Source organism: Streptomyces sp. NPDC019224, assembly GCF_040632605.1.
Classification (GTDB): Bacteria; Actinomycetota; Actinomycetes; order Streptomycetales; family Streptomycetaceae; genus Streptomyces.
The window spans coordinates 56,102-104,274 of sequence record NZ_JBEYCF010000025.1 but is presented as its reverse complement, the minus strand read 5'-3'; the positions used below and the strand labels follow the sequence as shown (position 1 = coordinate 104,274).

Annotated in this window: 41 protein-coding genes, 4 pseudogenes and 2 CRISPR repeat arrays (1 of these 47 cut by a window edge); of the genes and pseudogenes, 12 read left to right on the top strand and 33 right to left on the bottom strand. The window is 68.7% G+C overall.

Annotated elements, in window-relative coordinates:
• Window positions 1-39 precede the first annotated feature (39 nt).
• From fxlA to ABZ564_RS18235, 7 genes are all read right to left on the bottom strand, one after another.
• A complete protein-coding gene (fxlA, locus tag ABZ564_RS18265) occupies window positions 40-237 on the bottom strand; it encodes an FxLD family lanthipeptide (protein ID WP_360856986.1) in 198 nt (65 codons plus the stop codon).
• Between the two features lie 52 nt (window positions 238-289).
• Window positions 290-1,528 carry a methyltransferase, FxLD system gene (gene fxlM / locus ABZ564_RS18260; protein ID WP_360856984.1) on the bottom strand — a complete coding sequence of 413 codons (1,239 nt, stop codon included), beginning with the start codon at window positions 1,526-1,528 and terminating at the stop codon, window positions 290-292.
• A gap of 198 nt (window positions 1,529-1,726) precedes the next feature.
• Window positions 1,727-2,389: a hypothetical protein gene (locus ABZ564_RS18255; RefSeq protein ID WP_360856982.1), complete on the bottom strand. Its 663-nt coding sequence runs from the start codon at window positions 2,387-2,389 to the stop codon at window positions 1,727-1,729.
• Window positions 2,386-2,586 (bottom strand): DUF5999 family protein, encoded by a 201-nt coding sequence (locus tag ABZ564_RS18250; protein ID WP_360856979.1) that lies wholly within the window; start codon window positions 2,584-2,586, stop codon window positions 2,386-2,388. Before ABZ564_RS18250 ends, ABZ564_RS18255 begins: the two co-directional genes overlap by 4 nt.
• Window positions 2,552-3,100: a DUF6302 family protein gene (locus tag ABZ564_RS18245; protein WP_360856976.1), complete on the bottom strand. Its 549-nt coding sequence runs from the start codon at window positions 3,098-3,100 to the stop codon at window positions 2,552-2,554. Before ABZ564_RS18245 ends, ABZ564_RS18250 begins: the two co-directional genes overlap by 35 nt.
• Complete coding sequence (locus ABZ564_RS18240) at window positions 3,097-3,399, bottom strand: DUF6415 family natural product biosynthesis protein (RefSeq protein WP_360856974.1); 303 nt, start codon at window positions 3,397-3,399, stop codon at window positions 3,097-3,099. Before ABZ564_RS18240 ends, ABZ564_RS18245 begins: the two co-directional genes overlap by 4 nt.
• Window positions 3,400-3,515: 116 nt before the next feature.
• Entirely contained in the window at window positions 3,516-3,938 is a 423-nt protein-coding gene (locus tag ABZ564_RS18235) for an ATP-binding protein (RefSeq protein ID WP_360856971.1), read from the bottom strand.
• Window positions 3,939-4,215: 277 nt separating this feature from the next.
• On the opposite strand from ABZ564_RS18235, the gene ABZ564_RS18230 reads away from it, so the two are divergent.
• Window positions 4,216-5,598: a hypothetical protein gene (locus ABZ564_RS18230; protein WP_360856968.1), complete on the top strand. Its 1,383-nt coding sequence runs from the start codon at window positions 4,216-4,218 to the stop codon at window positions 5,596-5,598.
• Window positions 5,599-5,601: 3 nt separating this feature from the next.
• Here ABZ564_RS18230 and ABZ564_RS18225 read toward each other — a convergent pair whose 3' ends face one another.
• The 11 genes from ABZ564_RS18225 to ABZ564_RS18175 all read right to left on the bottom strand — a co-directional run bounded on the left by ABZ564_RS18225 (window position 5,602) and on the right by ABZ564_RS18175 (window position 20,721).
• On the bottom strand, window positions 5,602-6,633 hold the full coding sequence (locus ABZ564_RS18225; RefSeq protein WP_360856965.1) for an NAD-dependent epimerase/dehydratase family protein: 1,032 nt from the start codon (window positions 6,631-6,633) through the stop codon (window positions 5,602-5,604).
• Window positions 6,634-6,715: 82 nt separating this feature from the next.
• Window positions 6,716-8,146: direct repeats of the CRISPR family, unit length 29 nt; unit sequence CGGAACACCCCCGCGTCGGCGGGGAGGTC.
• A 17-nt stretch (window positions 8,147-8,163) separates the two neighbouring features.
• Window positions 8,164-8,481, bottom strand: coding sequence for a type I-E CRISPR-associated endoribonuclease Cas2e (gene cas2e / locus ABZ564_RS18220; protein ID WP_360856962.1), 318 nt, complete (start codon window positions 8,479-8,481; stop codon window positions 8,164-8,166).
• Complete coding sequence (gene cas1e / locus ABZ564_RS18215) at window positions 8,481-9,419, bottom strand: type I-E CRISPR-associated endonuclease Cas1e (RefSeq protein WP_360856959.1); 939 nt, start codon at window positions 9,417-9,419, stop codon at window positions 8,481-8,483. Before cas1e ends, cas2e begins: the two co-directional genes overlap by 1 nt.
• Window positions 9,420-9,475: 56 nt before the next feature.
• Window positions 9,476-10,126, bottom strand: a complete 651-nt coding sequence (gene cas6e, locus ABZ564_RS18210) for a type I-E CRISPR-associated protein Cas6/Cse3/CasE (protein ID WP_360856957.1) — start codon at window positions 10,124-10,126, stop codon at window positions 9,476-9,478.
• A complete protein-coding gene (gene cas5e, locus ABZ564_RS18205; protein WP_360856954.1) occupies window positions 10,123-10,899 on the bottom strand; it encodes a type I-E CRISPR-associated protein Cas5/CasD in 777 nt (258 codons plus the stop codon). Before cas5e ends, cas6e begins: the two co-directional genes overlap by 4 nt.
• On the bottom strand, window positions 10,896-12,059 hold the full coding sequence (gene cas7e / locus ABZ564_RS18200; RefSeq protein ID WP_360856951.1) for a type I-E CRISPR-associated protein Cas7/Cse4/CasC: 1,164 nt from the start codon (window positions 12,057-12,059) through the stop codon (window positions 10,896-10,898). Before cas7e ends, cas5e begins: the two co-directional genes overlap by 4 nt.
• Window positions 12,056-12,667, bottom strand: a complete 612-nt coding sequence (casB, locus tag ABZ564_RS18195; RefSeq protein WP_360856948.1) for a type I-E CRISPR-associated protein Cse2/CasB — start codon at window positions 12,665-12,667, stop codon at window positions 12,056-12,058. The genes cas7e and casB overlap by 4 nt, the downstream gene beginning before the upstream one ends.
• Before the next feature lie 74 nt (window positions 12,668-12,741).
• Complete coding sequence (casA, locus tag ABZ564_RS18190) at window positions 12,742-14,328, bottom strand: type I-E CRISPR-associated protein Cse1/CasA (protein WP_360856945.1); 1,587 nt, start codon at window positions 14,326-14,328, stop codon at window positions 12,742-12,744.
• 610 nt (window positions 14,329-14,938) lie between these two features.
• Window positions 14,939-15,259 carry a hypothetical protein gene (locus tag ABZ564_RS18185; RefSeq protein WP_360857001.1) on the bottom strand — a complete coding sequence of 107 codons (321 nt, stop codon included), beginning with the start codon at window positions 15,257-15,259 and terminating at the stop codon, window positions 14,939-14,941.
• Window positions 15,145-17,772: a CRISPR-associated helicase Cas3' gene (cas3, locus tag ABZ564_RS18180; protein WP_360856943.1), complete on the bottom strand. Its 2,628-nt coding sequence runs from the start codon at window positions 17,770-17,772 to the stop codon at window positions 15,145-15,147. The genes ABZ564_RS18185 and cas3 overlap by 115 nt, the downstream gene beginning before the upstream one ends.
• A gap of 272 nt (window positions 17,773-18,044) precedes the next feature.
• A CRISPR array of direct repeats spans window positions 18,045-20,092; the repeat unit is 29 nt; unit sequence GTCCTCCCCGCCGACGCGGGGGTGTTCCG.
• A 419-nt stretch (window positions 20,093-20,511) separates the two neighbouring features.
• On the bottom strand, window positions 20,512-20,721 hold the full coding sequence (locus ABZ564_RS18175) for a hypothetical protein (protein WP_360857004.1): 210 nt from the start codon (window positions 20,719-20,721) through the stop codon (window positions 20,512-20,514).
• Here ABZ564_RS18175 and ABZ564_RS18170 point away from each other — a divergent pair.
• Window positions 20,690-21,471 (top strand): annotated as a pseudogene (locus tag ABZ564_RS18170) (IS256 family transposase). The gene ABZ564_RS18175 and the pseudogene ABZ564_RS18170 overlap by 32 nt on opposite strands.
• A gap of 31 nt (window positions 21,472-21,502) precedes the next feature.
• On the opposite strand, the gene ABZ564_RS18165 reads toward ABZ564_RS18170, so the two are convergent.
• The 5 genes from ABZ564_RS18165 to ABZ564_RS18145 form a co-directional block, all read right to left on the bottom strand.
• Window positions 21,503-22,756, bottom strand: coding sequence for an IS256 family transposase (locus ABZ564_RS18165; RefSeq protein WP_360856940.1), 1,254 nt, complete (start codon window positions 22,754-22,756; stop codon window positions 21,503-21,505).
• 323 nt (window positions 22,757-23,079) lie between these two features.
• A complete protein-coding gene (locus tag ABZ564_RS18160; RefSeq protein WP_360856937.1) occupies window positions 23,080-23,733 on the bottom strand; it encodes a hypothetical protein in 654 nt (217 codons plus the stop codon).
• A complete protein-coding gene (locus ABZ564_RS18155; RefSeq protein ID WP_037830893.1) occupies window positions 23,730-23,933 on the bottom strand; it encodes a DUF5999 family protein in 204 nt (67 codons plus the stop codon). Before ABZ564_RS18155 ends, ABZ564_RS18160 begins: the two co-directional genes overlap by 4 nt.
• Window positions 23,934-23,977: 44 nt before the next feature.
• Window positions 23,978-24,139 (bottom strand): DUF6302 family protein, encoded by a 162-nt coding sequence (locus ABZ564_RS18150; protein ID WP_360856935.1) that lies wholly within the window; start codon window positions 24,137-24,139, stop codon window positions 23,978-23,980.
• Between the two features lie 300 nt (window positions 24,140-24,439).
• Entirely contained in the window at window positions 24,440-25,048 is a 609-nt protein-coding gene (locus ABZ564_RS18145) for a hypothetical protein (RefSeq protein WP_360856933.1), read from the bottom strand.
• 290 nt (window positions 25,049-25,338) lie between these two features.
• Between ABZ564_RS18145 and ABZ564_RS18140 the strand changes: the two genes are divergently transcribed.
• The 3 genes and pseudogenes from ABZ564_RS18140 to ABZ564_RS18130 all read left to right on the top strand — a co-directional run.
• Window positions 25,339-26,766: a helix-turn-helix transcriptional regulator gene (locus tag ABZ564_RS18140; protein ID WP_360856930.1), complete on the top strand. Its 1,428-nt coding sequence runs from the start codon at window positions 25,339-25,341 to the stop codon at window positions 26,764-26,766.
• Between the two features lie 30 nt (window positions 26,767-26,796).
• Window positions 26,797-27,983, top strand: a pseudogene (locus ABZ564_RS18135) (dihydrofolate reductase family protein).
• A 205-nt stretch (window positions 27,984-28,188) separates the two neighbouring features.
• Window positions 28,189-28,542 (top strand): annotated as a pseudogene (locus tag ABZ564_RS18130) (hypothetical protein); the annotation flags it as partial.
• 529 nt (window positions 28,543-29,071) lie between these two features.
• Here the strand turns inward: ABZ564_RS18130 and ABZ564_RS18125 are convergent.
• On the bottom strand, window positions 29,072-30,208 hold the full coding sequence (locus ABZ564_RS18125; RefSeq protein WP_360856927.1) for a tyrosine-type recombinase/integrase: 1,137 nt from the start codon (window positions 30,206-30,208) through the stop codon (window positions 29,072-29,074).
• 502 nt (window positions 30,209-30,710) lie between these two features.
• Here ABZ564_RS18125 and ABZ564_RS18120 point away from each other — a divergent pair.
• Both ABZ564_RS18120 and ABZ564_RS18115 read left to right on the top strand, forming a co-directional pair.
• Window positions 30,711-31,010, top strand: coding sequence for a transposase (locus ABZ564_RS18120; RefSeq protein WP_360856924.1), 300 nt, complete (start codon window positions 30,711-30,713; stop codon window positions 31,008-31,010).
• Window positions 31,007-31,894 (top strand): IS3 family transposase, encoded by an 888-nt coding sequence (locus ABZ564_RS18115; RefSeq protein ID WP_360856921.1) that lies wholly within the window; start codon window positions 31,007-31,009, stop codon window positions 31,892-31,894. The genes ABZ564_RS18120 and ABZ564_RS18115 overlap by 4 nt, the downstream gene beginning before the upstream one ends.
• A gap of 265 nt (window positions 31,895-32,159) precedes the next feature.
• Here the strand turns inward: ABZ564_RS18115 and ABZ564_RS18110 are convergent, their stop codons facing one another.
• Window positions 32,160-32,819, bottom strand: coding sequence for a response regulator transcription factor (locus tag ABZ564_RS18110; RefSeq protein WP_360856918.1), 660 nt, complete (start codon window positions 32,817-32,819; stop codon window positions 32,160-32,162).
• A 266-nt stretch (window positions 32,820-33,085) separates the two neighbouring features.
• Here ABZ564_RS18110 and ABZ564_RS18105 point away from each other — a divergent pair, with 266 nt between their 5' ends.
• A complete protein-coding gene (locus ABZ564_RS18105) occupies window positions 33,086-33,592 on the top strand; it encodes a GNAT family N-acetyltransferase (protein WP_360856915.1) in 507 nt (168 codons plus the stop codon).
• A 138-nt stretch (window positions 33,593-33,730) separates the two neighbouring features.
• On the opposite strand, the gene ABZ564_RS18100 is transcribed toward ABZ564_RS18105, so the two are convergent.
• The 5 genes from ABZ564_RS18100 to ABZ564_RS18080 all read right to left on the bottom strand — a co-directional run bounded on the left by ABZ564_RS18100 (window position 33,731) and on the right by ABZ564_RS18080 (window position 40,808).
• Window positions 33,731-36,298, bottom strand: a complete 2,568-nt coding sequence (locus ABZ564_RS18100) for an FtsX-like permease family protein (protein WP_360856912.1) — start codon at window positions 36,296-36,298, stop codon at window positions 33,731-33,733.
• Window positions 36,295-37,083: an ABC transporter ATP-binding protein gene (locus tag ABZ564_RS18095; RefSeq protein WP_360856909.1), complete on the bottom strand. Its 789-nt coding sequence runs from the start codon at window positions 37,081-37,083 to the stop codon at window positions 36,295-36,297. Before ABZ564_RS18095 ends, ABZ564_RS18100 begins: the two co-directional genes overlap by 4 nt.
• Before the next feature lie 183 nt (window positions 37,084-37,266).
• Complete coding sequence (locus tag ABZ564_RS18090) at window positions 37,267-39,801, bottom strand: FtsX-like permease family protein (protein ID WP_360856906.1); 2,535 nt, start codon at window positions 39,799-39,801, stop codon at window positions 37,267-37,269.
• Window positions 39,802-39,804: 3 nt separating this feature from the next.
• The gene (locus ABZ564_RS18085; protein ID WP_360856903.1) at window positions 39,805-40,557 is read right to left on the bottom strand and encodes an ABC transporter ATP-binding protein; all 753 of its coding nucleotides are present in this window, start codon (window positions 40,555-40,557) and stop codon (window positions 39,805-39,807) included.
• A complete protein-coding gene (locus ABZ564_RS18080; protein WP_360856900.1) occupies window positions 40,554-40,808 on the bottom strand; it encodes a hypothetical protein in 255 nt (84 codons plus the stop codon). The genes ABZ564_RS18085 and ABZ564_RS18080 overlap by 4 nt, the downstream gene beginning before the upstream one ends.
• A gap of 212 nt (window positions 40,809-41,020) precedes the next feature.
• Here ABZ564_RS18080 and ABZ564_RS18075 point away from each other — a divergent pair, with 212 nt between their 5' ends.
• Both ABZ564_RS18075 and ABZ564_RS18070 read left to right on the top strand, forming a co-directional pair.
• A complete protein-coding gene (locus ABZ564_RS18075) occupies window positions 41,021-42,271 on the top strand; it encodes a sensor domain-containing protein (RefSeq protein ID WP_360856897.1) in 1,251 nt (416 codons plus the stop codon).
• Window positions 42,272-42,348: 77 nt separating this feature from the next.
• Window positions 42,349-42,579 (top strand): annotated as a pseudogene (locus tag ABZ564_RS18070) (IS1380 family transposase); the annotation flags it as partial.
• Between the two features lie 20 nt (window positions 42,580-42,599).
• Here ABZ564_RS18070 and ABZ564_RS18065 read toward each other — a convergent pair.
• Window positions 42,600-43,408 (bottom strand): IS5 family transposase gene (locus tag ABZ564_RS18065; protein WP_360856896.1). Its coding sequence is split into 2 segments (ribosomal slippage): window positions 42,600-43,061 and window positions 43,064-43,408, totalling 807 coding nucleotides; the frame shifts between segments, so codons are not numbered across the junction.
• 485 nt (window positions 43,409-43,893) lie between these two features.
• Entirely contained in the window at window positions 43,894-44,766 is an 873-nt protein-coding gene (locus ABZ564_RS18060; RefSeq protein WP_360856893.1) for an aldo/keto reductase family oxidoreductase, read from the bottom strand.
• A 138-nt stretch (window positions 44,767-44,904) separates the two neighbouring features.
• Between ABZ564_RS18060 and ABZ564_RS18055 the strand changes: the two genes are divergently transcribed.
• Window positions 44,905-45,351 (top strand): helix-turn-helix domain-containing protein, encoded by a 447-nt coding sequence (locus tag ABZ564_RS18055; RefSeq protein WP_360856998.1) that lies wholly within the window; start codon window positions 44,905-44,907, stop codon window positions 45,349-45,351.
• Window positions 45,352-45,848: 497 nt separating this feature from the next.
• Here the strand turns inward: ABZ564_RS18055 and ABZ564_RS18050 are convergent, their stop codons facing one another.
• On the bottom strand, window positions 45,849-47,306 hold the full coding sequence (locus ABZ564_RS18050; protein WP_360856889.1) for an endo-1,4-beta-xylanase: 1,458 nt from the start codon (window positions 47,304-47,306) through the stop codon (window positions 45,849-45,851).
• A gap of 299 nt (window positions 47,307-47,605) precedes the next feature.
• Here ABZ564_RS18050 and ABZ564_RS18045 point away from each other — a divergent pair, with 299 nt between their 5' ends.
• Window positions 47,606-48,173, top strand: the beginning of a protein-coding gene (locus ABZ564_RS18045) for a non-reducing end alpha-L-arabinofuranosidase family hydrolase (protein WP_360856887.1). 905 nt of this gene lie beyond the right edge of the window; only the first 568 of its 1,473 coding nucleotides appear in the window; it begins with the start codon at window positions 47,606-47,608; its stop codon lies beyond the right edge, outside the window.

Sequence of the window (48,173 nt, the reverse complement as noted above, 5' to 3'; positions counted from 1 at the left end):
AAGCGCTTCGCCCGGCCCACGGGTGCGGGGCGGGCCTGGTCAGGCCGGGTCCTCGGTGAAGGAGCCGCAGGCGGAGGCACCGGTCGCGCAGGTGGTGCCGCAGCCGTCGCCCGTCTGACACATGAGGTGGCCGTACGAGTGCTCGGCGATGATGACCTTCACGTCCAGGGGCGCGAAGTCGTCGTCCAGGTCCGCCGACGGCGTGACCGGGAGCGGGGCGAGAGTGGCGCTCGTCATGATGTTCCCTTTCCTCTTGTTGGGGTGGTGCGGGATTACCTGGCTCCCGGGGTTACGCCGAGGGCCAGGAGAGCGAAACCCGGCTGTGCACCTTGTCGATGACCCGGTCGGCCGGGATCTGGTCATCGGGGGTGCCGGCCGGATAGACCCGGATGACCGGGCCGGGGCCGCCGCGCCGGTGGGCCTCCCAGTCGCGGAGCACGCCGGCGACCTTGTCGGCGAACCGCTCCGCGTGCGGGCCGAGGGCGTGCACCCCGTACTCCAGGTGCTTGTTGTCCTCGGTGCGGCGGGTGACGAGGTAGGCGAAGGTGTCGTCCTCGACGGCCGCGAGGGCGAACCGCTTGTTCACGGGGTCGACCAGGCCCGTGTCCGACTTCTCGTCGACAGCCATCGTGCAGAAGCCCGGCAGGCTGATCGCCATCGCCATCTGGAGGGTGTCGATGAGTTCCTGGATGCGGACGGTGACCCCGGTCCACAGTTCGTGGCGTGGGAACATGACGGCGTTGTCGAGCCGGTGCGGGTCGGCCGGCAGACCGTCATCGAACTTGAGCCCGATCTCCGGAGTGCCGTTGACAAGAAGGAGTTCCTCCCGGTGGGCGGTGGCCCCCTGCATCGGGACGAAGCCGCAGATCCTCGCCGACTCGCTCTCCAGGTAGGGACCGTGCTCGCCCTTGACCTGAATGAAGGAGACCGACCGGATCAGGCCGCGCATCCGCAGCGGGACGACGAGCCGACCGCCCTCCTTGAGCTGGGCAGTCCAGGCCGGGGAGACGTCCCAGGCCCCGGCGGTCACCATCACGACGTCGAGCTCGCCGAGGCCCGGGACGGGCTCGGCGGCGTCCGCGGTGACGACGTGCACCCGTCCGTAGCCGTGCTCGTCAAGGAGCCGACGCGCACGACCGGTCACAACGGGGTCGATATCGACGGTGACGACTTCACCGCCCTCGCCGACGAGCTCGGCGAGGTAGGCCGCGTTCAGCCCGCCCGAGCCGATCTCCAGGACCCGCATCCCGGACTCCACCCGGGCCTGCTCCAGCATCATGGCCTGGATCTGCGGCGCGGAGACGGAGCTGAGCTGCACACCGTGCTCGTCCGTCCTGGTGATCACGGCGGCGTACGTGTCGTACGCCTTGTCCAGCGGCGTGTCGGCGGGGGTGAAAGCGTGCCGGGGCACCTTGCGCATCACAGCTTCGACCTCCGGGGAGGAGATGTTGCCGTCCGCGCACAGTTCGTCCACCACCTTGTTCCGCAGGCGGGTCGCCTCGTCGGGCTCGACAGTCGTGTTCGTCATCGACTTCCTTTGATCGTTCGTGTTCGGGGGGTAGGCCGGCACCGCGCCGGTGGCCCGGGAGGCTATCGGCGAACGCTCTCCGTTCTCGTCGAACCGCCCGGCCAGCGATGTCGTGCTGAACAGCGCGCGAAGGTTCGACACCGGTGCTGAGCCGCCCGGCGATCCTGGCTGTACCACTCAGGAGAGCCGGGCGGCTGTCTAGGCGGCGGGCACAAGATCGTCCAGGTTGACGGCCTCGTAATCGCGCAATTCGCGTACGAGTTGGCTCGCCAGGAACCAACCCAACTGGGGGTGCCCGTACGCCACGGGCGCGTCGTCGTCGACGGGAAGCGGCGCCAGGCCGGTGGCCGTGAGGCGGTACCGAGTGCCGATGACGCCCCAGGGCGATGTCCCCCTTGCGCGGAAGGCGACGTGCCCCTTCCGCAGGTGCGGGCACAGCTCTACGGCTGACCTCAGGTGCTGCAGGCATACCGGCGGTTGTGCCGTCCTCACCGGCTGGGAAGCGAGGTGGGACGCGCCTTCCGCTCGCCCGGAGAGGAAGATGTACCCCTGATCGGTCTCGGCCGGGCAGAAGCCGACCTGGCACCGAAGCTGCTCCATCGCCTCCCGCTGCCGGCTGGAATTGACCAAGCGCCACTGCGGTAGGCCCGTCGGCTTTCCGGCAGCGTTCAGCGACTGTGAGCATCGCGCCCACAGTTCACCGCGCGGTCCACGGTCCGCAGCGGTCTCCTCGCGGTAGGCGAGACGCACGGCGCCGAAGGCGTTCATGCTCAGCGTGAGTTCCGACTCCAGCCCGCCGTACTCACCTTCTCGCTGGGTGATGTACGGGACGAGGCGGGGCGTTGCGCTCGTCCGCTTCATGCGGCAACCCCCACCGTTTCGACGGACCGGTGCGGCGCGACGATCCGGCCGTCGGGTAAGAGCTCCCCAGTGTCCTCGAAGAGAAGCACTCCGTTGCACAGCAGGCTCCATCCCTGCTCGGGCCGGTGCGCGAGGAGCCGCGCGGCCTCCCTGTCAGGAGCCTCAGCCGTGGGGCACGGCGGGTTGTGCACACACATGGTGCTCGTCCTCTCGAGTGAGGAGTCGGGCCCTCTTCGGCCAGCTACGGTGCCGTGGGGGGAACACGGTTCGGGCGCGGCCGGAGAGGGAGTCCTTCGGTGCCGCCCCGGGAGAGGCGGCTATGGCTGCTTCGCTGTAGCCGTAGAAGCACCCCAGGGCGGTCCTGTCGTAAACCCCCCGGAGGTTCGGTGGTCTCTCTCCCCACTCGGCAATGGGACAGCCGTCCGGGTAGGGCGACCACCACAGCCACGGCTGAGAAAAGCCGGGCTGCTCCGCGAGAAGAACTCGGACCTTGGCGGCGAGACAGCGGCACGAGACCGGGAAGTACTCGCCATGGCTCACGTTCCCGACCGGATAGGCGAGGAACGATGTGTGCAAGGTGCGTACCGCGCCGCCTCTCTCCACCATCAGAGGCTCGGTTAATCGCTGGGCGTAGTAGTCGAAGTCGTAGGCGTCACGGGGGCTCGCAACTGTCGAGACGATGACCGACGGATAGTCGACGCGGTGCATCATTCGTCCGGCCCCTTGAGGTAACGAGCCTCGATCAATGCTCCGACCAGATCTTCGGTGAGGAAGGCCAGGCGACGGGCAAGTCCGACCGCTCGCTGCCGGTCGGGCGGCAGGGGCTCCTCCCGCAGAGGTCGACCACGTTCAACGAGCAGGCCCATCTCAGCAGTGGGAGAGCATCCCACATCGGCGACAGCGATATCGCTGAGGTGTTTCAAGTACCCACGAAGTCGTGTGACCAGTTCCGTGGTGGTGGCAACGGGCGGCGGCTGATCGCCAATCGCCGCATTCAGATCGTCGAACACACCCTCAACGTCAAGCGGGCTCCAGGCTCTTATCCTCTCCAGGACTTTCCGCAGGCCGTCTGCGTCCAGAGGCGGTGCCCACCGCTCAGCCGGCCGCAAGGGGGCAACTGCGCTACTCACTGCACGCCACCCTCTGCCGGCAAAAGGCACCAGACAGTTCGTTGGTCGTCGCTGACGCCCCATGTTCCGTCCAGTCCGCTGACCGTGGCCGCCATCAGCAGCAGCCCCCGGCCGCTTTCGGCGTCGTCACCGGCCTCCCGGAGCGTGAGGTTGCCTGGCACGTTGCTCGTCACTCCGGCGTACAGCAGATCGCGCGTGCACTGCATCGTGACGGTGACTTCCGTGCCGCTGCTGTGCTGAATTGCATTGGTCACCAGCTCGGAAAGGATGAGCGCCACGGGGAAAGCCATGTTGGACAACTGGTGAAGCGAAAGGAAGGCGCCGGCGATCCGCCGTGTCGCGCCAACCCGAAGCGCGTCCCGCATGGAGATCCCCTCGCCCTGTGGGCGCTGATCGATCTCGAAGGAGGTCTGCAGCACTCCCCCCGCCCGAGGCCGGCCCCCGGAGCCGAGCTGGATACCTGCGCGGTCGGGTAGTCCGTGCGTGGCCGTAAGGGTCGTGCTCGGTGCTGTAGCCGTACCCATTGACTCCTCCTCGTTGCGGATCGAGCACTCAGCGTGGTGCGAGGAGGCAGGTTGTGGCTATGTCGCGGTTATGACTTCTGGCTGCCCTTTCGAGTGACACGATGACGCCGCTATGACTTCTTGCCGCCTTCTGGTGGCGAATGGTTCCAACAGGGCACCGAGGAGGTATCCCATGGAGGGAACCACTTCCGGAGGAGACATGGACGAGGGCCGGCGCACGGTTCTGTTTCGGCTGACGACCGACAAGGGCATCCGCGCCCACCGGGCGTTCAGCGAGGAGTACACCCGCGTCGCACAGCAGTTACGGGATGAGGGCTACGAAGTGGCCCCTCCCCCGGGTGCTCGCCACTACGAACGTCTACTGGTTGTCGGAGGCGTGAGAACCGCGCCCCACGCCCCCACCGCCCGTGTTCTGGAGCGGATGTTCCAGCGCCCCGTCGCGAACCTGCTGCGCTCGGCTGCCGAAATGCCTGCGCCCCAGGGTGAGCGTTGCGACTGGGCTCCCTCCTCCGTAGTGCTCAACGAAAGTGAACTGCTGATGATCGCTCGGGACGCCGCGTCTCACTCCGGGGAAGCCGCCGCGCTGTGCCTGGATGAGCTGACCCTCGACCAGCTCCACGACGACCTGATGACACTCAGCCGCAAGTACGGCCGCACAGCACCGGTCGCAGTCTTCCAAGAAGCGAACAGCTTGCTGCAGCAGGTGCAGATGAACCTCGAGCGCACCCGGTCCCCCAAGCAGCACACCCGCCTCTACTACGCCGCTGCGCAGGCCAGCGCACTGCTCGCAGCCGTTTCCTTCGACCTCGGAGCGCTGACACCTGCAGTGTCCTTCGCGCGTTCTGCTGCCCAGTACGGCAAAACGATCGACAACGGCCCGGTGCAGGCTTACGCCTACGGGATGCTGGCCTTCATGGCGTTCTGGGACGGCCGGCCCAGCGAGTCCGTCCGGCTGACCAAGACCGGCCAGCAGTTCGGCGGACTGGGGGACACCGCTCGTCGGCGCCTCTACGCCATCGAGGCTCGCGCACACGGGCACCTACGCGCCGACGACCAGGCGCAGCGAGCGATCCGGTCCGCTCTGGAGCAGACGGGTGAGCGACGCGACGAGCTGCACGACGACATCGGCGGAGAGTTCGGGTTCGACGCTGCCCGCACGGCCATGAGCAACGCCACCACCTGCTTGCTCCTGCGGGACTCCACAGGTGCGGAGGAATTCGCTTCCGCTGCCCTTGCCCTGCTCAGCAGTCAGCCGGAGGCCGAGGTGCCCATCGCGGTTTCGGGGCCGGCGTCCATCGACCTGGCTCGCGCACGCCTGATGCGCGATGAGGTGGAGGGCGCCCAGGCCGCCCTGACACCGGTCTTCGAGGTGCCGCCGGGCTGGCGTGGCTCGGGCATGATGGAGCGACTGGTCGCCGTGCGGATCGAGTTGACGCGTCCCCAGTTCAGGGCCTCGCCGGCGGCCCTCTCCCTCGCCGAGCAGATCGAGGACTTCAACGCCCTCTCGCCGGCGCGGAGGCTCGGTGCCCAGAGCCCGCTGGCGATCGAAGCCTGACCCCTACCGACCCAGCGCCGCCAGGATCATTTCCTCCCTTTCCGGCGTGATCCCGTGCTCGGCCCAGCGCGGGTGCTCCACCGGCGTCCCGCCGTCGCTGAGCCACGCCCAGGTGTCCGTCACCGTCTCCAGGAGTGGGCGGCACACCAGTCCCGCTGCCTGCGCCCGCGTCGAGTCGATGTTCCAGACACCCGCGTGAGTGCGCCACAGCGGCAGCTCCGTCCACTGCTTCACGTCGTGGTCCAGGAGCAGCTTGTCCGGCGTCCAGACCAGTTGCGCATCGCCGCCTGTGACTAGCACGCAGGCTGTGAGCAGATCGCTCATCGTCTCCCGGCCGATCGGTGCGACGCAGTTGTACGCGCCGCCCCGATCGGCCCCGCCCTGATCGAGTGCGAACGCGGCCACATCGCGGACGTCGATCGGCTGGATGGGCTTGTCCGGGGCGCCCGGTGCAAGCATCCGGCCGCCCCGGGCTGCTCGGTTCAGCCACCAAGGAAGCCGGCCGACGTACTCGCCGGGGCCGAGGATGACGCCTGGCCGCAGGATAACCGCTCGCTCCTCACCGAACGTCGCGGTGACTGCCCGTTCGGCCCCTGCCTTCTGCCTTCCGTAGTACCAGTCCGGCCCGTCCCAACCCTCGGGGAGCCGACCGTAGTCGACGTCGGCGTCGGGCGGCCCGTCCAGAACTACGGAGTCCTCCGTCAGTGGCTCGTCCGGCCACCCCCGGTAGGCGTTGACGGTCGAGATATAGACGTACCGGCCAGCGACCGGTTCCAGGAGGCGAGCACCGGCAAGCACATCTCGCGGCGCCATCTCCGAGGCCGATGTGTCCACCACGGCGTCCCACGGCCCCTCCCCGGCAAGCCGCTCCAGATCGGCGGCGAGGGTACGGTCACCACGGACCGTCCGGGATCCTTCCGGCGCAGCACCGGAGCGGCCACGGTTGAACACCGTCACCTCCCACCCGCGGTCCAACGCGGCACGTGCAACTGCGCTACCTAGAAACCAACTTCCGCCAAGCACGAGAATCTTCATGGCCGCGATCCTGCCCGACGGCAGGGGCCACAAGCCAATACTTCTCAGTCACTGTCTGCAAGAAGACTGAGGGCGGCACCCATGGTCCACCTCTGCGTCGGCAGTGAGAACAGAGGCCACCACGGCCGTGGTCTGGGAGACGTCGGAACACCCCGCGTCGGCGGGGAGGACCCCTTCCGGCCGACCGCGAGAATGATCTGGTTCGGAACACCCCCGCGTCGGCGGGGAGGAGGGAGCGGGTACGAACCGCTGCCGCGCGTCCCACGGAACACCCCCGCGTCGGCGGGGAGGACCCGGCGCGCGGGGTGGCTCATCCGTGCGCCCCCGGAACACCCCCGCGTCGGCGGGGAGGACCCGGCCTTCGCCCCGCGGACGAGGTCGCGGGCCGGAACACCCCCGCGTCGGCGGGGAGGACCTTCCGCAGCGCATGGAGCTTGCGCGCGCGGTCGGAACACCCCCGCGTCGGCGGGGAGGTCGGCGGCCGTCATCTGCGCGCGCAGCCAGGCGGCGGAACACCCCCGCGTCGGCGGGGAGGTCTCGTCCGCCAGGATGTGCATCCGCCTGGCCGGCGGAACACCCCCGCGTCGGCGGGGAGGTCCGCGGGTCGTCGCTGAACGAGAACCCGCCATGCGGAACACCCCCGCGTCGGCGGGGAGGTCAGCGGCCACCCGTGGAAGTTGCCGGCCGCGCGCGGAACACCCCCGCGTCGGCGGGGAGGTCTGCTGGCAGGATTGTTCTCGTTCATCAGGTTCCGGAACACCCCCGCGTCGGCGGGGAGGTCGGCGACAGGGCGGGCCGGCGTCAGATGGTCGGCGGAACACCCCCGCGTCGGCGGGGAGGTCGGGACACGCCACGTTCCGGCGGGCGTGGTGGTCGGAACACCCCCGCGTCGGCGGGGAGGTCCGGCGCACGTCGGCGCTCGGCGCCATCGAGCCCGGAACACCCCCGCGTCGGCGGGGAGGTCTGGCGCCGCCATGCCCCAACGCAGGCGGAACCCGGAACACCCCCGCGTCGGCGGGGAGGTCCGTAGGCAATCGCACTCCATGGTCCCTCCGGACGGAACACCCCCGCGTCGGCGGGGAGGTCGCCATCTTGGCGTTGGCCTCGCTCACGGTGGCCGGAACACCCCCGCGTCGGCGGGGAGGTCTCCTGGTCCTGCGGATGACGAAAGCGCCGGCACGGAACACCCCCGCGTCGGCGGGGAGGTCTCACTCGGCGCGTTCGTAATGTCGTAGCTGTTCGGAACACCCCCGCGTCGGCGGGGAGGTCAAGAACTCCTGCCGCAGGAACCGGGCGCTGACCGGAACACCCCCGCGTCGGCGGGGAGGTCTGTCTGTCGCAGACACTGCACGCTGACAGCCCCGGAACACCCCCGCGTCGGCGGGGAGGTCTCTTCGCCGAGTGCCACGGTGATGACCTTGATCGGAACACCCCCGCGTCGGCGGGGAGGTCCGCGGGCCCGACCCGCCCACCCTTCATTCCCCCGGAACACCCCCGCGTCGGCGGGGAGGTCACTTCCTGACCTGCACCTTAAGAGGGACTTTGCATTTCCTTTGCCTTTGGTGCGGCGGTCATGCGAATCAGGGTAAGCCCGTCGAAGTCGGCGGGGACGCGGCGGCGGGTGCCGGCGGTTCGGATGCTGTAGCCCTGTTCGGTGGGGGCGGGGTGGACGAGGACGGCAGCACCGTTGCCGACAGTGTCGGTGACGGCTTGCCAGAGTTGGTCGCGGACACGGGCGGAGACGCTTCCGACGAAGATGCCGGGGACGACTTCGCTGGTCCAGCGGCTGAGTGCTCCGCGGAGGTGGTCAGGAACGGCCGTGGTAGCGATCACGAGCATGGACGGCATCATTCACCTCGGGCCGCGTAGTTGACACCGGCTGGAAGGGCACCGGCCTTGGGGTCCCAGAGGTGGACCAGCTGGACGTCGCGCTTCTCCTGCGGCTCGTCCTCGTCGGTGGCATCCGTGGAGCCTGGCGTCAGGAGGCTCTGGACGTCCCGGACGATGCGCGGGAGGAGCTTGAGGAGGCGTAGGTCTTCACGGAAGCGGCGGCGTGCTTCCTGTTCGGGGTTGTCGGAATTGTGGAGGGCGAAGGCCAGGGGAAGGGTGGTCTCGGCCTTGTAGAGGTCGGCGATGTCGTAGACGAAGGAGTGCTGCTTACCGGTGTGGACGAAGCCGAGGGCAGGAGAGAGGCCGAGCGCGAGCAGCGCGGCGTGGACGATGCCGTAGAGGCAGGCGCTGGCTGCGGACAGGGCGAGGTTGACGGGGTCCTGGGAGTCCCATTGGTCGGGGTGGTAGTTGCGGCGGAAGCGGCCGATGCCGTGCTGCTGGGCCAGGATCTTGTAGAAGGCTTTCATCCGCTGGCCTTCGAGGCCGCGGAGTTGGTCGAGGGTGACAGCCTCGGGAAGGTCGGCGTCCTGGAAGCGCATGCGGTACATGCGTACGGCGACGTCGAGGCGTCGTGCGGAGTCGGACCAGCAGGCGACCTGCTGTTCCAGCCAGTGGGTGGTCAGGGAGTCGGAGAGGATGCCGGCGTAGGCGCGTACTCCTCCGGATCCGACGGAGACGACGGTGGTTCCGTGGCGGGCCAGGGTGTTCAGGGCGGGTGTGGTGATGGAGACGCCCGGGCCGAGGAGGAGGCACGACAGTGCCGCGGTGGGGATGTAGACGAGGTCGGTGCGCTGGGGATCCACCTGAATCTGGGCGCAGACTCCAGTGTCGTCCTGGACGACGCGAACCATATCCAGGTAGAGGAAAGACAGGGAGTCGGCGACGCGGGGCAGCATGGCAAGAGTGGGGGAGGCGAGGCGCCGCCGGGCGTCGCCTCTTCTTCTCGGGGCGCTCATGCGGCCGGTGCGGGGGCCAGGCTGAGCAGTCCGGCTCCGTACGGTTTCCCGCGTCCGATGCCGGTCAGGACAGCCTCGTGGAGGGCGTCGGGGTCGGTGACGGTTGCGGTGCCGTCGTAGCGGATCAGGCTGTGCCGCATGCCGTCGGGGTCCTGCCGGCGGGGGCGGACCGGCGGCATGTTGGTGGGCGTCAGGACGTGGACTTGCAAGCCCGCGTCGGCCGCCCGGCGCAGCCACCACTGGTCGGCGTCCGCCCCGGAGAGTGGCACGACCCGGCCGCGCTTTCCTTTGGCCTCCAGGGGAAGGCGCTCACGCTTGGCGGGGTTGAGGACGATGCGGTAGCGGACGGCCAGCCCTTTGCGCAGGGCTGTGAACATGGGGGTGAGGCTCTTGATGTCTGCCTGCCCGTACCCGGCCGGAAGACGGGCGGGGTCAAGGCGGTTCGCTTGGACGAGGAGGGTGCTGGTGGTGTCGGTCTCGTCAAGGCGGTAGAGCAGGCCCACCTGGCGGCGGGGGGAGTCCCCGAGGCCGTCGGGCACCATACGCATCACCGTGCGATGCATTTCGGTGGCGTCGCGAAGATCCCGCTGTACGTCGCGGTTGTACGGGTTGAGGCGGATCCGGGCGATCACCGGCTCGTCGTTCATGCGTGTCCCTCGGCGTGGGCGTAGTCGATCAGACGCGTGAGCAGGGTCTTCTGAGGTCCTGCCAGAGCGCGGCTCACCGGCTCGACAGTGCGGTAGAGACGGCGGCCGGCGTGGGCCCGTCCGTGTGGAGCGAAGCTGACCGGCATGTCGTTGACCTCGATGACGTCGGCCGCAGCGCCGGAACCGCCGTCGGGAAGAGGACGTTCTCGGAGGAACTGCACCGCAATTGCTTCCTCTGTGTCATCACGGGGTTCGGGGCAGGTGAGCGGTACTCCGGTCAGCAGCTCCGCCTCGGGATCGTCGACGTGCCGGCGCAGGAGGAACGGCTCGTCGGGTGCGCAGGAGCGCCGGCCCAGATACGGCGCCCAGTAGGGGCGCCGCAGTGAGGCCGCGAGCTGCTCCGCCAGGTCGTCGGGAGCGATGACGGCGACGACGAAGACCGCGTCGGTGAGGTACTGGCGACGGGTGATGACGGCCGCGGCCTTGTTGCTGCCGCCGCTGGTGGCGGCAGTGCGTTCTTTGAGGAAGCCGCCGCCGGCGGTGTGGTAGTCCTCCAGGAGCACGCCCGGCCGGTCGACTCGCACCGTCAGCCGCACCTGCTCGTACTTTGTAAGGCCGGCGGTGTCGCCGCGGGCGATGCCCTCGGCCGCGGCGAACATGCCGACGAGTGCGGAACGGGTCGGGAAGGAGGCGGTCTCCCGCACCGGAGTGAACGCCGAGCGTTCACCCCAGGACTGCAGGGGACCGGCCAGCCTCAGCAGCAGTCCACTCACTGCTGGGCTCCCACGACCGTGCTGTCGGCGGCGCTGATCGCGGCCTCGACGGCGGCCTCCACGAGCTGGTGGTAGGACTCGTGGGCGGTGCCGAGGCCCTTGGGCTTCTCCTGCGGGTCGATGACCGTGTGCCCGTGGAAGGGCCGGTGGCGGTCGCCGGTGAGCCGGTTGATGTTGACGGTATAGGTGTCGAGCGCCTGGCGGGACGGCTTGGAGAAGCCCCCCTGCCGGTCGGCGGTCACAGGGGTTTCGAAGGCTGCGGCCAGCGACAGCGGCCGGTGCTCACGCACCGCCAGGTACGCGAGGTCCGGCAGCGTGTGCGGGGCCGTCGAGTTCTTCTTGGCCTGCGGCAACGACATCAGGAAATGCTCGGCGAACGAGGCCAGCACCGTACGGGCGGCCTTGACGTCTCCCTCGAGGTTCTTCAGCAGGTCGGTGACGTTGACGGTCCCGTACCGGTAGAAGACGCCGGCGGCGAATTCGGCGGTGTCCAGGTGCCCGCTACCTGTCTCGGACTCCCCCAGCCAGTCGTCGACCGCGGTGAAGTAGTCCCGCTGCGGCTCAGCCGCGTGTGTGGTGAAGGCGTGCGCGACCTGAGCGGCGCCATCGACGTTGGCGTCCGGCAGCTCGGCGAGCATGCGTCCCAGCAGGCTGATGGAGGCGGTGCGCCGCTTGAGGATCTCCTCGATCGTGTTCGGGGGCAGTACCTGCGGGGCCTTGACACCCTTCTTTGCACTCGCCGCCTTCGACATGGCGGTTTCCAGCGCCTCGCGGTGCTCGGCACACACGATGGCGAGCTCCTCAACGGCCGCCTCCGGCAGGAACAGCAGCACCGAAGTGTGGCCGGCGGCCTCCAGCCCGATGCCCTTCCTGCCGGCGCTCACCGCGACCTGGGAGCCGGCGAACGCGGCCAGGTCGGCGGGCCAGCCCGCCCGCTCGAGCGTCTGCTGCACCTTCACCGGCACGAGGCGGGTGCGGGCCGCCTTCTCCCCGAGGTCCTTCTCCACACCGAGGCGGATGGGACGCTTCCAGGACTGGCTGGAGACCCGGATACGCAGCGCGTCGCCATAGCGCACCTGCTTCGGAGACCCGAGGTCGTCACGGTTCAGGTTCGCGGCCGGCACCGACTGCAGGGCGTTCAGGTCCAGGTAGAGGGTCATCGCTCGTTCTCCTCGGGAAGAGTGGGGGTGGTGTCGGTGACGCCGGTGGGAATGGAGCGGCGGAAGTACTGGTCGAGCCAGCGGGTAGCAATGGAGTCGCGGTCCTGGGTCCACCAGGACAGGTCCTTCAGCAGGACCGCCCAGTCGACCGCGATGCCACCGCTCAAGAGCTGCCGGGTCAGGGAGGGAAGCGTCCGGTGAACCGCATCGCTGCTCTGCCGGGAGATCAGGTGCAAAGCGCTCTCGGCCGTGCCCGGCTTCATGACGTCCTTCTTGACGGCCTCGCCGAGCACGGCCCCCAGATTCGGACGCAGGTACCAGGCGGTGGCCGAGGTGTTGGCCGGCTCGGTCTGCCGGGCGACGCGTGGGCGCGCCGCGATCAGCGAGGCCACCCCGTAGTAGGCCCGGCGGGTGTCCGGGTAAGTGACGTCGTCGTGCTGGTGAAGCCAGGGGACGAGGTAGCGGTGCATGTAGTTGCACCGCTCGACCGGCAGGCCCAGGCCGCGGCGCAGCTCGGCACGGGTGCGGTTGTCCTGGCACAGGTCGTGGACGTAGGAGATGAACCTGTCGTGTTTCGGCGGCGCAGCGGCCACCGTGGAATCGGTCATGAGGCATCCCTGGTACGGGGAATGGGTGAGAACGCTGACAGGAGGTCAGCGTGCACAGGATGGTCGGAGCCGGCTCAGCCGGCGTTGGGGCTCAGGAGCGCGTGCAGCATCGAGCGGGCGCGGTGCCGGGCGCGCGCCACCCTGATGTCTGCCCGGCTGGACGGGCCGATCGCCTCGTCCAACGCCGACAAGGCGGCGTGGACGAACGGTTCAATGGGTCGGTCCGTCCGCCGCTCAGCCTTGGTCAGCTGCCAGAACTCGCTCTCGGCCTTCGACCAATACCGGGTCATAGCGGCCGAGGCCCAGGGGCCGGGCTTGCGGGCGTCGAGTTTGACCTTCGCCTTCGGCGAGGGATCGACGTTGGAGTCCGTGGCGATCTTCCAGGCGACCCTGGCCGCGAAATCCAGCCGGTCGCCCACGTCTTCTGCGGAGGCATGACAGCGCTTGACGTGATGGGCCATCTCCTCGTCGTTCTCCTCCAGCCAGGTCAGGACCCGGGGAGTCGTCGACGCGAACCAGACGCTGTCCTTCTGCTGGCCGTCCTGGTCGAAACCGTAGGCGCGCACCCGCAGCGTGGGCAGCAGGGTCCTGGGCAGTGCACCAAGGGCGGGCGGCCGCTGGGTGTCCTGCCGGTCGTCCTTCAGCAGCAGGGCGTCCAGGTCACGCCACAGCGCACGGGCGCCGTCGGCCTCGCGAGGCTGAAAGTTCCCGTCCTTGCGGCGGTCGAGGATCTGGTACGGGTCCCGCACCGCAGGGGCCTGCGCGTGCGTGGACCAGGTGATGTACGCGTCCGTCACCTGTCGGCCGTCCGACGACGGGACCAGCAGCACGGCGTGCCGGAACCGGCCGGTCAGCATTCGCCCTGGCCACGTCATCGCAGGGAGAGGTTTCAGCGGGTCGAGAAGTTCACCCTCCCAGGGGCAGACGTCCTCGTTCTCCCCGAGCTCCTCGTCCTGCGGCCTCGGCACGGCCAGGACCAGCGAGGTGAACAGGTCACGACCCCACGGGAAGTACGAGACCGACTTCCGCAGAGGCGCCGCATCGCCACTGCCGGCCCGGCCCTCGGTGATGCGCCGAGGCGTGCACTGGCCGGACGGCCCGAAGTAGAGCTGGGCGATCAGATGCCAGGCGGCTTCCGCGGCCGGTACGGGTACAGGAGCGATGTCGGTGAAATGACCGAACAGGACCGCGCCGTTGATGCCGGTCGGCCGTCCCATCACCAGCTTGTTCACACCCGACGGGTTCGGCGCACCCTTGGGGTCCACGCATTCGGTACGAAGCCGCGGTTCCTGCAGGAACGGCCGCTCCGGGTCGAACAGGTCGAACCTGCCTGACGGCACCTCCTTGTCGAAGTACCTGTCCACGGCCTCTGGGTCGAATCGACCGGCCCGCAGAACCCGCCGACGCAGATCGAGCCAGTCCTTGATGTTCTCAGCAACGTCGAGGGCATCGAGACGGTCGTCTCCATCGCCGGCAATCCTGGCCGTGATGGCTGCCAGGATCCGCATCAGCCCAGCTGCTGCCGGTGGCACCGGCAGCTCCAGGTCCTCGATCTCATGAGCCTGCTTGAACACCTGCCGCAGTCCCAGCCGCGCCGACTCCCCAGTCAGCAGTCGCACCGGAATCCATGGCTCGTCCCGCAGGTCGAACCCCCCAGACATCGAACAGCCCCCTCCACAAACATGGTCAGCACGAAGCAGCACGCCAAGGTCCCAGCGAACCGCCGTCCGAGTCGCGCTTCGCATTCAAGCACCCACCACTGACACAAGGGTCCCGTTCCGTACTGGCGAACCAGTAGAGCACCTTTCGGTGATACATGTGACGGGATCTCAGAAGGTTGGAGAGTGAGGGGTGGAGGAGTTCCTAAGATGAGGAGGGGAGCTTGATCGATTTGCGCACCAGGACCTGATCCCGGTAGAACTGCCGCCCAACACAAAGAAGTTGACCCGAGGAGACCTCGTTTACCGAGTCCTAACTGCACCCGCTTCCTGGGCTTCGTCGGCGCCCTGGGTGCTGGTGATCGCCATCATCGTGATCGTCGTCAGCACGAGGCCGGACCCGGCCACCATCGGATCGTGCCTGCTTCTATTGGCCGGGGCGGGGAAGGCGTACCGCGGCTTCTCCCGATAGCCTCGAGGGAGGCGGTCGCCGTACTTAGCGCGACCGGCTCCCCGCCGATGTGGGGGTGTTTCAGTTGGAGAGCGCGGGGCTGAGGACAGCTCAACGCCTTCCCCGCCGATGTGGGGGTGCTCCCTCTGCAGCCATGTCCCTCTAAACGCGGACGAGGCCCAGGTCTTGGTCCAAGGACAGCGTCTTGTCGCCGACCTTCACTGCCTGGGCCTTGCCCCGGCGGACCTGCTGACGGAGGACTCGAAGGTCCCCCAGCACGGGGTGTTCGGCCCATGAGGAGGGCGGACTGAGGCTCTCCGGCTCGGCATCACGGAACCAGTCGGCGCGGACGGGGATGGTGCGGCGCATCACCTGCCGGACGGATGAGGCCGGCATCCTGCCGTCCTCGGGCGCTTCCGGTAGCGGCTGCTCACCTTCGGCATCGAGAGTGAGTTGGCCGTCCTCCTGGGCGTATGCGCACAGGAGGCGCACCGAGTCCGCGCCCAGACGAGTCGACACCTCCCACTCGTCCTCTTCACCCTCCATGTCATGCAGGTCATGGAGCTCGGCAACCTGCCGGGCACGGCGCGCAGCGCGGCCATGCTCCGCTCCGCGGTCTCCTTCCCCTTGTGCTCCGCCCACGCCTTCGCCTCGCGGCTGCCGGAGACGTTCCAGTCGAAGTCCTCGCTGTCACCGTGGACCGCCTCGACCAACCCCTGCACATCCTCTGGAATGGCGATGCCGTCCTCCTCGATCTCGGCCAGCTTCCGCGAGGTCTTGCCGAGCAGGTGCTCGGAGTACACCTCACCCCACTGCACCGGCATCCGCCCACCGCCCGCCAAGGGATCAAGGACGACGAGACGCGGCCCACTCGCCCACTCGGGGCGACCGCGCCCCTCGGGGTATCCGTGCCTCTGCCAGTGATTCTCATGCCGCCAGCAGCGGCCCGCCCGCTGCAGCAGCAACGACAGGGGGGCAAGATCGCTGATGACGAGGTCCGCGTCCAAGTCCAGGGACTGTTCGACGACCTGCGTGGCCACCACGACCCGCCTGGCCGGTCTCGGACCGCTCCGGTTCAACCCCGCGGTGACCGCGGCCGTGCGCTCCTCCCGCACATCTCCTGGGAAACGGGCATGCAGCAGTTGCACGTCGCTCCCCTCCTCATGGGAGCGCCGGCCGATCTCTTCGCGGAGCTGCAGATACGTCTCCTGCGCGTCACCCACCGTGTTGCACACCACCAAGGCGGTGCCGCCATGACCCCTCGCGACCGGCTCCAACAGTCGCTTGATCACCGCAATTCGGTCCGCCGCCACACCCTTCTCCCCGTGGACGACTCGCTCGACCTCCACCCTGAGCCGCATGTTCCGCGTGCGGGCCTGCTCCCTCTGGCGAGTCTGGGACATCTGCGCGCATGTGCCGGTCTCGCCGTCGACGTACAGCCAGCCCGGGTACGGCGCCGGGAACGTCTGCCGCTTCAGAGCCGTCGACTTGTGGCCCGCACCCTTCAGGTACTCCTTGATCAACCGGTCGCCGACCGAGCCCGGCAAGGTCGCCGACAGCAGCACGACCGGCACTCCGTAGAAGCCCAGCCAGTTCAGCAACCGGCCCAGCAGCACCTGCATGTACGGGTCGTAGGCGTGCGCCTCGTCCACGATGAACGTCTTGTTCGACAGGGCCAGCATCCGCAGAGCGTTGTGCCGCACCGGCAGGACAGCCATCAGGGCCTGGTCGATCGTCCCGACCGCGAACTGCGCCAGCAGCGGCCGCTTCGCTCCACGCAGCCACCTCCCCGGCCGCATGTCGGCCTCCCGGCGGCGGCGCCCGGCCGGAGCCTCGTCGCCGTCGCAGGTAACCACCGTCTCGCCGTCCAAGTCGTCGTCGGCGTAGGCGCTGCTGAGCCACGCCATGCTATGCACCAAGGTCAGCCCGGCGTCCTCGCCGGACTGGTTCCGCAAGGTCCTTGCGAGCCGCTCGTACATCTGGTCACTGGTGGCCATCGTCGGCAGCAGGAACCCATACCCATGCGTACCGAAGGTCTTGGACAGAATCCGCTCCGCCTCCAGAGCAGTCTCCGACTTGCCGTCACCAGGTGCAGCGGTCACCAGCATGATGCCGCCCCGCCTCCCGGCACCCACCGCAGCCGGCAGCTCGTCCATAACCGACTGCTGCAGAGGATTCGGCTCCCCAGCGATGCCGTACGCCTCGGCGAAGTCCTTACGCTCCAATTTCACCGGCGTCAGCCCGGCATCCCGCAGCAACGTGACCGCGTCCGCCTGCGAACGCCGGAAATGAGCGGCCAGCGAAGGCTCAAGCGTCCGCTGGCGTTGCCGGAGGTACCCCTCCTGACTCACCAGCCAGTCCGCGAGAATCACCACCCCCGTCACCAACACGGCAACAGGAGCCTCGAATGAGCCAGGCGCCGTCGGAGTCCCCAGCGCTTCGTGCACCGCTGTGGCATGCGCGGCCCGCTGCCTGGCCCACGCTGCATCACCGAGAAATGCTTGCCCGACGCCGTTCTCCAGACGGTGGAAGCGGCCGTGATGACCGCCGATGATTTCCGCCACTCGTTCAGTGGCGCTCATCTCTTCGTCGTCCTCGAAGCCCAGCGCCTTCAGCACCTCGGCCGCGGCAGTCATGCCCGCCACGTCATGCGCGGCCCGCTCGGCACTCATCCGCTCGCTGCCCGATGCCAGTTCGCTGCTGAGGAACTGCGCAGCTCGCCATGAACAAAATTGGAACCCCGAGAGCTTCCCGATGTCGTGCAGGCCGGCACACAGCCCGACGAGCGCCCGAGCACGGTTCAAATCCCCGGCCAGACCCATCCCGTCGGCTATACGCGCCCTCTGATTGCCCGCCAGGTACACGTCCCACAAGTGAAGCGCCATCGCGGCCGCATCAAGAAGGTGTCTTACCAGCGGGTAGGGGGACAGCGCCGGATCCAGCCCACGGGACTTCCCCCACGCCGACTCGTCCAGCATGTTCTGCCTGTGCAGCACGCCAACCCGCTCCACTTCGCTACTCGGCCCCGCCCCGGCAGCGGAAGCAATGCCGCCGCCGAGTCGTATCCAAGCACTCGGCACTGACATTGGCGCCCATACTCGGGTTCCGGTGCTCGCGCCCCGGGCACTGACAATGCCTCCATGCTCACCTCGGCAACTTTGTACGCCGCACCTGGATAAGGTGATGCCATGCGACTGACTGAGCGCCTCACCCCCTCGAGAATGGCAAAGAACATGCAAAGCCCCTCTTGAGTCGCAGGTCAGGAAGTGTCCTCCCCGCCGACGCGGGGGTGTTCCGGATGAGCACGACCTGAGACCTGGGCCCCTGCGGTCCTCCCCGCCGACGCGGGGGTGTTCCGCGGGCCGGGTAGTCGTCACCGTCCAGCCGGTAGTCCTCCCCGCCGACGCGGGGGTGTTCCGGGCTGCGGCGTAGATGGTGGGCACCAGGCTCAGTCCTCCCCGCCGACGCGGGGGTGTTCCGCCCTTGCGCAGCAGCGCGAGGGTGCCGAGCGCGTCCTCCCCGCCGACGCGGGGGTGTTCCGCCGGACCAGACAAGGGCGGCTCCACCGCCCACGTCCTCCCCGCCGACGCGGGGGTGTTCCGTCGGGGTCGGCCTGCCGCCAGTTGTTCGGCTGGTCCTCCCCGCCGACGCGGGGGTGTTCCACGCGCTTGCCACCGGCGAGCTTGCGGATCTGCGTCCTCCCCGCCGACGCGGGGGTGTTCCGCGCGTCGATAATCTCAATGAGTCCGCCGGACAGTCCTCCCCGCCGACGCGGGGGTGTTCCGCGCGGGTCGACCCCGCCAATCTCGCCGTAGCGGTCCTCCCCGCCGACGCGGGGGTGTTCCGACCCACCAGCGGGCCGACGGCCAGACCGTCCCGTCCTCCCCGCCGACGCGGGGGTGTTCCTTCTCGGCAAGCGTCTGCAGGACCTGCGGGAGCGTCCTCCCCGCCGACGCGGGGGTGTTCCGGCCAGTCCTGATGGGCCGAGAGTCGCCGTACGGTCCTCCCCGCCGACGCGGGGGTGTTCCGGCGTCCGAGTCCTGGGGCGTCGGCACCCGCTCGTCCTCCCCGCCGACGCGGGGGTGTTCCGGTCGATGCCCCGCCACCCCGTCGCCTTCGTGAGTCCTCCCCGCCGACGCGGGGGTGTTCCGGCCGAGAGCGCCGCCGAGAAGGCCGCGGAGACGTCCTCCCCGCCGACGCGGGGGTGTTCCGTCCTCCAGCCACACGCCGTTGTCCACCCCGCCGTCCTCCCCGCCGACGCGGGGGTGTTCCGATCGTCCGGCACGCCGTAGTCGGACACGAGCAGTCCTCCCCGCCGACGCGGGGGTGTTCCGCTGATGTTCGGGGTGGACGTACTCGCAGGCCGGTCCTCCCCGCCGACGCGGGGGTGTTCCGGTCTCCCAGCCGCACATCGTGCGGGTGATGGCGTCCTCCCCGCCGACGCGGGGGTGTTCCGACGGCTAGCGGGAAGGGAGGGGGGTCGGGCGGGTCCTCCCCGCCGACGCGGGGGTGTTCCGACCACCTCATCTTCCAGGGTCGGCCCGTGTCCGTCCTCCCCGCCGACGCGGGGGTGTTCCGGTGGGGCCCGCGTTGGAGCGGGTCACGTAGAGGTCCTCCCCGCCGACGCGGGGGTGTTCCGGCCGCGTTACGTGGAATGGCGAGTGCGCCCATGTCCTCCCCGCCGACGCGGGGGTGTTCCGGTCCATCGGACCGAGGCCCCCTGATCCAGGGCGTCCTCCCCGCCGACGCGGGGGTGTTCCGCGGCTGAACGGGCCGTACGCCGAACCGCCGTTGTCCTCCCCGCCGACGCGGGGGTGTTCCGACGTGTCCATCCGTCGATCGGGCCGTTGTCGAGTCCTCCCCGCCGACGCGGGGGTGTTCCGCTGGAGGCGTGGGCGTGGGGGGCACAGAGCATGTCCTCCCCGCCGACGCGGGGGTGTTCCGAGCTTCATTCCGAAGTCGCGCGCGGGCGGGTTGTCCTCCCCGCCGACGCGGGGGTGTTCCGTCGCCGCCACCACCACCGCCGCCGTCGTCGTCGGATGCGTCCTCCCCGCCGACGCGGGGGTGTTCCGCGGAGTTCCGGGTCGTCGGTCAAGTTGCCCACGTCCTCCCCGCCGACGCGGGGGTGTTCCGAACATGGCGCCGCGGTCCATGTACGGCACGGCGTCCTCCCCGCCGACGCGGGGGTGTTCCGCTGTTGTTCGGGGTGCACGTACTCACAGGCCGGTCCTCCCCGCCGACGCGGGGGTGTTCCGTTGCGGTGCCGCCACAACGACGGCCGGGCGCCGTCCTCCCCGCCGACGCGGGGGTGCCACACTCGGCCAGCGCCACCACCCGCACCCGCGGATACGCGCCCCCTCGGTGCGATGGGTCTTCGGCCGCCCGAAGGGCACTTTCGCAGGCAAAACCGGAGGTGGCGGCATACGAGTCAGGCTGTACGCCGGGTTCCGTGGCCAACGGGCCATAGGTACGTCGCTATGCGAGCCAGCAGGCTTCCCTCCCATGACAACTCACTGACCCCCGAGTACCGTTCCCCCCATGGATCACAAAGGGCCGTGGCGATTTCCGCAGCCGCGTGCTCTGGCGGGGCCGGCACACCACGAGCCGTGCGTCAGCCGCAGCAACCGCTTCTTCCTCAATGCGCTGGCGATCATGGGGATGCACCGGATCGAGAGCACAGCGGAGTAAGCAGACTCACCCCGCGAGGCGCTGATCGAAATCGCGCTGACGCCACCTCAGTGGCAGCACATCCTCCTCTTGCTGTCGCAGGAGGGCAGCGAGCCCTCGATGGCGTCCCGTGGAGTGGTGTAGCCGATCTTGGCGGGAATGTGCGCCTGTTCTGAGCCGTCGTGTGCGTCGACTGCCTGCGAGTGCTCCCTGAACACGAGGGCGGCCACCGTGTAACTGTCCTGGGTGAACGGGCAGTTCGACCCAAGGAGGTACACGGTGGCCTTGTCCCGGCATGACCTACTTCGCCTGCTGGAGTCACTGCGTTCGGCGAATGGTCTTGAACTCCTGCGTGAAGTCGCCGAGCGATTGTTGCAGGAGCTGATCGAGGCCGAGGTCACCGCGCACATCGGCGCCGAGTGGAACGAGCAGACGACCACGCGGACGGGCTACCGCAACGGGCACCGGGACAAGACGGTGACCACTCAGGCCGGCGACCTCGAGCTCGCGATCCCGAAACTACGGCCGGCAGCTTCTTCCCCAGCCTGCTGGAGCGCCGGCGCCGTGCCGACCAGGCCCCCTACGCAGTCGTCACGGAGGCCTACGTCCACGGCGTCTCCACCCGCAGCGTCGATGACCTGGTCGAGGCACTCGGCTCCGACACCGGTATATCGAAGAGCGAGGTCTCGAGGATCTGCGGCGATCTCGACGCGTTCCGCGCACGCCCCCTGGACCACACCCGCTTCCCTTACGTCTATCTCGACGCAACCTACGTCAAGGCCCGCGTGGACCACCGGATCGTCTCCCAGGCGGTAGTCATCGCCACCGGTGTCACCGAGGACGGCGGCCGTGAGGTCCTGGGCCTCATGGTCGGCGACAGCGAGACCGAGGCCTTCTGGGCCACGTTCCTGCGCTCGTTGCGCGAGCGCGGCCTGAGCGGGGTCCGTCTGGTCATCTCCGACAGCCACAGCGGCCTGGTCAAAGCCATCCGCAAGGTCATGCTCGGCGCCGCCTGGGCAGCGGAGTAATTGTCAAGACCTGTGGATCAGTTGAAGTGGATCAGGCTGCTGCCTCTTGGTTCTGCTCGATGCGCTTGCCGTTCTTGAAGCGAACGCCGTCGCGAACCTCGGCGACGAGGTGCGGTGCGGTGACCGCCCGCCAGCGGGCCTGGGCGGATTCGACGAGCTTGAAGACCATCCCCAGGGCCGCCGCCGCGCTCCCGGCCCCGCGCGTGACCTTGGTCCGAAGCTTCACCACGGAAAAGGTAGATTCGATGGGGTTTGTCGTGCGGAGATGGATCCAGTGCTCGGCCGGGAAGTCGTAGAACGCCAGGAGCTCGTCCTGCTCGTCGGCAATCTTCTTGACGGCCTTGGGCCACTTCGCGCCGTAGGCCGTCGCGAACGCCTTGACCGCCTTCTCGGCATGCGCTCGGTCCTCGGCGTTGTAGATCTCCTGCATCGCCTTCTTCGCCCCTGGCTGCGCGGACTTCGGCAGGGCGTTGACCACGTTACGGATCTTGTGAACCCAGCACCTCTGGTGCCTGGCCTGCGGAAACACCTCCGCGAGGGCCTTCCACAACCCCATCGCACCGTCCCCGACAACGATCTCAGGGTCTCGCATGCCGCGCCGCCGGCAGTCCCGCAGCAGATCGGCCCAGGACTCCGAGGACTCCCGCAGACCCTCCTCCACGGCGATCAGTTCCTTACGGCCGTCGCGCCGCACGCCCATCAGGACCAGCAGGCAGGAGTGGGTCTGGGAGAGGCGGATCTTGGGGTGGACGCCATCGGCCCACACGTAGACATAGTCGGAGCCGGTCAGGTCGCGCTTCTGGAAGGCGGCGTGGTCGTTCTGCCACTGCTTCGTCAGCCGGGTGACCGTCGCCGACGACAGGCCGGCCGAGCTGCCCAGGAACTGCTCCAGCGCGGGCACGAAGTCGCCGGAGGACAGTCCGTGCAGGTAGAGCAGGGGCAGGACCTCGCTGATCTTCGGGGACTTGCGGCACCAGGGCGGCAGGATCCTGGAGGAGAACCGCTGCCGCTCGCCGGTCTCCTCATCGACGCGGCGGTCGTCCACCCGTGGCGCGGTCACCTCGACCGGGCCGGCCGCGGTGGCGACGGTGCGGGGCCGGTGGCGGCCGCTGCGGACCACGAGCCGCCGACCAGCAGTGTCCTTCTCGCCGGCCAACTCGGCTATGTACTGGTCGACCTCGGCCTCCAGAGCGGCCGCAAGCATCCTGCGGGCGCCTTCCCGCACGATCTCATCGATCAGGGAGCCGGACTCCGTCGTGCCGTCCTCGTTGACTACGCTCAGCATGGGCGTGCCTTCCCAACCGACGTTCGCACCGTCGGTCTACTCGGTGACCTATCGATCACTCGGGAAGGTACGCCCTTTCACGCCCCAACCCGAGGCCGATCCACAGGTCTTGAGCATTGCTCGCATTCGCGTCATGACAACTCCAGGTGATTCTTTGGTGTGTAGGACAGGTGGTGCTTGCCAGCGCACTGAGGACCGTGGCGTAGCGACGGGACTACGCAATGGGTTCAGGTTCTGGCCATCCCAGTCCGATGGTCGGGCCGGGAAGCTCTGGGGTGCCGCTCGACGGTCCGGTCCTTTGCCCAGGACCGTCGAGCAGCCGTCTATGCGTCGGGCACAAGATCGTCCAGGCTGACGACCTCGTAGTTCCGCAGTTCGCGTACGAGCTGAGAGGCGAGGAACCAGCCGATCTGGGGGTGGTTGTAGGGCAGGGGAACGTCCGAGGCGGCGAGGGGCTGGATACCGTCGGCGGTGTACTGGTACGGGGTGCCGATGACGCCGTAGAGCGGGAACCGCGTGGCCAGCAGGGCGACGTGTCCCTTGCTCCTGAGCCGGGGGCACCGCCGGGCCGCCATCCGGGCGTGCTCCAGACACACCGGCGGCTGCGCGGTCTTCACCGGCCCGGTGTGGTCGTCGCCGTCATCGGCCGTCTCCACGAAGAGGATGCCGTCGCTGCGCTTCAGCGGGACCGTGCACACCTGGCAGCGCAGGAGCGCCATCGTGATGCGCTGGCGGAGCGGGTGCACCAGCCGCCACCTCGGGTTCCCGGTGGGCTGTCCCGCGAAGCCGAGTGACATGGAGTACCGGGCCCACAGCACGCCGCGGAGGTCTCGGTCGGGCCCTGCCTCGTCCTTGTACCCGAGCCGCGGGCGCCGGCCAGGACCGATGCGTACGTTCAGGTTGAGGAGGGAGTCCGCCTCTTCGCCTTCACGGGCGGTGATGTACGGAACGACCAGGTCGGCCGCGGTGATCGTCATGCCGCGCTTCCGACCGTGAGCGCGAGCGGCCGGTGGGGGGCGACGATACGGCCGTCGGGGAGGAGTTCTCCGGTGTCCTCGAAGACAAGCACTCCGTTGCACAGCAGGCTCCAGCCCTGCTCAGGGCGGTGCGCGACGGGTCGCGCGGCCTCCCTGTCGGGAGCCATGGCCGTGGGGCACGGCGGGTTGTGCGCACACATGGTGCTCGTCCTCTCGGGTGGGAAGTTGGGCCCTCTTCGGCCAGCTACGGTGCCGTGGGGGAACACGGTTCGGGCACGGCCGAAGAGGGGGACTTGTGGCACCGCCCCATGAAGGCCGCTATGGCTGCTTCGCTGTAGCCGCAGAAGCGCCCCAGGGTGGTGGCAGCGCGGTCGCCCTCGAGCGTGAGTGGTCTCTCTCCCCCCACTCGACAACGAAGCAGGGATCCGGGTGAGACGACCACCGCACGCGCAGGTCTCTTTAATCGCGGTCATGCCGCGCCCTGCGGGTCACCCGCAGGCACGATGCAAAGGTCGAGTCCCACCTCACGGAGCGGCAGGAAACGTGTTGCCAGGTGGTGTATCCCTCGAACGTCAAAACGGCCCTCCGATCAGGCGGATCGGTAGACGGTGACGAGCACTGCGAACACGGTGACGACGAGGAGAACCTGAGCGCCGGCCTGTCTCCAGCCCCAGCCCTTCGCATCCATCCACCGCAACGGTCGCCTTCAAGTCGGACCGGACAGCTCCTCGGGGATCACGAGGTGAATGAACGCCTGGTACCGCTCACCCAGCTCCTTGATCACAGCGCGATACTCGTCGTCATCGGAGCTGATGTTGTGCCGGTCCAGGACGATCACGCCGTCCGCGAAACCGCCTCGGATCAGTCGCTCGACCTCCCCCCAACCAGGGCGCTTCCAGGGGGAGGTGTAGACGCCACAGCCGGCACCCGAGCCGGGGAGGCACGTCGTGGTCACGGGAACGGCTACGTCGTGAAACCTCGCTCCCATTGCGTAGCCACGCTGCTCAGCCTCGGTCTGGAGGGTGTTCCAGTCCTCATCCGGCCTGGCACTCCTGCTGAGCACCAAGCTGTACGCCAGCACCCGAAGACGGCGATCACCAGAGCGGCGGTCGCGCCTTTCGGTCGCCTCGCGACGGAACTGCTGACGGAACCGGACGAGCTCGCCGCTACGCGCCGGACGCTCCAGCGGGGCGGGTTCGCGGTACCTCTCCTGGGTTCGAACAGTGTCGGCGTCCGTTCGGTCCCGGGATCCCATCAGGCTGATCCGTGGACTGGAGCCGGCGATGATGTCGCCCAGGCTTCTACTTGTCTTCATGGTCGCCTTCCCCTGGATCGTGCTCAGCCCGCGCAGGGCTCATCTGACGGTTGCGCGATGCGTTCGGTCCGACCGACCACTACGTTCGCCACTGACGTGAATCAGGTCCGTGCCAGGCGCCGTTCGGATACCGTGTGATCAGCTCGTACCGACGATCAAAGCGGTACGGAACCCCGGTGGGCAGGCCCTGGATGGAGCCTCACACGCTGGCTCCGCAGGCCCCATGGAGAGCCGCCCGTGTCGCCGGCATCGACCGCGGGTGAACGAAAGTCCACGGTGGAGGAGGAAGCGTGGGGCAGCAGCCGAACGAGCTGACTCCGGACGCCGGCCCATGGCACCGCTGGGGTTACGAGCTACGCCAGTTCCGCGAGGCCCGCCTGCTGTCGCAGCAGGCCCTGGCACGCCGGGCGCTGATCGACCGTTCGCATCTCGGACGCTTCGAGCGCGCTGAACGTCCCGTCCCGAAACATGCGGCCATCACTCTCGACGACATCCTCGATGCCGCCGGCGCATTGGTTCGTGGCTGGGACAGCGCGGAGCGCGAGGCTCCCCAGGACTGCCCCGCTCCGGTGTCCAGAGCCGGGACAGCGACTTATGGGGCCAGCACACGGGGCCATGGGGCCAGCGCCCCGGAGACCCTGGCCATGAGCGCGGTCGTGCGGGCAGGCTCTCTCGCAGACGACACGGACACGGTCGTCGTCCCTGCCCGCATCCACGGAAGGATCCTCTTCGTGCCCATGCCCCGCCGCGCTGTTCTCGCCTCAGGGATCGCCGGCCTGGCTGCGACAGCCATGCCGGCCGCGACGCCGGCGGCTGCCACCGAACTCGCCGACATGGGGTCTCCCCTTGAGCACTTCGCGCAACTCCGCCGGGTGATGATCCAGACCGACAACCTCATCGGCCCCCGGCACGTGTTGCCCGCCCTGCAGCAACACCTCGTCTCCCTTGCCACGAGACGCCGAGCCGCTCGTGGCACCGACGCCATCAAGCTTCTCGCCCTGGAAACGCGATACGAAGAGCTGGCGGGCTGGTTCGCCCAGGACATCGGCGACGAGCGCACCGCCCACGGCCACACCGCGAAAGCACTGGACGCTTCCCACATCACCGGTGACACCGATCTCACCGCGTACATCCTCGGCCGTAAAGCCCAGCTCGCCGTCGACACCGGTCATCCTGTTGACGCTCTCGGCCTCGCCGCAGCCGCCCGACGCACCGCCCGGCCCGGAAGCCGTCTCGAGGTCATCGCCGTTCTGCACGAGGCTCACGCGCATGCCGTACTCGGTGAAGGCGGTGAAGCCCACAGGGCTTACGACACCGCGCTGACTCTTCTCGGTCGCGCGGGCTCCGATGGCGTCTGGGGCTCCTGGCTCGACGCGGCGTACATCAGCACCGCCCGAGCCCGCTCCCTCGCCGCGCTCGGCGAGTACGAGCAGGCCGCAGCAGGCTTCGACGGCGCCCTCGCCATGCTCCCGCCCGCATATCGCCGGGACCGCGGTGTCTACCTCGCTCGCGCCGCGCGTGCCCACGCGGGCACAGGCAATGTGACCCTCGCTGCCCGAATCGGCGGGCAGGCCGTCGGGATCGCCGCCGAGACCGGATCCGCGCGCATCTTCGGACAGCTCGACCGGCTCGACCAGGCACTGGCCCCCGCAACCGGCGAGGACGGCGTCGCCGAGTTCCGCGCCTCACTCGACCGCATCGTTCTGCATCCCGCCTGACTCACCCGCGCACACCCGCCTGGAGATACCGTGCCCCGCCCGTACGTCCTGCTGTCCGCGGCTGTATCGATCGACGGCCACCTCGACACCCGCCCGGGCGAGGACCGGCTCCTGCTCTCCAACAAGGAGGACTTCGAACGCGTCGACTCCGTACGAGCCAGTGTCGACGCGATCCTTGTCGGCGCCGGCACACTCCGCGCCGACAACCCCCGCCTCCTCGTCAACTCCGAGGAACGCAGGGCGTCCCGAATCGCGGCCGGAAAGCCGGAGTACCCGCTGAAGGTCACCATCACCGGCACGGGCGACCTCGACCCCGGCTGGAAGTTCTGGCACCACGGCGGAGACAAGCTCGTCCTGGCCGTGGGCCACGCCGCCACCGCGAAAGCTCGCGCCAGCCTCGGTGACCTGGCTACCGTTCAGAGCGTCCCCGCCGAGGCTGTATGGCCCGCCGCGCTCGACATCCTCGGCGACGAGTACGCCGTCAGGCGGCTCATGGTCGAGGGTGGCGGAACCGTTCACACACAGCTCCTCGAAGCAGCTCTGGCCGACGAGCTCCAACTCGTCATCGCCCCGCTCCTGGTCGGTCAACCTGATGCAGTGCGCATGCTCGGCCCAGCGAGCTACCCCGGCGGGCCCGCCGCCCGCCTCCGACTTCTCGAGACCCGCCAGATCGGCGACGTGGTACTCCTGAGGTACGCCCCCAAGGAGACCTCGACGGAGTCCCGATGAGCACCGCCCCTTCAGCCGGCGCCCCCGGCACCGGCCGCGAGCCCAACACCGCAGACCGCAACTGGCTCATCCTCGCCTGTGAGCTGGCCGCCCTCTGCCCACCTTCGGAGACCGCCTTCAGCGTGGGGGCGGTCATCGTCGCGGCCGACGGGACCGAACTCGCCCGCGGCTACTCCCGCGAGAACGGCCCCCACGACCATGCCGAGGAAGGGGCGCTCGCCAAGCTCCCCGCCGAGGACGCCCGGCTCGCCACCGCCACGATCTACAGCTCCCTGGAGCCCTGCGCCAGGCGAGCGTCCCGACCTCGCCCCTGCGCCCAGCTCATCCGCGACGTGGGCCTCCGCCGCGTCGTCACCGCTTGGAGCGAACCCGACACGTTCGTCGTCGGCGCCGATGGCACCGAAACCCTCGAAGAAGCCGGCGTCGCAGTTCTTGCACTGCCTGAGTACGCAAACGCTGCACAGGCGCCGAACCGGCACCTCCTCTGATCCTCGGATTCAGGGAACTTCCAGGGGCTAACGAGTTCAACCTCAGTAGCCGTGAGTAAGAGCAAACTTCGATGCTCGTCTCACTGAGCGAGCCAGCAGTGGCAGATGAGGGTGCAGGCGATGCTCGTGAAGGCTAGGAAATGTTTGGCACCCGATCCTTGGTTGCTGACACTACTGACCTGGGCTTTGCCCCGCGGAGGACGGCAGTTCTCTGCTGGCCACCGGCGGAAGCGACGGCTGCGTCCGGCTCTGGTCCCCAGGAGCTCCTCGGAGGAAGGCGTACCCCGTACTCGAGGGGCACAATGGCCCGGTCTCCGCCATCGGCGTTCTGCCGCCCACACCCGCCTCGCCACAGCCGCTCCTCGCCACCGCGGGCTCCAGTGACACCACCGTGCGCCTCTGGAACCCGTGGACCGGGGAAGAACTCATGCGGGTGGTCACTGGCACGTCCCTCATGTCCCTCTGTGTCCTACCCGACGGCAGCATGCCGGACACCACCGACCCGGCAATCGCCTTCGGCGGACCAGCGGGCCTAGCCGCCCTCACCGTCCATCGCTGAGTGACTCCCCGGCCCCGGCCTCACGGCCTGCATTTCCGTTGGGGTGCGGTGTCCGCTGCGATGGCAGGATCTCCGGCACAGGGCGACCGGCCAGATCACCGGCGTCCGAGGTCCGAGCGGCAGGAATGCATCGCAAGGCGGAGCGCCGTCCGCGTACGGGAGGTACTCAGGTGATGCGACGACACAGCGAGGTGCCGTACCGGACGTCGCGAGCCGGGGAACCGGGCCCGGCACTCGACCTTCGGCAGCAGCGGCTCGATGACCAACCCGCGGACGCACTCACTTTACAAGGTCCTGAGCTGGGCCTACGCGCTCACCCTGGATCAACTGGACGCCCGTGGACCCTCTCCACGGCCTGTGCCATGCCGTACCGCGGCTCCCCGCTGGCACCACCTACCAAGATCCGGACCAGGTGCGGACCCATTCGGATTGGCGTCGGGCAACGCCACCCGTAGTCGCAGGTCAAAGGCGGGTGAGGTCGTGTACCACCAGCAGACGAAGAACCTGCTGTGCTCCCCGAAGCCGGGAATCATGCGGCTTCCCAGAGGCCAGCGTCCAGGATGCGGGCGGCCTTGGTGATGCTGCCCGGCATCAGGTGCCGGTACGTACGGTACGTCTCCTCGATGGACTTGTGACCCATCCACTCCGCGACGTCGGTGATGGGAATGCCGTTCCCCAGCGCATTCGAGGCGAAGTAGTGCCGGAACCCGTACATTCCCACGCCGTCCTCCGGCGGGAGGTCCGCGAAGAGCTTCTTCACCCGCCGTCGCTCCATGGCCTCGGTGAAGTACTTGCCCGGGCCGCGCAGGAGGTAGCCGTCATGCGTGGTGCCGTGCTTCTCCGCATACCGCTCGATCGCCTCCCGCACCGACCGAGGTAGCGGGACCTCGCGGAACTCCCCCACCTTGCGGTGCTTCAGCTTTGCCGGCTTCAGCGTGTTGGAATGGATCTGCTCCCGTACCCGGTACACGTCCTGAGCGACGACGTTGTTGACGTTCACCGCCCGCGCCTCACCGTTTCGCAGGCCGCAGCCCGCCATCATGACGATCTCCAGGGCCAGATCCTCACCGGCTATGCTCAGCGCTTTCGTCACGTAAGCGAGGGACGGGATGGCAACCCGTTCGCGTACGTATTCCGGTTCCTGCACGCCCTTCACCGGGTCGTCCGCCATGGCCCCCTTACCAAAGGCGTCCCGCAGGATCGTCTTCAGGACCCGGAAGACGTTCACCTGATTTCCTCGGCCGACCCCATCACTTTCCATCTCGTCCAGGAACCGCTCGACCACGATCGGTGTAACCGTATTCAGCTTCCGCGATCCCAGGCGCGGAACGATGTGCACGTTGATCGAACTGTCGACGTGCTCCCCCGTGGAGTAGTCCGTCATCCTGCGCTGCCGGGGACGCCACTGCTTGGCGTACTCCTCGACCGTCAGCTGACCCAGCTCACGTCGGGCCGCCGCCACCGACGGTGCCGTGGTCTTCTTCTCCGCATACAGCTGCGTGAGGCGTTCGACCGCGTCGTCCTGCGAGGCGTAGCCGGACTCCTCGCGCTGCTTGCCGAGCGCGTCGCGGAAACGGATCGAGTACGGGTGAGGGCAGCGGGTGGGCTTGGCGCAGCCGCAGTCCTTGAAGAAAGAGCCCATGCCGCGGGCGAGCTGTCGGGCCATCGATGAACCATCCGTTCCAGCCCAAGAACCGTGCTCAGGCGCCGCGCTGTAGGTCGATGGTCAGCAAGCGGGGACACGTCCGGGACGCATGCTGACCGTTTGCTGACCTGAGGGGGGCACATGATGCCCCTGACCTGCGGCGACGCCAAATAGTCAGATCTTGGACTTGAACAGAGTACGCAGCATTTTGGACTCCTCCGAGACGGCTCCCTGCCTGCTTTGTGCAGGTCAAGGGCGGTCTCGACTGTACACCGGCACGCGCCTAACGATGTTTGTGAGGAACATCGCTCCGGTGAGGTGATACGGCCCCCACCTGGGATTTTGCGTCGTCAGCGGTGCCTTTTCAGGCAATCCTCCAGCAACGCCCGGCGACTCATGCTGACCGGATGCTGACTTTCCTGATGAGCCGTCACGCATGCGGGAGACCACTCCGCTGAAGCTTCCCCTTGATCGTGGGCACCTGGAGACTGGGACCTTGAGGTTCCAGAGGAAGTAGCACCAGGTGGGAAGCAAGTACACGAAGCGGTACACCGAGGAGTTCAAGCGTGACGCGATCGCGCTCGTCGATTCCTCGGGCAAGACAGTCACCGCGGTGGCCCGGGAGCTCGGTATCAGCTCGGAGTCCCTGCGCGGCTGGTACCGCTGGGTCAAGGCCGACCGGGGCGAGGCCGCCCCGGGCGAGCTGACCAGCGCCGAGCGCGAGGAGCTCAAGCGGCTGCGCAAGGAGGTCCGCGAACAGCAGCAGACGATCGAGATCCCGAAAAAAGCGACGGCCTTCTTCGTGAAGGAGAACGACCGGTGAGCGAGCTGTACCGGTTGATCCACGCGGAGAAGGCGAACTACCCGGTCGTTCTGCTGTGCCGGGTGCTGAAGGTCGCCCGCTCCTCCTACTACGCCTGGCGCGAGGGCGAGACCGCCCGCCGGGCCCGGCAGGCTGCCGACGACGCGCTCGCCCACGAGATCACCGTGCTGCACATCGCCTCCCGCCGCACCTACGGGGTCCCGCGCATCCACGCCGAACTGCGTCGCCTGGGCCGGCGGGTGAACCGCAAACGCGTCGCCCGCGTGATGCGCGAGCGCGACATACGCGGCGTCACGCGGCGCAAGCGCCGCTCGCTGACCCGGCCGGATGCGAAGGCGAAGCCGGCCCCGGACCTGATCGGCCGCGACTTCCACGCCGAGCGTCCCGGCACCCGGCTGGTCGGCGACATCACCTATCTCCCGACGGCCGAGGGCTGGTTCTACCTCGCCTGCTGGCTGGACCTGGCCACCCGCGAGGTCGTCGGCTACGCCATGGCCGATCACCACCGTGCCGAGCTCGTCGTCGACGCCCTGGACATGGCCCATGGCCGGGGGAACCTGGAGCCGGGCTGCGTGATCCACAGCGATCGCGGCAGCGAATACACATCGGCCCAGTTCCGGGAACGAATAGGGAAGTTCGGGCTGCGGCAGAGCTGCGGACGGACCGGGTCATGTTTCGACAACGCCGCCGCGGAGAGCTTCTGGGCCCTGCTCAAAGAAGAGATCGGCACCCGCACCTGGCCCGACCGCGCCACCGCCCGCGCGGAGGTCTTCACCTTCATCGAGACCTTCTACAACCGCCGCCGCCTGCGCAAGCACAAGACCTTCGGCTATCTCACCCCGGCCGAGACCCGGCAACGGCATCAGCACGCCCTCGCGGCATAACCATCGAGTGTCCGAGATCACGGCGAAACTTCAGCCCTGCCCCTGGCCGTCGCCCGGGACACGGGCTGTCAGGTCGCCTGCCTCCCCGGCTTGGCCGTCCTGGTCGGCTTCGCACAGGACCTCGCCTCCGAGGCCACCCGCACCTCCCACGGCTGTTGGCCAACGCCGCGAGTGCGCGTGCTGAACTACCGCGACGGGGCAGAGCTTGCCGGACAGCCCTCAGGTTGATGCGTTGCACGGACGGACTGCGCCGCGACTGCGCCGCTCAGTGATGGCGGCGGCCATCCTCCAGGTAGCGCAGGACAGCTGCCACGCGCCGATCGACATGATCGGTCGGTGACAGGTCGAGTTTGGCGAAGATGCTGCGAATGTGTTTGTGTACTGCTCCCTCAGTGACGACGAGCTGGCGAGCGATGGCACTGTTGCCAAGTCCCTCGGCCATCAGTCCAAGTACGCTGCGTTCGCGAGGGCTCAGCCTTTTCAGGCGGGCGTCCTGCGGGTACCGGCTGAACAACTGAGCAACGACTTCGGGGTCGATGGCGGTGCCGCCGGCCACAACGCGGTGCAGGGCATCGAGGAACTCCCCTACGCGTCCGACCCGTTCCTTCAACAGGTAACCCAGCCCCGCGACTCCGCCGGTGAGGAGTTCGGTGGCGAAGGTCTGCTCCACGTACGCGGACAGGACGAGCACCGCCAACCCGGGACGCCGGCGCCGGGCTTCAACGGCAGCGCGGATGCCTTCGTCCGTGTGGGTGGGTGGCATCCGTACGTCGAGGATGGCGATGTCGGGTTGGTGCTCGTCGATGGCTGCCAGTACCCCTTCGGGCGTGTCAGCAGTGGCGACGACGTCAAGGGACTCTGCTCGTAGAAGCAGCGCCAGTCCCTCACGCAGCAACGCGTCATCTTCGGCAATCACGATCCGCATGAGAGTTCCACTTCCAAGGTACTCAGCCCGCCTGGTGCGCTGCCCACGGGGAGCGTACCGCCGTGCGCCGCCACGCTGTGCCCCACGCCGGAACGGCAGGCGTCAGGGGTGTAGCCGACGACAGTGCTCGCCCAAGCCCGTCCGGAAACGCCGCATTTGGTGGTCCTCGCGACCCGGCCCGGCGCGCCGGTGAGGTCGTACGTGGTGTGGCTCCGGTGGACGGCATTGTCTCCCGGGCCCGCTACCGCCCAGGCGATAATACCGGCATGAGCACTGACACACCCGCCTCCTCCGTCGTGCGACGCGCGGGCCCCGGCGACGCCCCAGTCCTGGTCGTCCTACGTGCGCTGATGCTCCAGGACATGGGGATGCCCGTGGGCCCGGCCGACGCGGCTTGGCGCGAGACCGCCATGCGTTGGTTCGCCCGTCGGCTCGCCGACAAGGACGAGTTCGCCGCCTTCGTCGTCGAGGATCCGCTGCTCGGGGTTGTCAGCAGCGCCGTCGGCTCCTGCGACCACCACGCCCCCGGCCCCACCAACCCCACGGGGTTGCACGGCCATGTCCAGAACGTCAGCACCGACCCCCGGGCCCGGCGCCGCGGCCACGCGCGGGCCTGTCTCGAGGCGCTGCTTACCTGGTTCGGCACGGAGACGCCGGTACGGGTCGTCAACCTCAACGCCACCTCGCGCGGCCAGGCGCTCTACCAGGACCTGGGTTTCACGGCCCCCCGCTTCCCCGCACTGCAGCTCAGGGTGCCCGACGACCCCGCGTAGGCCGGCCTCTTCGGCCGGGCGCTGCCGGCGTCGCTCATTCACCGGCGCCCCAGGTAAGCGACAAACGGCCCGGTGCCGGCCGAGCCCGAAGGCCCGCCGGGCACCGGGCCGCCCGCACCCCCGCTGAGTCGGCGGCGGCTACTCCGTCGCGATGGCGTTCAGTACGTTCAGCCTGGCCGCCCTGAATGCCGGCACCAGCGCCGCGAGCAAGCCCACGACGGCCGAGCCGATGAAGACTCCGCCGATGGTCAGCCAGGGGATGTCGAGAACCTTCATCCCCTCCAAGGCGAGAAGCTTGTGTGCGGTGGCGCCCCAGCCCATGCCGAGACCGAGGCCGAGGAGGGCGCCGAAGAGGGCGATGACGACCGACTCCAGGCGGATCATGCGGCGCAGCTGGCGGCGGGAGAGACCGATGGCGCGCATCAGGCCGATCTCGCGGGTCCGCTCGACGACCGAGAGGGCCAGGGTGTTCACAACGCCCAGGACCGCAACGATGATCGCGAGGGCCAGCAGCCCGTAGACGATGTTCAGGAGCTGGCTGACCTGGTCCTTCACCTTCTGCTTGTAGTCGGTCTGGTCACGGACCTGGTACTGCGGGTACACGTCCAGGGAATTCTTCAGCGCCGCGTATGCCGTCCTCTCCCGGCCGTCCTCGGCGGTGGCGAACATGATGTCGTTCGGTGGGACCTTGTCGGCCGGGACGTACTGCTCCATCGTGGTGATGCTGATGTAACGCGAGCCCTGGTCGACGGCCACGTCGTCGTTGGTGATGGCCGCGACCTTCAGCTTCGCGGTCTGTCCGCCCTTGAACGCAACGGTCATCCTGTCGCCGATCTTGACGCCATGTTGCTTGGCGTAGTCGGAGCCCACCGACATCGCGTTCTTGCCGTACGCCGCGGACAGCTCACCCGCGGTCGTCTCGCGCCGTAGGTCTTGCGCGTACGTCGGGTCGGCGGCAGCGAGGTCGCTGTCCTCGGTCCTGCCGTCGGGCGAGGTCAGCTTCGCCTTGACCATCTTCAACCTGGTGACGTGCTCGAGGCCCGGTGTGTCCTTGATGGCCTTCTCGGCCTGCGGAACGATTTGCTGCTGGCCCTGGACGATGAAGTCGGCGCCGACGGACTTGTCGAGCTCGTCGGTCGCCGAGGCCACCATGGAGGAGCCGACCACGGACAGGCAGGCGACGAGGGCAAGGCCGATCATCAGGGCCGCTGCGGTGGCGCCGGTGCGGCGCGGGTTGCGCAGGGCGTTGCGTTCGGCGAGCCGGCCGACGGGGCCGAACATCCGCAGCAGGACGGCGCTGATCACCCGGACAACGCCACCGGCGAGGAGCGGGCCGACGATGACGAAGCCGATGAGGGTGAGGACGATGCCGGCGCCGAGCACCAGCGAGCCGTCGCCGGCCTTGTCCGCCCCGGCTGCCGTGAAGAGGGCCGCGGCGCCGGCCCCGGTGAGGAGCAGGCCGATTACAGCGCGGATCCGGCCGGCCCGGGTGTCGGCCGGTGTGCCGGCGTCCCGGAGGGCGGCCATCGGGGAGACCTTGCCGGCGCGGCGGGCCGGCAGGTAGGCGGCGAGGACGGTGACGACGACGCCGAGGGCCAGGCCGATCCCCGGGGTCGTGGTCTTCACGGTCAGATCGGAGGTGGAGAGGCTCATGCCCATGGACGACATGAGCTTCATCAGGCCGACGGCGATGCCGACACCCGCGGCGACGCCGAGGATCGAGCCCCCCACACCGAGCAGTAGCGCCTCGATGAGCACGGAGCGGTTGACCTGCTTGCGGGACGAGCCGATCGCCCGCATCAGGCCGATCTCGCGGGTGCGCTGGGCGACCAGCATCGAGAAGGTGTTGATGATGAGGAAGATACCGACGAGGAAGGCGATGCCGGCGAAGCCGAGCATGGCGTACTTGATGACGCCCATGAAGCCGCCGACGCTGTCGCGGTTCTCGTCCGCGAACTCCTTCTGCGTCTGGACCTTGAACCTCGCCCCGGTCAGTTCCTCGGACACGTTCTGCTTGAGCTGCGTGTCACTCACGCCGAACTCGGCCGTGACGTTGATCTGCGTGAACCGATCCTTGGACCCCAGCAGTTCGCGCTGTGCGGTGGTGGTGTCGAAGTACACGACGACGGTGCCGGGGTTGGTGATCTTGAAGGCGGCGATGCCGACGATGCGGGCCTTGAAGTCGCCGGTGACCGCGATGGTGCGCAGTTCGTCGCCCATCTTCAGATGGTGCTTGCCGGCGGTGTCGGCGTCGACCATGGCCTCGGTGGGCCCGCGCGGGGCGTGGCCCGAGGTGATCTCCATCGAACGCAGATCGTGCTGCGTCCAGTTACTCGCAGTCGTCGGAGCGCCGGTGCTCGACCCCATGTCCTTGTTGTCGCTGTCGACAACAGTCACGTTTGTCGAACTCACCACCCCTTCCGCGAACTTGACACCCTGCGCCTGTCGCAGTTGTTCGACGGCGGCGGCGGGCAGCGACTCGGGCCTGCCGTTCTGCGGGGTGTCGTCGGCCTTGGCGGGCTTCGGGGAGACCGTGACGTCGGCCGCGGTGGTCGCGAAGAGTTTGTCGAACGTCGTGTTCATGGTGTCGGTGAACACCAGAGTGCCGCAGACGAAAGCCACCGACAGCAGGACGGCCACGGCGGACAGTGCCATGCGCCCCTTGTGGGCGAGGAAGTTACGCAGCGAGGTCTTCAGGACGATCATGCCGTACGCCCGCGGGAGTCGAAGTCCTTCATGCGGTCGAGGACCTGCTCGGCGGTCGGCTGGTGCATCTCGTCGACGATCCGGCCGTCCGCGAGGTACAGCACACGGTCGGCGTACGAGGCGGCCACCGGGTCGTGGGTGACCATCACGATGGTCTGGCCGAGGTCGTTCACGGAACGGCGCAGGAAGCCCAGTACCTCGGCGCCGGCCCGGGAGTCGAGGTTTCCGGTCGGCTCGTCCCCGAAGATGATCTCGGGCCGGGCGGCCAGGGCGCGGGCCACGGCGACGCGCTGCTGCTGGCCGCCGGAGAGCTGGGTGGGCCGGTGCTTGAGGCGGTCGGCGAGCCCGACCGTCTCAACGACCTGGCGCAGCCAGTCCTGGTCAGGTTTGCGGCCCGCGATGTCCATCGGCAGCGTTATGTTCTCCATCGCGTTCAGCGTCGGCAGCAGGTTGAACGCCTGGAAGATGAAGCCGATCCGGTCCCGCCGCAGTTGGGTGAGCTTCTTGTCCTTGAGCCCGGTGATCTCCGTCTCGTCCAGGTGGATCTGCCCGGAGGTGACGGTGTCGAGCCCGGCGAGGCAGTGCATCAGCGTGGACTTGCCGGACCCCGAGGGGCCCATGATCGCGGTGAAGCGGCCCCGCGCGATGTCCACGTCGACGTGGTCCAGGGCGACGACGCGGGTCTCTCCGGATCCGTACGCCTTCACGACCTGCCGCGCCCGTGCGGCAACGGCCGTACGCCCTCCAGCGTCCCCGTGCCTGGGAATGGTTATAGGTGATGTCATGCCATGTCTCCTCAATAGATCATCGGTAAGGCGGCGATGATGGGACGTGGTTGCTTGTGCACGATGGCGACGCCTCGGCCAGGCGCCGGGCCGGCACGCCGCCCCCTGCGGGCAGGAGCGAAGGGGTGCCGTTGCGGGGGGCACGAACATGAGCTCGCGCCCCTCACCTCCGCTATGGACGGCTCACGCGGTGCGCAGTGCGTCCGCGGGTGGTGTGCGCAAAGCGTGTCGGGTGGGCAGTTCGACCGTGAGGAAGGACGTCACTGCGACCGTCACCACTACGGCCGGCAGCAACCAGGCCGGGCCCGCCGGCCAGGGGTGGCCGAGGTAGCCCTGACCCAGCAGGCTGAGGGGCAATGCCGACAAGAGCAGTCCGGAGGCGAGTCCAGCCGCCGCGATCACCGCAGCCTCGCGGCGCATCATCGCGCGGATCTGCCGGGGTGTCGTGCCGACCAGGCGCAGGGCAGCGATCTCCGCCCGACGCTGGGCGGTGGCGGCGACCAGTTTGTTGGCGATGCTCAGGAGCAGGTAGCCGAGCAGCACCACGATGACGGCCAGGTTGATCCACACCTCGGGCGGCGTGTCCTTGCCCCCGCCCTGCGCCGTGGTCGCCAGGGCCAGGCCAGAGCGACTGGCGGCAAGCGCGGTGAGACGCTGGGCGGTGGCGGGCGTGCCGTCCGTGCGAACGAGGACGCGCTGGTCGAGGTCTGTTGTGGTGTGTCCGTCTGCCAGGTCGCGGGAAAGGATCACCGGCCCGAACCCCAGGCTCCGCTCGTACACCGCGACCACCTCGGCCTCGACGCGCGAGCCGTCGCCGAGAACCAGACGCGCATGTTTCCCGAGCCCGGCGCCTTGTGTGCTGGCCGCCTCGTCGCTGACGGCGATCGTGGATCCTGTGAGCCGCCCGAGAGCGCCCTTGCGGACCTTGAGGTCGAGGACATCACCCGCGTCGGGCGTGAGGACCATAGCCGAGGCTTGCTCGGGCGTAGTCTCGCCGAACTGCCGGTACTCCCACACCACCGGGGTCGTACCGACCGGTACCGCCGCCCGCACCCCCGGCACCTTTCGCAGCCCGGAAACGGTGTTCGTGGGCAGCCCGCCCAAGCCCGGCGCGGTGACCTCGTACTGGGCGAGGGTGCCGGCGCGGGTGTCGTCGGACGTGGCGGCCAGCACCGTGGTCTGCGTGAGCGCGTACGTCAGGACGAACACGACGCCCATGGCGAGCGGGGTGACGACTCCCGACAGTCGCTGCGAATAGGCTCGCACGTTGGACATGGCAAGCCATGTCGGTGCCGCCACCCCGGGCCGCAGCCGTCGGACGATCGCCTCACCGGCGTGCTTCACCAGCGCCGGGCCACAGAGGGCCAGGCCGATCGCGGCGATGATGCCCGCCATGGACGTGGCGGAGGCTCCCACGACGGTCCGGGACAGCAGTGGCGCCGCTGACAGCACGCTTGCGGCGAGGATCAGCAGGGCACCGAAGAGGGTGCGTGTCGGCGAGAGACGGCGCGGTTCGCTTCGGGACTCGGCGACCGCTTCGGTGGCCGGCATGCGGGACGTACGCCAGGCTGCGCACCGCGCCGACAGTTGAACGGCAGCTCCTACCAGGAGCAGCGTAGCCAGCGCGGGGATCGGGCCGATGGTGAGGGGGAGTGCCTCCGGCAGTACGCCGCGGTCGGCCAGGATCTGCCGGAACTGGCCCGCCAGTAGATAGCCGAGGGCCACTCCCGGCACCAGGGTCACGGCTGCGACGACGGTTGACTGTGCGGCGGCCAGGTGTCGGATCTGCTTCGGCGTCGCACCGACGGCCCGCATCAATGCCAGGTCGCGGCGCTGCCCGGCGATCGTCACCCCCAGGGCGCCGGCGACCACGAACCCGGTGATCAGCAGCACGATCCCACCGAGCGAGCCGGCTATGAGGATGAGGAGGGAGCGTGCCGAACCTACGCCGGGCGCTACCGCCTCACCCCGCTCGGTGCCCGTGGTGACTTTCCACCCGGTAGCGGTAGCGGTAGCAGCCAGTCGGTCACGGACCCTCGCAGCGACCTGCTGCTCATCGCCCGGTGCGACTCGCAACCCGATCAGGTCGACGGTCCTGGCACGTGCCCCCGTGTCCCGACCGGCGAGCCGCAGGGCCGTTGTGTCCGCGAAGTACACGCCGGCGCCGGGTGCGTCGACCACTGCCGAGACCCGGTAGCGAGCGGCCGGCCGGCCGTTGGCCACGACCCGGATCCGTTCACCGACCTTGGCCCCCGTTCCGGCAGCTACGGCAATCTCGTCCGCGCCTACCGGCGGATGGCCCTGGACGCGCGGCCGCGCCAGCAGTTTTACCGAGGACCATCCGTGTCCCGCTACTCGCGGGTCCTCGGCAGGCGGCATGACCTGACCGCGCGCGTCGAGCAGCGCGGCCGGGAAACCGATGTCGCCGACCGCATCGGTGACATCGGGCAGTGCCGCCAGCTGGTTCACGAGCGACGCCGGAATCGCGGCGCGCTCGGACAGCGCGATCGGCAGATCACCGCTCCTGTGGTATTCCTGGTCGGCGGCGACCACCATGTCCGCACCGCCGAGCCGGCCGGGTGGCAGGTGGGAGCGCAGTCCGGACTCGGCCAGCACACCGGTCCCGGTGATCATCACAGCGCCGCCCAGGACCGCACACGCCACTGCGATCAGCGCGGTGATGCGGTGGGCGGCCATGCGCCAGGCTAGGTGCAGCATGGTCTACCGCTCCCCCAACGCCACGAGACGCTCGGCCAGTCGCGAGGCGGATGGCCGATCGAGGGCCTCGACCACCCGGCCGTCGGCCATCACCAGTGCGCGGTGCGCGTGGGCCGCGGCGGCCGGGTCGTGGGTGACCATCACCACTGTCTGGTGCAGTTCGTCGACAAGCGCGCGCAGCAGATCCAGGACCTGCTGAGCGCTGCGCAGGTCGAGTGCGCCGGTCGGCTCGTCCGCGAATACGACGGCCGGCTGTGCGGCCAGGGCGCGGACGACAGCCGCCCGCTGCTGCTGGCCGCCGGAGAGTTCCGCGGGACGATGGGCGAGCCGGTCGGTGAGGCCGACCCGTTCCGTCAGCGTCCGTAGCCAGTCCCGGTCCGGGCGTCGGCCGGCCAGTCGCAGCGGCAGCGTGATGTTGTCCTCGATGCTGAGCGAAGGGATCAGGTTGTAGGCCTGGAACACGAAACCGACGCGCTCACGGCGCAGTTCGGTGCGCCGGGTCTCGTTCAGTTGCGCGATCTCCTGCCCGTCGATGCGGATACTGCCCGAGGTCGGGAAGTCCAGTCCGGCGGCGCAGTGCATCAGGGTGCTCTTGCCGGATCCCGAGGGCCCCATCACCGCGAGGAACGTGCCGTGCTCCACCGTCAGTGACACGTCGTCCAGAGCCCGTACGCCTCCGGCGTAGGTCTTGGCGACGTGCGCCAGCGCGATGGCGGGTGCCTTTTGGCCGGTGGCCACGGCGACGGCGGTTCTCATCGACGCCCTCGCACGGCACGCACGACCAGGATGGCGGCGGCGAGCACGCTGACCCCGCCGCAGACGAGAAGCACCCAGGTGTCGGCAGCGCTGTAGGAGGCCAGCATGTTCACGACCGCGCTGAGCACGATCGCCGCCCACAGCAGCGTACGAACGGCGTCCACGCTGTTGGCTCCGCCGGGGTCGTGTGCTCGGCGGCCCGGGCCGTGGGCCGTGGGGCTACTCAGGCGGTACTGGTCCTGCTGCGTCATGAGGGGGTCCTCCGGGGCTCGTCTGGGGCATCGTCGTCGTGTTCTGAGCCGCTTTCGATGCTAGGAAGCCGGACCCCCCTCGGCCGATCCCGCGAGCCGCCCGAAACGGGGTACAGCAGGCTGTACTTTCGGGCCCCGCCAAGGCCGGCAGGCCGGTCGGCGGCATAGGGTCGACCGCGGCGGAGCAGCGCGGAACGACCCAGGGAGGACGGATGGCGACCCCGACCACATCCGTGAAGGACGTCGCTGTACGAACCGTGCGCGCCGCCGGCGCCGCAACCGGACAACTCGCCGGCGGGCTCGGCACGGCGGGCCTGGCGCTGGGTCTCCTGGTGCTCTTCGCCCTGGTCGCCGTGACCGCACCGATCGGTGTGGGGCTCCTGATCGCGCCCGCCGCACTGCGATCCCTGCACGCCCTGGCCGCACGGGAACGCGAACGCCTCACCCGCTGGGGCCTTGAGGTCATCGCTCCCAATCCGCCGCCAACACGGCTGCGAGCCGCCCTCGTCGACCCCACCACCCGGCGCGAACTGCGCTGGCTGATCCGGCACGCCACCCTGGGCTTCTTCCTCGGGCTGCTTGGCCTCTGGCTCCCTGTCTTCGCCGTCCGGGACGGCACCTTCCCCCTCTACTGGCGCCTCGTACCCGAAGGCGCGAGCAGCACGTCGATAGGACTCGGATCCGCCCAGTCCTGGCCGGACGCCATCGCCGTAGGGCTGCTGGGCCTGGGCTGGATCGCCATCGTCCTGGGCCTGTCGCCTGCCATGGCCCGGCTACAGGCGGCCCCGGGGCGCACACTGCTTGCGGCCGGCCCGGACACCGACCTGTCGCTGCGCGTCGCTGAACTCACCGCTACCCGTGCGGGAGCCCTGGATGCCCACGCAACCGAGCTGCGGCGCATCGAACGCTCCCTGCACGACGGCGCCCAGAACCGACTGGTGTCGGTCACGGTGCTGCTCGGGGCGGCCCGTCGTATGGCGGCCCGTGATCCGGTCGCCGCCGACGAACTCCTCGAACGCGCTCAGTCGGCCGCGGAAGGGGCCCTGGCCGAGTTGCGTACGGTGGTGCGCGGCATCCTGCCACCGGTGCTGGCCGACCGGGGGCTGGCAGGGGCTCTCTCCGGGCTGGCCGCGGACAGCCCGGTGCCCTGCAGCATCGACGACGACATTCCCGAACGATGCGCGGCCTCCGTCGAAACGACCGCCTACTTCGTCGTGGCCGAGGCGTTGACCAACATCGCCAAGCACAGCGGCGCCACGCGGGCCACCGTCACCGTCCGCGGGCGCGGTGGCCGACTGCGGCTGCTGATCGAGGACAATGGCCGTGGCGGCGCCGAGGAGGGCGGCGGTTCGGGACTCGGCGGCATTCGTCACCGAGTCGCGGCTCACGACGGCACTTTCCGTGTGACCAGTCCGTCCGGCGGTCCGACCACCCTGCAGGTGGACCTCCCCTGTGGGACGTAGACGCTGGTCGTTGGCGGGGCAGTTTCGCCAGATGATGCAGCGGCGGATCATGCTGCCCTGTTCCTTGTGGTCGGCATCTCGCCCTGGCCCAGCTGCTGAAGAGATACCGGCGCGGACGCCGAACCCTGATCCGCATCGACTCCGTGAGCGGCACCCACGAGTTCACCGCCCGGCTCCCCCAGCGTGGCCGCTGGTTGTCGTACTCCGTCGGCAGGGCCGTCATCGATGCCCTTCACGAAGCTGTCCTCACCGTCCCCTCCTCCGCATGGACGCCCGCCACCGAGCCCGGCGGCGAGATCCGCGAGGGCCCCTTGCCTAAGAACTCATCTCATTTGGCGAGCCTGCGATAGCAGATGAGGGTGCAGGCGATGCTGGTGAAGGCCAGGAAGTGGTCGGCCTTGCATTCGTAGCGGCGGTGGAGTCGTCGGCAGCCGGCAAGCCAGGACATGGTGCGTTCGATGGTCCAGCGGTGTCGGCCGAGTCGCTGCGAGGTCTCGATGCCTTTGCGGGCGATGCGGTGCCGGATCCCGCGCCCGGCTAGCCATTGCCGCAGGTGGCGGTAGTCGTAGCCCTTGTCGGCGTGGAGCTTGCCGGGCCGGCGTCGGCGGGGACCTCGGCGGGAGCGGATCGGTGGTATGCCCTTTACGAGCGGGATCAGGGCTTGGCTGTCGTGGACGTTGGCGCCGGAGATCGCGACGGATATGGGCAGACCGGTCCGCTCGGTGATCAGGTGGATCTTCGAGCCGTACTTGCCCCGGTCGACAGGATTCGGACCTGTCAGGTCCCCCTTTTCAGGGCCCGCATGTTCACCGAGTCGATCGCGCACCTTGACCAGTCCAGCTCGCCGCGGGCGCCGAGTTCGTCGAGGACGAGGCGGTGGAGCTTGGCCCACACCCTGGCCTTCGACCACTCCGAGAACCGCCGGTGGGCGGTCGCTCCGGACGGGCCGAACGACGCCGAAGGCAGCTGCTGCCAGGTACAACCCGACGTGGCCACGAACACGATCGCGGCCAGCACCTCCCGGTCGCCGTGCCGACGCCGACCGCCGCCTTGCGGCCTCGACGGCGCCTCCGGCACCACCCGCTGGAACAACTCCCACAACTCGTCCGGCACCAGCCGCTCAACGATCCCCACCATGACGCACAGAATACCGAATCGCCCAAATGAGATGGCTTCTTAGGCTCCCTGCCTGCGTTTTTGCAGGTCAAGGGCTGGCTCCCCAGCCTACAGAGAGTCGCGTGCCCGGGCAGCATTCCCCAGGGTTTTTCAGGACTCATGCCGACCACTTGCCGACTTTCCTGATGCGCCATCAGATAACACCGAGAGAACTTCGCTCACTCCCGCCTCCATAACGGCGACCCGCAATCCTACGCAGCACGCCCGGCGACGTACACCCCAGCACACGCATCCGGAAGCTTTATCGGGCTCTTCGCAATCCAGGGTGCAGTCGTGGCCTGAAGCCGCCGGTTTCCATCAGGGATCTGGCGATGCAGTGGGCGAGGCCGCGGAATCCGAGGGCGGAGTCGCGGAGGTGTTCGAGCCGTTCTTTGATGGCCCCGGTCGCGCGGAGGTGACCGGGGCCGGAACTCGAACGGTGGCTCCGACCGTGGCTCGTGGGCCGTTCAGCGGCCGATGTCGTCCAGCTCGGACAAGTCCTCATGAGAGAGGGAGAGTCCCGCGCCGGCGATGTTCTCGCGCAGGTGCGCTGTCGATGACGTGCCGGGGATGAGCAGGATGTTCGGTGATCGCTGCAGCAGCCAGGCCAGTGCGACGGACATCTGGGTCACCTTCAACCCGGCGGCGACCGCCGAGAGCGCCGAGGACTGAAGCGGGGTAAAGCCCCCGAGGGGGAAGAAGGGCACGTACGCGACGCCGTCGGCGGCGAGCCGGTCGATGAGCTTGTCGTCGTGGCGGTGGGCGAGGTTGTACATGTTCTGCACACACACGATCGGCGCGATGCCCTGCGCCTCGGTGACCTGCTCCTCGGTGGCGTTGCTGACCCCGAGGTGGCGGATCAGGCCCTGCTGCTGGAGTTCCACGAGCGTCTCGAACGACTCGGCGAGCGAGCCGGGCCGGGGACCTTCGGCGTTGCCGAGTCGAAGGTTGACCAGGTCGAGTACGTCGAGCCGGAGGGACTCGAGGTTGTCGTGGACCTGGCGGCGCAGATCTTCGGGTCGCCGGGCGGTGGGCCAGCCGCCCTGTTCGTCGCGGGTCGCGCCCACCTTGGTCACGATGTGCAGCGACTCGGGATAGGGGTGCAGTGCCTCGCGGATCAACTCGTTGGTGACCCGAGGCCCGTAGGCGTCGCTGGTGTCGATATGGGTGATACCGAGATCGGCCGCTTCACGCAGAACGGCCAGGGCACCCTCACGATCGGCGGGCGGCCCCATGACCCACGGGCCCGCCAGTTGCATGGCGCCGTACCCGAACCGGGTGACTGACAGGTCACCCAGAGTCCAGGTGCCGCCGGGAAGAGGGAGGGAGGGTGTGCTCATCCTGTTGCCTTTCGTCGTGCATTCGGGGGGTGGCGCCTGCTGCCTCCCCGCCTCAGCATTGGAGAGAAACTTCCTGTCGGGAAGTAGGCACTTGGAAGTGCGTAACTCACCCATCCGTGAGAGGTGCGATCAGTGACGATGACGGCGGCCCAGAAGAGGGCTCAGGCCAAGGTGGAGTACAACGCGTTCCTGGCGGGATGCCCCAGCAGGCAGCTGCTCGACCGAATCTCGGACAAATGGGTCGTCCTGATCCTGTGTGCGCTGGGCGGCGATCACAGCCCCGGCCGGCCCGGTGCAGCACCCGCAGACGCTCCGAAGGCGATGCGTTACTCCGAGATCTCTCGCCTTCTGGCCGGAGCCAGCCAGAAGATGCTGACCCAGACGCTACGATCGCTGGAGCACGATGGTCTGCTCACCCGCACCGTGACGCCCACCGTCCCCGTCACCGTCTCCTACGAGCTGACCGACCTCGGCCGCTCGCTCCACCACATGACGCGCGGGCTCAGGAACTGGGCGCAGACACACATGGCCGAGGTCCTCGCAAACCGCGAGAACCACGAGAACCAGGGCGCTCGCACCTCCTGACGACTCACATCCAACCGTCCCACAGCTCTGTGTTCTCGGCGCTGCACCCTCAACTGCGAAGAGCCCCCTCGAGAGCGGCCGTGGCCTGCTCGCCGAGGCAGCGGATCTTGGCGTGGCTGCTGTGGTGACGGCGCTTCCCTCTCTTCGGGCGGCGGCCGGCGAACGCGGCTTCCGTGCGCGGGCGTTCGGTGTTGTCGTCGGTCGTGACCAAGAGCTGACCGAGGGCCCAGGGAGACCTCCGCTGCCGGATGAGGGCGATGGCCGCAGCCGGCTCGTGTCCGAGCTCGAGAAGAGCCCGCCCCGCGAGGAGACCGGAGCGGTTGAGGCCGGCGGGGCACCGGATCGAGGTGCGCTGTCCGCGGCGCGGGGGTCCCGGCCATGGCGAGGGTCGCCGCCACAGTGGCGGCGACCCGGAACGCCGGCAACGCCTTCATGAAGGGGCCGGGAGGGCCGCGAACCGGTTCGTCATCGGTTCAGGCCTCTCTGCGGCAGTTTCCTCAGGCGCGGGTCCAGCGCTGGTTGCTTCCGTTCGAGCAGGTGTAGAGCTGGATCGGGGTGCCGTTGGCGGTGCCGGTCCCGACGGCGTCGAGGCAGAGGCCGGACTGGACGCCGACGATGGAGCCGTCGGAGTTGAGGCGCCATTTCTGGTTGTCGCCGCCCCAGCAGCTGTAGATCTGGACCTTGGCGCCGTTGCCGGTACCGGCGGCGTCCAGGCACTTGTTGCCGTAGACGCGCAGCTCACCGGCGGCGGTGTGCTCCCACTTCTGGTTGGTGGCGTTGTTGCAGTCGTACAGCTGGACCGCCGTGCCGTCCGACGTGCTGGAGCCGGGAACGTCCACGCAACGGCCGGACCCGACGCCCTTGAGCTGTCCGCTCTGCCCGCCCTCTTCGCCACCGTCACCGTCGCCGGGGTCGGTGGACGCGCCGCCGTTGAGGGCGTTCAGGACGGAGGTGTACGCCGCCTTCTTGCTGCCGTCGTTGTTGAACAGCAGCGGCGTGTCCCCCGATCGCCAGGAGTCGCTGTCGCGCACCCCCCAGACGGTGATGCCGAGGCAGCGCGAGACGGCCAGACAGTCGTTGGTCACATTGGCGTAGGTCGTGGCCGACGCGCCCTGGATGTCGAGTTCGGTGATGGCCACGTCGACGCCGAGGGCGGCGAAGCTCTGCAGGGTGGTCCGGAAGTTGCTGTCGTAGGGGCTGCCGCTGTTGAAGTGCGACTGGAAGCCGACGCAGTCGATCGGAACGCCGCGCGACTTGAAGTCCCGGACCATGTTGTACACGCCCTGGGTCTTGGCCCAGTTCCAGTTCTCGATGTTGTAGTCGTTGTAGCAGAGCTTGGCGGCCGGGTCGGCGGCGCGCGCGGTGCGGAAGGCGACCTCGATCCAGTCGTTGCCGGTGCGCTGCAGATTGGAGTCGCGGCGGCCGCCCGAATTGCCGTCGGCGAACGCCTCGTTCACGACGTCCCACTGGGCGATCTTGCCCTTGTAGTGGCCCATGACGCCGTTGATGTGGTCGATCATCGCCTGGCGCAGCGAGCTGCCGCTCAGGCTCTGCATCCAGCCGGGCTGCTGGGAGTACCAGGCCAGGGTGTGACCGCGTACCTTCTTGCCGTTCTGCACCGCCCAGTTGTAGACGCGGTCGCCGGCGGTGAAGTTGAACTGGCCCCGCTGCGGCTCGGTCGCGTCGATCTTCATCTCGTTCTCGGCCGTCACCATGTTGAACTCGCGGCCGGCGATCGACGTGTACGCCGAGTCGCCGAGCTTGCCCGAGGCGATGGCGGTGCCGAAGTAGCGGCCGCTCTGCGCCGCCGCGGCGCCGAGCGTGGTCTCGGCGGCCTGTGCGCTCGACGGTGCGACCAGCGCGGCGGACGCGCCCAGGACACCGACGAGCAGCGCCGGCAGCAGCGCGCGGAGCGGCCGGCTGAGCGCGGATCTCGAAAGGGCGTAGGAGCCCATGACTGTGCCTCCAGAGTAGGAAATCACGGAAGGACCGAAGCCCGGCGGACTTGCGTGGCCCACCCGACACGGATGATTGGGGCTTTGACCGTGGCTCGTCAATACTTCGCGCAGAGAATGTTTCCGTTTACCGTTCGAAACATTTCGGTACCGACAGAAGGGCGTCCGCCCCGATCGAATCCGTCCAGAGTCTTGACTGTGAGCGCTAACATTTCTAGCTTGTGGCGTCACACGCCGAGGTAGTTCCGAAACATTTCGGCAGTGTCTCTGCTCCCACGCCCCGCTCCCAGGAGGCCCCCATGCGGTTCCGCCTTGCCTTCCCCGTCCGCCCAGGACGTTTACTCGCCGCCCTCGCACCCCTGCTGCTCGTGGCCGCCTTCCTCGGCGCCCAGCCCGCCGCCGCTGCGACGATCGATTCCCACGCCTCGTACGTGCTGGTCAACCGCAACAGCGGCAAGGCCCTGGACGTCTACAACCTGGCGACCTCCGACGGTGCCCGCATCACCCAGTGGACCCGCAACGACCAGAGCCAGCAGCAGTGGCAGTTCGTCGATTCCGGGGACGGCTACTACCGCCTCAAGTCCCGTCACTCGGGCAAGGTGCTGGACGTCTACAACTGGTCCACCGCGAACGGCGGCTCGATCGTCCAATGGGCCGACCTGAACGCCACCAACCAGCAGTGGCGGCTGGCCGACAGCACGGACGGCTACGTGCGGCTGATCTCGCGCCACAGCGGCAAGGCCCTCGAAGTACAGGGCGCCTCCACCGCCGACAACGCGAACATCGTCCAGTACGACGACTGGGGCGGCGCCAACCAGCAGTGGAAGCTGGTGAAGGTCGGAGACGAAAACCCCGGCACCGGTACGT

Bases quoted from the DNA above. Each gene is read 5' to 3' on its own strand.
- fxlA (WP_360856986.1), bottom strand. From the start codon at position 237: ATGACGAGCGCCACTCTCGCCCCGCTCCCGGTCACGCCGTCGGCGGAC.
- fxlM (WP_360856984.1), bottom strand. From the start codon at position 1,528: ATGACGAACACGACTGTCGAGCCCGACGAGGCGACCCGCCTGCGGAAC.
- ABZ564_RS18255 (WP_360856982.1), bottom strand. From the start codon at position 2,389: ATGAAGCGGACGAGCGCAACGCCCCGCCTCGTCCCGTACATCACCCAG.
- ABZ564_RS18250 (WP_360856979.1), bottom strand. From the start codon at position 2,586: ATGTGTGTGCACAACCCGCCGTGCCCCACGGCTGAGGCTCCTGACAGG.
- ABZ564_RS18245 (WP_360856976.1), bottom strand. From the start codon at position 3,100: ATGATGCACCGCGTCGACTATCCGTCGGTCATCGTCTCGACAGTTGCG.
- ABZ564_RS18230 (WP_360856968.1), top strand. From the start codon at position 4,216: ATGGAGGGAACCACTTCCGGAGGAGACATGGACGAGGGCCGGCGCACG.
- ABZ564_RS18225 (WP_360856965.1), bottom strand. From the start codon at position 6,633: ATGAAGATTCTCGTGCTTGGCGGAAGTTGGTTTCTAGGTAGCGCAGTT.
- cas2e (WP_360856962.1), bottom strand. From the start codon at position 8,481: ATGCCGTCCATGCTCGTGATCGCTACCACGGCCGTTCCTGACCACCTC.
- cas1e (WP_360856959.1), bottom strand. From the start codon at position 9,419: ATGCTGCCCCGCGTCGCCGACTCCCTGTCTTTCCTCTACCTGGATATG.
- cas6e (WP_360856957.1), bottom strand. From the start codon at position 10,126: ATGAACGACGAGCCGGTGATCGCCCGGATCCGCCTCAACCCGTACAAC.
- cas7e (WP_360856951.1), bottom strand. From the start codon at position 12,059: ATGACCCTCTACCTGGACCTGAACGCCCTGCAGTCGGTGCCGGCCGCG.
- casB (WP_360856948.1), bottom strand. From the start codon at position 12,667: ATGACCGATTCCACGGTGGCCGCTGCGCCGCCGAAACACGACAGGTTC.
- casA (WP_360856945.1), bottom strand. From the start codon at position 14,328: ATGTCTGGGGGGTTCGACCTGCGGGACGAGCCATGGATTCCGGTGCGA.
- ABZ564_RS18165 (WP_360856940.1), bottom strand. From the start codon at position 22,756: ATGCTGAGCGTAGTCAACGAGGACGGCACGACGGAGTCCGGCTCCCTG.
- ABZ564_RS18160 (WP_360856937.1), bottom strand. From the start codon at position 23,733: ATGACGATCACCGCGGCCGACCTGGTCGTTCCGTACATCACCGCCCGT.
- ABZ564_RS18155 (WP_037830893.1), bottom strand. From the start codon at position 23,933: ATGTGTGCGCACAACCCGCCGTGCCCCACGGCCATGGCTCCCGACAGG.
- ABZ564_RS18145 (WP_360856933.1), bottom strand. From the start codon at position 25,048: ATGAAGACAAGTAGAAGCCTGGGCGACATCATCGCCGGCTCCAGTCCA.
- ABZ564_RS18125 (WP_360856927.1), bottom strand. From the start codon at position 30,208: ATGGCCCGACAGCTCGCCCGCGGCATGGGCTCTTTCTTCAAGGACTGC.
- ABZ564_RS18110 (WP_360856918.1), bottom strand. From the start codon at position 32,819: ATGCGGATCGTGATTGCCGAAGATGACGCGTTGCTGCGTGAGGGACTG.
- ABZ564_RS18105 (WP_360856915.1), top strand. From the start codon at position 33,086: ATGAGCACTGACACACCCGCCTCCTCCGTCGTGCGACGCGCGGGCCCC.
- ABZ564_RS18100 (WP_360856912.1), bottom strand. From the start codon at position 36,298: ATGATCGTCCTGAAGACCTCGCTGCGTAACTTCCTCGCCCACAAGGGG.
- ABZ564_RS18095 (WP_360856909.1), bottom strand. From the start codon at position 37,083: ATGACATCACCTATAACCATTCCCAGGCACGGGGACGCTGGAGGGCGT.
- ABZ564_RS18090 (WP_360856906.1), bottom strand. From the start codon at position 39,801: ATGCTGCACCTAGCCTGGCGCATGGCCGCCCACCGCATCACCGCGCTG.
- ABZ564_RS18085 (WP_360856903.1), bottom strand. From the start codon at position 40,557: ATGAGAACCGCCGTCGCCGTGGCCACCGGCCAAAAGGCACCCGCCATC.
- ABZ564_RS18080 (WP_360856900.1), bottom strand. From the start codon at position 40,808: ATGACGCAGCAGGACCAGTACCGCCTGAGTAGCCCCACGGCCCACGGC.
- ABZ564_RS18075 (WP_360856897.1), top strand. From the start codon at position 41,021: ATGGCGACCCCGACCACATCCGTGAAGGACGTCGCTGTACGAACCGTG.
- ABZ564_RS18060 (WP_360856893.1), bottom strand. From the start codon at position 44,766: ATGAGCACACCCTCCCTCCCTCTTCCCGGCGGCACCTGGACTCTGGGT.
- ABZ564_RS18055 (WP_360856998.1), top strand. From the start codon at position 44,905: ATGACGGCGGCCCAGAAGAGGGCTCAGGCCAAGGTGGAGTACAACGCG.
- ABZ564_RS18050 (WP_360856889.1), bottom strand. From the start codon at position 47,306: ATGGGCTCCTACGCCCTTTCGAGATCCGCGCTCAGCCGGCCGCTCCGC.